Origin of the sequence: Bacteroides sp. Ga6A2 (assembly GCF_000702225.1) — a bacterium.
Taxonomy (GTDB): Bacteria; Bacteroidota; Bacteroidia; order Bacteroidales; family Bacteroidaceae; genus Ga6A1.
This window is the reverse complement of the sequence record NZ_JNKX01000023.1, coordinates 1-57,671: the sequence shown is the minus strand read 5'-3', so window position 1 is coordinate 57,671 and position 57,671 is coordinate 1. Positions and strand designations below refer to the sequence as shown.

The 57,671-nt window shown below is 44.3% G+C and carries 39 protein-coding genes and 2 pseudogenes (1 of these 41 running past the window's edge); 14 read left to right on the top strand and 27 right to left on the bottom strand.

Translation table 11 applies throughout. From position 1 onward, the window contains the following. A protein-coding gene (locus T538_RS0107525; RefSeq protein ID WP_031533232.1) for a SusC/RagA family TonB-linked outer membrane protein crosses the window boundary here: on the bottom strand, positions 1–192 show its 5' portion. It extends 2,826 nt beyond the left edge of the window; the window shows 192 of its 3,018 coding nt (coding positions 1–192); its start codon is at positions 190–192; the stop codon falls past the left edge of the window. Between the two features lie 249 nt (positions 193–441). Here T538_RS0107525 and T538_RS0107520 point away from each other — a divergent pair, with 249 nt between their 5' ends. Both T538_RS0107520 and T538_RS0107515 read left to right on the top strand, forming a co-directional pair. Beyond that, positions 442–1,488 carry a LacI family DNA-binding transcriptional regulator gene (locus T538_RS0107520; protein ID WP_031533230.1) on the top strand — a complete coding sequence of 349 codons (1,047 nt, stop codon included), beginning with the start codon at positions 442–444 and terminating at the stop codon, positions 1,486–1,488. A 35-nt stretch (positions 1,489–1,523) separates the two neighbouring features. Further along, positions 1,524–2,909, top strand: a complete 1,386-nt coding sequence (locus T538_RS0107515; protein ID WP_031533229.1) for an MFS transporter — start codon at positions 1,524–1,526, stop codon at positions 2,907–2,909. On the opposite strand, the gene T538_RS0107510 is transcribed toward T538_RS0107515, so the two are convergent. Further along, positions 2,906–3,763 (bottom strand): SGNH/GDSL hydrolase family protein, encoded by an 858-nt coding sequence (locus T538_RS0107510; RefSeq protein WP_231497084.1) that lies wholly within the window; start codon positions 3,761–3,763, stop codon positions 2,906–2,908. The two genes, T538_RS0107515 and T538_RS0107510, sit on opposite strands and share 4 nt — an antisense overlap. Positions 3,764–3,900: 137 nt before the next feature. On the opposite strand from T538_RS0107510, the gene T538_RS17680 reads away from it, so the two are divergent. The 4 genes from T538_RS17680 to T538_RS0107485 all read left to right on the top strand — a co-directional run bounded on the left by T538_RS17680 (position 3,901) and on the right by T538_RS0107485 (position 9,943). Then, complete coding sequence (locus tag T538_RS17680; protein ID WP_051655951.1) at positions 3,901–5,220, top strand: tetratricopeptide repeat protein; 1,320 nt, start codon at positions 3,901–3,903, stop codon at positions 5,218–5,220. Between the two features lie 246 nt (positions 5,221–5,466). Continuing rightward, entirely contained in the window at positions 5,467–8,034 is a 2,568-nt protein-coding gene (locus tag T538_RS0107500; RefSeq protein WP_031533225.1) for a hypothetical protein, read from the top strand. Positions 8,035–8,486: 452 nt separating this feature from the next. Next, complete coding sequence (locus tag T538_RS0107490) at positions 8,487–9,284, top strand: hypothetical protein (protein ID WP_155993061.1); 798 nt, start codon at positions 8,487–8,489, stop codon at positions 9,282–9,284. After that, positions 9,278–9,943, top strand: coding sequence for an ATP-binding cassette domain-containing protein (locus T538_RS0107485; RefSeq protein WP_031533222.1), 666 nt, complete (start codon positions 9,278–9,280; stop codon positions 9,941–9,943). The genes T538_RS0107490 and T538_RS0107485 overlap by 7 nt, the downstream gene beginning before the upstream one ends. A 150-nt stretch (positions 9,944–10,093) precedes the next feature. Here T538_RS0107485 and galE read toward each other — a convergent pair whose 3' ends face one another. From galE to T538_RS0107445, 8 genes are all read right to left on the bottom strand, one after another. Next, on the bottom strand, positions 10,094–11,134 hold the full coding sequence (gene galE, locus T538_RS0107480; protein WP_031533220.1) for a UDP-glucose 4-epimerase GalE: 1,041 nt from the start codon (positions 11,132–11,134) through the stop codon (positions 10,094–10,096). A 143-nt stretch (positions 11,135–11,277) separates the two neighbouring features. After that, positions 11,278–11,898, bottom strand: a complete 621-nt coding sequence (locus T538_RS0107475) for an electron transport complex protein RnfA (RefSeq protein ID WP_031533219.1) — start codon at positions 11,896–11,898, stop codon at positions 11,278–11,280. Between the two features lie 19 nt (positions 11,899–11,917). Beyond that, the gene (locus tag T538_RS0107470) at positions 11,918–12,499 is read right to left on the bottom strand and encodes an RnfABCDGE type electron transport complex subunit E (protein WP_031533218.1); all 582 of its coding nucleotides are present in this window, start codon (positions 12,497–12,499) and stop codon (positions 11,918–11,920) included. A gap of 17 nt (positions 12,500–12,516) precedes the next feature. Beyond that, positions 12,517–13,161, bottom strand: coding sequence for an RnfABCDGE type electron transport complex subunit G (locus tag T538_RS0107465; RefSeq protein ID WP_031540961.1), 645 nt, complete (start codon positions 13,159–13,161; stop codon positions 12,517–12,519). Next, entirely contained in the window at positions 13,158–14,153 is a 996-nt protein-coding gene (locus tag T538_RS0107460) for an RnfABCDGE type electron transport complex subunit D (RefSeq protein WP_031533215.1), read from the bottom strand. The genes T538_RS0107465 and T538_RS0107460 overlap by 4 nt, the downstream gene beginning before the upstream one ends. Positions 14,154–14,161: 8 nt before the next feature. Continuing rightward, entirely contained in the window at positions 14,162–15,505 is a 1,344-nt protein-coding gene (gene rsxC / locus T538_RS0107455) for an electron transport complex subunit RsxC (RefSeq protein ID WP_031533213.1), read from the bottom strand. Between the two features lie 33 nt (positions 15,506–15,538). Beyond that, the gene (locus T538_RS0107450) at positions 15,539–16,498 is read right to left on the bottom strand and encodes a Fe-S cluster domain-containing protein (protein WP_031533211.1); all 960 of its coding nucleotides are present in this window, start codon (positions 16,496–16,498) and stop codon (positions 15,539–15,541) included. A gap of 18 nt (positions 16,499–16,516) precedes the next feature. Beyond that, the gene (locus T538_RS0107445; RefSeq protein WP_031533210.1) at positions 16,517–16,936 is read right to left on the bottom strand and encodes a SoxR reducing system RseC family protein; all 420 of its coding nucleotides are present in this window, start codon (positions 16,934–16,936) and stop codon (positions 16,517–16,519) included. Between the two features lie 221 nt (positions 16,937–17,157). On the opposite strand from T538_RS0107445, the gene T538_RS0107440 reads away from it, so the two are divergent. Continuing rightward, the gene (locus T538_RS0107440) at positions 17,158–18,018 is read left to right on the top strand and encodes an alpha/beta hydrolase (RefSeq protein WP_031533209.1); all 861 of its coding nucleotides are present in this window, start codon (positions 17,158–17,160) and stop codon (positions 18,016–18,018) included. Between the two features lie 125 nt (positions 18,019–18,143). Further along, the gene (locus T538_RS0107435) at positions 18,144–18,713 is read left to right on the top strand and encodes a 30S ribosomal protein S16 (RefSeq protein ID WP_031533207.1); all 570 of its coding nucleotides are present in this window, start codon (positions 18,144–18,146) and stop codon (positions 18,711–18,713) included. 63 nt (positions 18,714–18,776) lie between these two features. On the opposite strand, the gene T538_RS0107430 is transcribed toward T538_RS0107435, so the two are convergent. The 10 genes from T538_RS0107430 to T538_RS0107385 all read right to left on the bottom strand — a co-directional run bounded on the left by T538_RS0107430 (position 18,777) and on the right by T538_RS0107385 (position 42,605). Next, positions 18,777–19,877: a restriction endonuclease subunit S gene (locus tag T538_RS0107430; protein WP_155993059.1), complete on the bottom strand. Its 1,101-nt coding sequence runs from the start codon at positions 19,875–19,877 to the stop codon at positions 18,777–18,779. After that, complete coding sequence (locus tag T538_RS0107425) at positions 19,874–21,931, bottom strand: HsdM family class I SAM-dependent methyltransferase (protein WP_031533204.1); 2,058 nt, start codon at positions 21,929–21,931, stop codon at positions 19,874–19,876. The genes T538_RS0107430 and T538_RS0107425 overlap by 4 nt, the downstream gene beginning before the upstream one ends. Positions 21,932–22,403: 472 nt before the next feature. After that, on the bottom strand, positions 22,404–22,709 hold the full coding sequence (locus T538_RS0107420) for an STAS-like domain-containing protein (protein WP_031533203.1): 306 nt from the start codon (positions 22,707–22,709) through the stop codon (positions 22,404–22,406). 700 nt (positions 22,710–23,409) lie between these two features. Further along, positions 23,410–24,219 carry a tRNA threonylcarbamoyladenosine dehydratase gene (locus T538_RS0107415; protein WP_031533202.1) on the bottom strand — a complete coding sequence of 270 codons (810 nt, stop codon included), beginning with the start codon at positions 24,217–24,219 and terminating at the stop codon, positions 23,410–23,412. Positions 24,220–24,433: 214 nt separating this feature from the next. Beyond that, complete coding sequence (locus T538_RS18865) at positions 24,434–27,865, bottom strand: rhamnogalacturonan lyase family protein (RefSeq protein WP_231497083.1); 3,432 nt, start codon at positions 27,863–27,865, stop codon at positions 24,434–24,436. Between the two features lie 19 nt (positions 27,866–27,884). Continuing rightward, entirely contained in the window at positions 27,885–30,740 is a 2,856-nt protein-coding gene (locus T538_RS0107405; protein WP_031533199.1) for a glycoside hydrolase family 2 protein, read from the bottom strand. A 115-nt stretch (positions 30,741–30,855) separates the two neighbouring features. Next, on the bottom strand, positions 30,856–34,968 hold the full coding sequence (locus T538_RS0107400; protein WP_081834908.1) for a hybrid sensor histidine kinase/response regulator transcription factor: 4,113 nt from the start codon (positions 34,966–34,968) through the stop codon (positions 30,856–30,858). Between the two features lie 74 nt (positions 34,969–35,042). Then, on the bottom strand, positions 35,043–35,357 hold the full coding sequence (gene rhaM / locus T538_RS0107395; RefSeq protein ID WP_031533195.1) for an L-rhamnose mutarotase: 315 nt from the start codon (positions 35,355–35,357) through the stop codon (positions 35,043–35,045). A 1,826-nt stretch (positions 35,358–37,183) separates the two neighbouring features. Next, the gene (locus tag T538_RS0107390) at positions 37,184–39,418 is read right to left on the bottom strand and encodes a RagB/SusD family nutrient uptake outer membrane protein (protein ID WP_031533192.1); all 2,235 of its coding nucleotides are present in this window, start codon (positions 39,416–39,418) and stop codon (positions 37,184–37,186) included. Positions 39,419–39,446: 28 nt separating this feature from the next. Further along, a complete protein-coding gene (locus T538_RS0107385) occupies positions 39,447–42,605 on the bottom strand; it encodes a SusC/RagA family TonB-linked outer membrane protein (protein WP_081836765.1) in 3,159 nt (1,052 codons plus the stop codon). Between the two features lie 315 nt (positions 42,606–42,920). Between T538_RS0107385 and T538_RS0107380 the strand changes: the two genes are divergently transcribed. From T538_RS0107380 to T538_RS0107370, 3 genes are all read left to right on the top strand, one after another. After that, positions 42,921–44,057, top strand: a complete 1,137-nt coding sequence (locus tag T538_RS0107380) for a glycoside hydrolase family 88/105 protein (RefSeq protein WP_031534232.1) — start codon at positions 42,921–42,923, stop codon at positions 44,055–44,057. A 428-nt stretch (positions 44,058–44,485) separates the two neighbouring features. Continuing rightward, a complete protein-coding gene (locus T538_RS0107375) occupies positions 44,486–45,748 on the top strand; it encodes a rhamnogalacturonan acetylesterase (protein ID WP_031534234.1) in 1,263 nt (420 codons plus the stop codon). Positions 45,749–45,769: 21 nt separating this feature from the next. Then, the gene (locus T538_RS0107370) at positions 45,770–48,520 is read left to right on the top strand and encodes an alpha-L-rhamnosidase (RefSeq protein WP_031534236.1); all 2,751 of its coding nucleotides are present in this window, start codon (positions 45,770–45,772) and stop codon (positions 48,518–48,520) included. A 63-nt stretch (positions 48,521–48,583) separates the two neighbouring features. Here T538_RS0107370 and T538_RS17675 read toward each other — a convergent pair whose 3' ends face one another. Beyond that, positions 48,584–49,801, bottom strand: coding sequence for a protein NO VEIN domain-containing protein (locus T538_RS17675; protein WP_051655948.1), 1,218 nt, complete (start codon positions 49,799–49,801; stop codon positions 48,584–48,586). A gap of 421 nt (positions 49,802–50,222) precedes the next feature. Between T538_RS17675 and T538_RS18035 the strand changes: the two genes are divergently transcribed. The 3 genes from T538_RS18035 (at position 50,223) to T538_RS0107350 (ending at position 51,902) form a co-directional block, all read left to right on the top strand. After that, complete coding sequence (locus T538_RS18035; protein WP_081834984.1) at positions 50,223–50,483, top strand: ATP-binding protein; 261 nt, start codon at positions 50,223–50,225, stop codon at positions 50,481–50,483. Between the two features lie 176 nt (positions 50,484–50,659). Then, positions 50,660–51,334, top strand: a complete 675-nt coding sequence (locus tag T538_RS0107355; RefSeq protein ID WP_031534240.1) for a GIY-YIG nuclease family protein — start codon at positions 50,660–50,662, stop codon at positions 51,332–51,334. A 46-nt stretch (positions 51,335–51,380) separates the two neighbouring features. Then, positions 51,381–51,902 (top strand): DUF6155 family protein, encoded by a 522-nt coding sequence (locus T538_RS0107350; RefSeq protein WP_031534242.1) that lies wholly within the window; start codon positions 51,381–51,383, stop codon positions 51,900–51,902. A gap of 269 nt (positions 51,903–52,171) precedes the next feature. Here T538_RS0107350 and T538_RS18860 read toward each other — a convergent pair whose 3' ends face one another. The 6 genes and pseudogenes from T538_RS18860 to T538_RS18850 form a co-directional block, all read right to left on the bottom strand. Beyond that, the gene (locus tag T538_RS18860) at positions 52,172–52,999 is read right to left on the bottom strand and encodes an ATP-binding protein (RefSeq protein ID WP_231497082.1); all 828 of its coding nucleotides are present in this window, start codon (positions 52,997–52,999) and stop codon (positions 52,172–52,174) included. Between the two features lie 99 nt (positions 53,000–53,098). Then, positions 53,099–53,614: pseudogene (locus T538_RS18855) on the bottom strand (helix-turn-helix domain-containing protein); the annotation flags it as partial. A 727-nt stretch (positions 53,615–54,341) separates the two neighbouring features. Further along, positions 54,342–55,208, bottom strand: coding sequence for an RES family NAD+ phosphorylase (locus T538_RS0107340; RefSeq protein WP_081834985.1), 867 nt, complete (start codon positions 55,206–55,208; stop codon positions 54,342–54,344). A 43-nt stretch (positions 55,209–55,251) separates the two neighbouring features. Next, positions 55,252–55,818 carry an RloB family protein gene (locus tag T538_RS0107335; RefSeq protein ID WP_031534246.1) on the bottom strand — a complete coding sequence of 189 codons (567 nt, stop codon included), beginning with the start codon at positions 55,816–55,818 and terminating at the stop codon, positions 55,252–55,254. 2 nt (positions 55,819–55,820) lie between these two features. Further along, complete coding sequence (locus T538_RS0107330) at positions 55,821–57,050, bottom strand: AAA family ATPase (RefSeq protein ID WP_031534248.1); 1,230 nt, start codon at positions 57,048–57,050, stop codon at positions 55,821–55,823. A gap of 409 nt (positions 57,051–57,459) precedes the next feature. Next, positions 57,460–57,671, bottom strand: a pseudogene (locus T538_RS18850) (hypothetical protein); the annotation flags it as partial.

The following is a 57,671-nucleotide window of genomic DNA, read 5'->3' as shown; positions in this document are numbered from 1 at the left end:
GTTTCCGTCAAAATCGGTTATAGTACCGTTGGTAGTACCCACTTCAGAAACGTTGGCACCAATAATGCCATCGCCCTGCGAATCCTTGACCTGTCCTTTCACAGTTATCTGTGCAAAGGCACTCACTGACAAGAAAAGCCCTAAGATTAGGGACAGCACCTTTCTGAAGATGCTAAAACTCACTTGCTTCATGAAATCTTTTAATTTAAGTTAACTATTTATATTCCCTTGGTATTAGCATGCATCTTTTTTTAAAAAAGCATGCACGGTTATATTTTACGCATCAAAAATAGTATACAAAAAAATACAATAACACAATTTTAACATTTTTTAATATATTTCCTCTACGCAATCGTTTTCATACGTTTAATTTGTCTATATATTAGGTATATTTTATATTAGACAAAAAATAACTATATTTGCATCATAATCGATAATCCCATGAAGCAGACAAGAATAACAATAAAAGACATAGCCAAGGAATTCGGCGTTGCCGTGTCTACGGTTTCGAGGGCTCTGCACAACTCTAACGAGGTGAGCGACGAACTGAAGAAGAACATCTGCGACTATGCCGCCGCGCACCACTATCAGCCCAACATGCTGGCAACGAGTCTGCGCAACTGCCGGGTTGAGCGCACAAAGACCATAGGCGTGATAATTCCTAAATTCGTACATTATTTCTTTTCGTGCGTGCTGTCGGGCATCGAGACAACGGCAAGCCATCAGGGCTACTCTATAATGGTGGCGCAGAGCGACGAGACCTACGAGAACGAGAAGGAGATTATGCAACGCTTCAATGCGGCGCGCGTGTGCGGTGTCATCGTCTCGCTGGCAAAGGACACCAAGCAGTACGACCATTTTCAGGAGCTGCTCAACATAAAGGTTCCGATTGTGTTCTACGACCGCATCTGCACCGAACTGAAGACAAGCCGCGTAGTGGTAGACGACTATGCCGGCGCGTTCGAGGCTGTGGATTACATGATAAAGACGGGATGCCGACGGGTTGCCTTCCTCGGCTCGGTAATGACTCTCGAAATTGCCAAAAACCGATGCAACGGCTACAAGGACGCCCTGCTCAAAAATCACATAAAAATTGACGAGCGTCTGATTATGCAGTGCGACAAGCAGGGCGACGCACATCTTCTGCTTCCTAAACTGCTGCTCGACAAGGACAGACCCGATGCCCTCTTCGCCATAAACGATGACATTGCGTTCGAGGCTCTTCAGGTATGCCGCGAGCTGAATCTCGACGTTCCGAAAGATGTATCAATCTGCGGATTCTCCAACAGCACGATAACAAAGGTGTGCAACCCTCAGCTCACATCGGTTGAACAGCGCGGATACGACGTTGGAGTTGAAGCCGCCAAGATTCTGATTAACAACGCCGAGAACAAAGACGAGGACATAAAGATAAAGAACAAGATTATAGAAACTACGCTGGTGGTAAGAGGCAGCACGCTGCCAATGCCGCTTAACGACGAAAACTGAACATTCTGAATTTTAATCTTTAATACAAATATAGCATGAAAACAAAACCAGACATGAGCTTCTGGAAGCTGTGGAACATCAGTTTCGGCTTCTTCGGAGTACAGATTGCATACGCTCTCCAGAGCGCAAACATAAGCCGAATATTCGCAACGCTCGGCGCAGACCCTCATAACCTTAGTTTCTTCTGGATTCTGCCGCCGCTGATGGGCATCATCGTGCAGCCTATCGTCGGAGCAGCAAGCGACAACACATGGACTCGCTTCGGCAGGCGAATCCCCTATCTCTTCGTCGGAGCGACGGTGGCGGTGGCGGTGATGTGCCTTCTGCCTAATGCCGGAAGTTTTGGAATGAGCGTTGGCACGGCAATGATTTTCGGACTCATAGCACTAATGTTCCTCGACACGAGCATTAACATGGCTATGCAGCCGTTCAAGATGCTTGTGGGCGACATGGTTAACGAGAAGCAGAAGACAAAGGCTTATTCAATACAGAGTTTTCTGTGCAACGCAGGCTCTCTGATGGGCTATCTCTTCCCTATCTTCTTTACATGGATTGGCATTAAGAATGTAGCCGAAGAAGGCGTTATTCCCGACTCGGTAATATACTCGTTCTATATTGGCGCGGCAATTCTTATTCTGTGCGTTCTGTACACAACGGCAAAAGTAAAGGAATGGAATCCGCAGGAATATGCCGAATATAACGGAACAGGCGAAAGCGAAGCGGAAACGCAGGTTGCAGAGAATGAGGCAGGAAAGAAATCTGGCGAAAGGTTCGACAAACTGCTCCTGAATGCTCCGAGTGCCTTCTGGAGCGTGGGACTGGTTCAGTTCTTCTGCTGGGCAGCCTTCATGTTTATGTGGACTTACACCAACGGAACAATAGCCGCAAACATCTTCGACACTCCAACCGTTGAACGTGGCGGTGCGTTCGTTCTCGACACCACTTCGGCTCAGTATCAGAGTGCAGCCAACTGGGTGGGCGTTCTGTTTGCCGTTCAGGCTATCGGCTCAGTGCTTTGGGCTATCGTCATCCCGATGATTAAGAATATCAAGGCGGCATACATCATCAGTCTCGTTTTAGGCGGAATAGGCTTTATCAGCACAAACTTCATAACCGACCAGCACGTCATCTTCATCTCGTTCCTGCTTATCGGATGCGCTTGGGCGGCAATGCTCGCACTGCCATTCACCATTCTTACAAATGCGCTCACGGGCTACGGCCACATGGGCACTTATCTCGGCTTGTTCAACGGAACGATATGCCTTCCGCAGATAATCGCGGCATCGCTTGGCGGAGTAATTTTAGGTTTGTTCAGCGTTCCCGAAGGAACGGCTGCACCAGAGCCTTATATGCTTGTCATAGCAGGAGTTCTGCTGTTTGCTGGTGCAGCCGCAGTTCTTCTTATCAGAGAGAAAAATTAAAACTTGGCAGGCAGCGACATCAGCTGGAACTGCAAAGTCTTGGCAATACGATAATCGCCAACGGCGTTAGGATGCAGACGGTCTGTTTCCGGTTTGTGGAAATAGACCGTCTGTTCGTCGTATAACGGGTACAGTCCGCAAAGCGAATGGAGGTCGATAAGCGGCACCGACCACATCGAAGAAGCCTGCTTCAGGGCATCGACATACGATTCGAGGAACAATCCCTGAGCATTGGCGAAGTTCTCATCGGGCTGAACATTCTTTGCGTTGAAGTTAGCAAGCGCGCGATGGATTGGCGTACAGAGGATTATCTGCTTTGTTGGGAACTGATGCTTTAGATAGTCGAATACCTTGTTCACGCGTCCGCAGAATGTTGTATCGTTTATCAGCGGAGTGCGATGGCGCAGATAGTACATCTTGCCGTTTTTGTTGGCCTCGGCTGCATCGTAGCGCCAGAACTCGCCCATCGGCAGACTTGCGTTATAGTCGTTTGTTCCGGCAAAGATTATGATGGCGTCGATGTCGTCGGGATGCTCTTCCTTCAGTTTCTGTGCCTGCTTGTATATGCCATTCCACTGGTTGCCGTTAATACCATAAACGAAAGGCTCTATGCCGAGCAGTTCTTCGAGATACTCCCAGTAGACGCAGGTTGTTCCGATGCGTCTCTTGTCGGTCATAGAGTCGCCGAGGAATGCCACCTTTGCGCCCTTCCACTGCGTATTGAGGGTTTTCTCGCCTTTCTGCACCTGAACCTTCGGTGCTTTGACAAACTGCGCCGGCTGATTGTTCTGCGCGTTGGCACACAGCATTGTGCCGCTAAGCGCCAGCATCATCATTGTTCTAAAGTTATTCATCTGTATTTTTTAATATAGTTACGCGTGCAAACATAAGAAAGTTTGCCGACTCTCACAAACTATTTCTGTACAATTTAGTTTTTCTGTTGATTTATATTTGTATCTTTGTAACTTTAAGAATGCAAAACTGATAAAATATGAAATCCAAACAAGCACTTACAATTTTGATGTTTTTCTTTTGTCTGAACATTTTCGGACAAAAGACTGATGTTGTCTCGAAACAACAAGAAACCATACTACAGTTGCAAAAAGAAAACAATGATTTGCAAAAGCAACTGGATAAAATGGAAAAAGAAATAGAAAGAAATCGGGATGAAGTAAAAAATAAAGTTTCAGAATTAGATGAAGCCATGTCTCGTTGGGTAACTATTTTTAGTATAATTGTAGGTTTTCTTGGTGTTCTTGCACCATACGTTCTAAACTCAAAGAGCGAAGAACGTCAAGAAAAAAGATTTTCCGAAATTGAGGAAGAATTAAGTAAGCAAATTGAAACTCTGAACGAGCGAGCAAAAACTGAATTAAATTCACAAATTTTAGAAGCAAAAGAACAAGCAGGAATTGCAACAAAAAAAGCAGAAGAAGCAAAAGGACAAGCAAAAGATGCTAAAGTTAGCCAATTATTCGCTCAAGCCGTAAATGAAAAAGATCCGACAAAAGCTATTGCATTATATAATGAAATCATACAAATTAACCCAAATCTACATGAAGCATATAATAATCGAGGTAATGCAAATCTTCAATTAAAGAAAATGTCCGACGCTATAAAAGACTTTGATATCGCCATTTCAAAAAATCCAAACTGTTCAGAAGCATACAATAATCGTGGAAATGTAAAAAAACTTGTACAAGACCTACATGGTGCCATAGAAGACTACACCATAGCAATTAATAAGGATTCAAATTGTACAGTTGCATACAACAATAGAGGAAACATAAAATTCCAAATTAATGACCTACAAGGAGCATTAGAAGACTTCAACATGGCCATAGCAAGTAACCCAAATTACGCAGAAGCTTATTATAACAGAGGAAACTTGTATTTTCAAGTTAACAAATTACAAGATGCATTAAAAGACTTCAATATGGCTATATTGAAAAATCCAGATTTTACAGATGCATTTAATAATAGGGCAAATATAAAAATCCAGCAGAGAGATTACTTGGGAGCTATAAAAGATTATAACATGGCGATAAGCAAAAACCCATATTATTACCAAGCATACAATAACCGTGCTATTGCCTACTCCAATATAGGAAAAAACGAAAACGCAATAAACGATTTAACAAATGCAATATCACTTTATCCAAACTTTACAGAAGCATACCGCAATCGAGCAGCATGCTATCATCATTTAGCAGAAACAGAAACCGATGCTACCCAAAAGAACGAATATCTTCAGAAAGCAAAAGAAGACAATGATAAAGTAAAAGAATTAGAAAATCTAAACAAAAGCTAAACTATAAAACAGATACAGATATCTATCGGAGTGGCAAAAATCATGCCACTCCGATTTAATTTTCCAACAGCATATTATCTGCAAAAATCTCTTAAAAATCCATTGATAAAATGTAAAAAAATCTTAATTTTGCAGTTCTGGATAAAAATAATGAGGCTCTATAATCAAAAATCACAGATTAAAGTGCTCAGCAATAATTTGTTACAAACAAACTTTTAGGTAATAAAAAGATTGAAGGAATAACTTATGGGAGTAGTTTTTCAAACTATCATCAAGTCTCGCGGCTTGACAGAATGTACCAAACCAATTTGGAAACTTAAAATATCGGACTCTGAATACGAGGACTTGCGCGCCGTAATCGCCAAGCAGATTAACATTTCGAGCCCCGATATCAGCAACCCTTTCTTTACCGTTTGCAAGGAGGCTACGCTCTTCTTTGCCGAATACTGGCACAGAGAATATGCTGGCGGAAACAGAACAAAGGAGATGGTGTTCAAGGCGCTGGGAACGCGAAAGAACAATCCCGAACTGGTTCAGCGTCTGTACGAGGCGGCAATGAAGGGCTGCAAGTTTATGGAGGTTGAAAACTACGACGACGGCAAGACCAACCAACTCGACAACATGCTGTTTCAGGGCGGTCTGCCAATGAAGTTGATTACCAAGAACATAACCAACTCTGTTTACAACCATTTTGTGCGCGGACTGCTTAATCATCGCATCGGCATAGAGGAGCTTAACCTTGGCAACGACGCGCTGCACAGCAACAGCATCAGACAGTATTGCAGTCAGTTGGCTCACGCTGCCGAGGCTGGCGACTACACTCAGATGCCTTTCCATTGCGAGAACGAGTTTAACGGCTGGTTCGTCTACCTAAACGAGCTGGCAAAGCAAGAACGCGAGACAAACAGCGAATCGGCTCCGTTCACGCTCGAATGGAATTTCAATGTAGACAGCGAAAGCAAAACCATTGATGCTGAGTTCGTTGTGAGGGGAATGCAGAAACTTCCGCTTCAGTTCCTCATCGACGAAAAACTGCTGAAATTGCCGTTCTTCCCCGTACAGGTTAAGGCTAACGGCAAGATAGTTAGCACGTTCGACTACGAGAAGCATTTCTGCCGTCAGTCTGTTGTATGCCGCAGCGCGTACACAATGGGCGAGGTAATTTCGGTTGTGATAAACGACCAGAAAGAGCCAATCATTAACCGCGGTATGAACATAAACGCTCCGCAGATTCTGTTCCAGAACAACGACGGAACATTCACCGCAGGAAGCAAGATTGGCTCGCAGAAGTGTCTTATAATCATCCCTGAAGACTGGAACGTAAAGGACGAAGACACATTCACTACTGAAGAGTATTCTATCAGCGGAACGAAGGTGAATGTCGTTTCTCTCGATGCTGATTTCAACGGAAGCGTTGAGGTTTGCAGCAACGACGACTCAGTCACATTCAGCAGCAACACTCCCCTTTTCTGGACCGAGCAGACTCCGCGACAGATTTACCTTCCAGAGGTCGTTGAGCCACTATACAACGCCAACGACTGCCGCTATTCGCTTTGCACAAACGTGGGCGGCATAGTAAAGAAGCAGAAGATAAACAACGTCCAGTTCAGAAACGCGTCTTCGAAAGACTGGCGAATCCTGCCATCGCTCGGCGAGATTCTGGCACGCGTGAAAGAGCCTAACGGCAACTTTGTTTACCCTGCCCGAATGATTAACGTAGGCGGTGACATAGCATTTGGAATCATAGAGGCTGGCGCAGAATCATGCAAGATTAAACTGACTTGGGAGCACGGCGAAATTGCCACCGAAGACGGCAATCTCATCGACGAAGGCACATGGGAGTTCGAGAAGAAGGACGACCGTAACATTGCCAAATTCACGCTTACGCCTTACGACACAGAAATTCCGTTCGGCATCAGCGTAAGACTTCCGTTCGTGGGATTCAGCATCTCCGATGCCGAGGGCGACATTGTTGAAAACGGCGGCACAATAGCCTATTCCGACATCGACAGATATCAGTATCATATCGTGGGCGAAAGCGTCAGCCAGTACACTATCGGAAACATCTGCCGAAAGGTTGAATGGAACGACAATCGCCTGTATATTCAGGAGAACGACCAGAAGCAGAAGTCTGCTCCGTTCGAGGCTTGTCTGACGGGCCTATTCGGTCATCGCGAACGAGTAAAATCGCTTCTGAAAGAAGCCGGAAACACTCTCGAAGTAGTCTTTACATTGGCTAACAACGAGACATTCAGCATAAACATAAATACTCAGGCCGTTGCAGTCAAAACAGTTGAACCAGAAATCGACACAGAGGCTGAAAATGCCATCAGCGAGGAGCTTGACGAGGCAACAATGGGCGACGACCTTTGGATGAGCATCATAGCCCAGTTTAACAAGTCGATACGCGAGAACATATCGCCAAACTCGTCTGTTGCGCTGCGCTGCGTGGCACGCGAGCCGAAGCATCTGATGAACCTTGCCTTCCAGTTGTTCGCCCTATGCTCAACAAACGACGAGCGCGAGATTCTAACCGAGCAGCTGAGGGCTTTTGCCGGCGAACTGTCATTTAACTGGAACATCATCGGCTCACAGATTGACACCATTATGATGACGCTCAACAACTTTGTAGGCGACCTCGAAAAACCTTTCTTGAAGAATGTTTACACCAAGTGGGCTATGTCGCGCGAGGAGAAGAAGATGACTTACTTGTCAGCCCTTAACAGCAGCAAGGCTTACAACGATTACATCGGTCAGTGTCTGATGGATATAATTACATCATTCACCGGCTGGGTTAAGGAACTTGTAGACTGATCCAACGCTGTCTTTCCGACAGATAAAATACAATCGCCACACGTCTTCCATGAACGTGTGGCGATATTTCTTTCTAATAATACTCTCTTTTTGTTACATTCTGCTTTTTTATCCATATAGAATCATCAAAAGTCTGGATATAGAGATAATTATGAGATTCATCCTCTTTCACAAGATAAACAACATCTCCAGAATAAAGCACCGCAATTCTTCCATTTTTGATATAATCACGCAGCAACCTTAACATTATTCGTCAAAACCCGTCACAAAACAATAAAAATAAGTATCTTTGCACAAAACAAACCTTTACTATTTTAATGCTAAACCAATACACCAAACTACGGCTGAAAACGATATACCGCCTTTGCAAGGCAATAGGATTTTTCGCGTGTGCAGTAATCTTGACTTTATTCGTCACGCTTGTGTTAGCACTATCAAGAAATCCACCATATATGACGGCTCTTTTATATGCTGCGGTAATTATTACGTTGCACTTTTCGCGACCAGATGCAACATTTTTGCAGACTTATTTCCCCACATCATTCAAACGGCTCTATATTGTTGATTACTTGACTATCGCCGTTCCATTCATCGGCATACTACTAACATCCAAGGATTTTCCATACATCGGCATTATACTTCTGTTAGCCTTTGCCATTCCGCTAATACCAAAGAAGCAACTTCCCTTTCAGCTTCCAACCATGCCATTTCTGTCTGACGGAAGTTACATATATCAGCGTGCCGGACGATTATTACTGCCATTTTACGCGATATTACTTTTAGTCGCAGCTATCGGAGCATACATTGGCAACAATAATCTTGTAATCGTCGTAAACATTACAACAGCAGCAACCTTCGGCATTATGCTTTGTCTGAAAATCAACAGACAATACATCTTTAACTATGTCAGCGCAAGCCATGCTATAAAGTTAAAATGCAAGCACGCATTTGCAAATACCAGCATCATTATGACACCGATGCTTATATGCCTGCTACTTGTCAGTCCATCGTGGTTGCAGATGGGCATCTGCCTGTCGTTTTACATCAACTGTTCCATGTTATTTCTGCAACTCGAAATGCTACGCTTCATCTGTCCCGAACAAGACTTTTCGACACTCATTGCTTACACTGTGCAAACTTGTCTTTTCGTACTGTCGGCAATGGTTCCAATATTCACTTTCGCATCACTATCCGTTACCGTCATTATGGCGTTTCGGGCACACTCATCTATAAACAAAATGCTATGTTAGAAATCAAGAATCTTTCTAAAAAATATTCAGGAAAAACCGTGCTGGACAACATCTGCTACACGTTTGAAAGCGGAAAAATATACGGTATTATGGGCGAGAACGGTGCTGGAAAGAGCACGCTTTTCAGATGTATCATGCACTTGGAAAAGTTCGACGGCGACATCTCTGTTTCTCCCCCACACAAAATCGGATATCTTAGCGACACGCCTTTCTTCTACTCGTTTGTTACAGGCATGGAATACATTGAATTCTGCCTCAAAGCAAGCAATATCTCAATAGACAAACAGAAAATCACCGCGCTGAATAAAAAATTCGCATTACCTCTCGAAAGATATGCAACCAACTATTCTATGGGTATGAAGAAAAGGCTGATGATTATGACTCTCATGCTTCAGAACTATGACTTGGTGGTTTTGGACGAGCCTTTCAACGGGCTCGACCTTGCAGGAGTTATCCTACTCAAACAATGGATAAAACAGATGAAAGAAGAAGGCAAATGTATCATTCTCTCATCGCACATAATATCTTCACTGACAGATATATGCGATGACATCTCATATATTCACAACGGAAAAACAGTTGCTAACTTCACCGGAAAATCTGCCAATGAAATAGAAATGGAGATTTCGAAGTTTTATCTTGAGTTCACAGAAAATTAGTCTATACAAATTTACTTTATATATTGCACGGTTAGCCACAAATTAAAATCATCCCTCACCATCACGGTGAGAGATGATTACAACACAAACACAAAATAAAACACGACAAAACTACTATGCAATATATAATTTTGCTCTAAGTATTTCTTTTTACTGAATACCCTCTTCGCGAAGTTTTACCTGCCATTTCCAAGCACTTGCGAGAGTGTCTTCCAGACTTGTTTCGGCCTTCCATCCAAGAACCTCGTTTGCCTTCTTTGGATCAGCCCAAACCTTCTCGATATCTCCGGCACGGCGACCAACAATCTTGTAGTTCAGTTTAACGCCTGTAACCTTTTCGAAGGTATTGATAAGCTCGAGAACCGAAACGCCCTTTCCTGTTCCAACGTTGAAGATTTCAACCGGCTCGTTCTGCTTGTTCTCAAGGATTCTTGCCATTGCACATACATGAGCCTTTGCCAAGTCAACAACGTATATATAGTCGCGGATACATGATCCGTCTGGGGTATCATAATCGTCACCAAACACGCTCAACTGCTCGCGAATGCCGATGGCAGTCTGTGTAAGGTAAGGGATAAGGTTCTGCGGAACACCGTTCGGCATCTCGCCGATGATTGATGTTGGGTGCGAACCTATCGGGTTAAAGTAACGAAGGAGAATAGCTCTTACGTTTGCACCGCTATGCACATAATCCTGAATAATCTCCTCGTTTACCTGCTTTGTATTGCCGTAAGGGCTTTCAGCCTTCTTAATCGGAGCAGCCTCAGTTACAGGCAGATTCTCCGGGTCTGGCTGGCCATATACCGTACAAGAAGAAGAGAAGATGATTCCCTTTGTTCCGTACTTTGGCATAAGTTCAAGCAGGTTAATGAGTGACACTATATTGTTGCGATAGTAAAGCAGCGGCTTCTGAACGCTTTCTCCAACTGCCTTGCTGGCTGCGAAATGTATGATTCCGTCAATGTTACCATACTTTGCAAATACCGCCTCGAGTTTGGCGAAATCAGTACAATCAACTTCCTCAAAGTCGGGTCTGATTCCTGAAATCTTTTCAATTCCATCAACAACCTCTTTCTTAGAGTTCGACAAGTTGTCGACAATAACAACCTTGTAGCCAACGCTCTGCAACTCAACCACCGTGTGCGAACCGATAAATCCGGTTCCGCCAGTAACCAATATAGTACCTTTCATCTTATTAGTGTTTTTATTGTCTGGCAAAGATAGTATTTTTTTCGCAAACGCAACAGAAAAAGGAGATAAATTTGCCTCAAAACAAAAAAAGACGGCCGAACTTCTATGTTCAGCCATCTTTTTAAACTATGATTTGGCTATTTTTATAGTCCAAAGAGAACTTTCAATCCACCATCAACTCCGCTGAAGCCCATGAATGCCATTGCCAAAAGACCGGCAGAAACAAGCGCGATGGCTGTACCCTTCATTCCGGCAGGAACTTCAACAAGGTCAAGCTGCTCGCGAATACCGGCAAAGATAACCATTGCAAGTGCAAAGCCCAAAGCAGTTGAGAACGCATACACAATACCAGTAAGAAGGTTTGGCTCGATGCCGTATGTTGCGTATGTGCCCTGTGCCACGATGATTGCAACACCAAGGATACAGCAGTTTGTTGTGATAAGAGGAAGGAACACACCAAGGCTCTGGTAAAGAGCTGGAGAAACCTTCTTCAGAATAATCTCAACCATCTGTACAAGTGCAGCAATAACGAGGATGAACGCAATTGTCTGCAAGTACTGCAAGCCGAATGCGTCGAGCACGAACTTCTGCAAAAGATATGTCACGATAGTTGCGATTGTGAGCACAAAGGCTACAGCCGCACCCATACCAGAGGCTGTCTCAATCTTCTTTGAAACGCCGAGGAACGGACAGATACCCAAGAACTGTGACAACACTACGTTGTTCACAAATATAGCGGTAATAAATATAAGTATAAATGCCATAATTCTTAACTTTTACAGGTTATGCTTTTAACTTGTTTACGATGGCGATAAGATAGCCAAGCGCAAGAAACGCACCCGGAGCCAGCACAAACACCAACATTCCGTAGTTCTCAGGGAAGATTTCAAAGTTGAAAATCTTACCAGAACCGAGGAACTCGCGAACTGCACCAAGAGTTGTAAGACCAAGGGTGAAACCAAGACCGATACCAATACCGTCGAAGATTGATGGGATTGGACCGTTCTTTGCCGCGAAAGCCTCGGCACGACCAAGGATGATACAGTTTACAACGATAAGCGGAATGAACAGACCAAGAGATGCGTAAACATCTGGCACGTATGCCTGAAGAACCATCTGAAGGATTGTTACCAAGCTGGCAATCACCACGATGTAAGATGGGATACGAACCATATCAGGAATAAGGTTCTTGATAAGCGAGATGAGGAAGTTTGAGAAAATCAAGACTGCCGTTGTCGCCAATCCCATAGACATACCGTTGATAGCCGATGATGTTGTACCCAGCGTAGGACACATACCCAAAAGGAGTACAAACGTAGGGTTCTCTTTAATGATACCGTTTAGCAGAATTTTAAAATTATTCATATCGATACTCCTTTCTTTTATTTGTTACTACATGTTGAAGTCTCGGCAACCGAATCATTTACGCACTCGTCGGCAGCAACGGCAGGCGCGCTGCATGATGCGCCGCTCTTGTAAGCCTTGTATGCTGCATTAACGGCACGGAGGAATGCGCGGCTTGTGATTGTTGAAGCAGTGATGGCATCAACATCGCCACCGTCCTTGCTTACAACAAGCTCCTTCTCGCCCGGATTCTTCCCGATGATGTTACCCTTGCCGTCCTTCTGGAACCAAGTAGAAGCCTTTGCTCCAAGTCCCGGAGTCTCGGCAGTCTCAAGAACCTGATAGCCCTTGATGCTTCCAGCCTCATCGAAACCAACGAGGATTGTAAGGTTACCGCCAAAACCGTTAGGGTCTGTGCTCTGTACGGCTGCACCCTTGTCGGTGTTGTAGATGATGGCAGTAATATCGCCCTTCTCGTTCTTCATTGTATCAACCTTCTGAACTACAGGAGCTGCTTCAGCAACAAGAACCTTCTGGATACCAGCAGCAAGGTTCTCAGCCTTAATCTTCTCAATCTGAGGGGCTGTCATCTGGTTTACATAAGCCAGAATACCAGCAGCCACAACCGACACTACGGTCAGTACAATGGCCATATTACCAATAGTAGAATCAAGCTTTTTCATTTCTTAACAACCTCCCCAAATCTTTTAGGTTTACAATAATTGTTGATAAGTGGTGTAAAGGCATTCATTATAAGAATTGCAAACGACATACCTTCTGGATATGCACCGAAGTTACGGATTACAACTGTAAGGAAGCCTATTGCTACACCATAGATAACCTGTCCCTTTGAGTTCATTGGTGATGAAACATAGTCGGTTGCCATGAAGATAGCACCCAACATCAGACCACCGCTGAACAATACTTGGAACGGATCAGCATATACAGGATTTGCAACGTGCAAAAGTCCTGCGAACACAAGAACTGTACCGATGATAGATACAGGAATATGCCATGTGATTGTCTTCTTGAAAAGCATCCATGCAAAGCCGATGAGCAATGCAAGAGCTGAAATCTCACCAAGACAGCCTGCACCGCCCTGTGAGTAAGTTCCGAGAAGCATATCCATAGAACTTGGAAGCTGGCTCAATACTGAAGCATCGCCGCTCTTGATGGCTGTTGTCATGACAGACAATGGAGTTGCACCGGTTGTTGCATCGGTATAAGCACCGAGCTGACCAGCCTCTGGCCATGTTGTCATCTGCACAGGGAACGAAATAAGAAGGAATACACGACCAACGAGCGCAGGGTTGAAGATGTTGCAGCCAAGACCGCCGAATGTCATCTTGCCGATGCCGATGGCAACGAGCGCACCGATGATGATAATCCAGATAGGAAGGTTACTTGGCAGGTTGAAGCCGAGCAACAGACCTGTGAGGGCAGCAGACAAGTCGCAAACGGTTGGCTCTGCCTTCAGAATGAATCGTGTAATTGCCCATTCAAAGAACACACATGCTGCAACTGATGTGAGCATTACAACAGCAGCACCAACACCAAACGCGTACAATGAGAACAACGCAGCAGGCACAAGCGCAATGATAACATTGAGCATGTTATTCTGTACACTGTCGCCGCTGTGTACGTGTGGTGACAAAGATATTGTTAATTTTCCCATTTTCTTAATTATTTAGTGTTACGGGCTCTGATAATGCCCATTACTGTCTGCTTACCGATACGGATATTGTCGAGCAGAGGTCTGTGCGAAGGACAAGTAAACTGGCAAGAACCGCACTCGATACATGATGTGATGTCCTCAGCCTCAGCCTTCTCCCAGTTAGCCTTTGCCGAAACTGTAGCCAACAAGAATGGCTCCAATCCCATAGGACATGCGCTAACACACTTGGCACAGCGGATACAGTTGCTTGCCTTTCCGCGCTTTGCCTCCTTGTCGTTCATGATAAGAACGCCTGATGAACCCTTGCAGATTGGCACTTCGATATTCATGAGTGCCTTACCCATCATAGGACCGCCGCCGATAACCTTACCTGTGTCAGATGGAAGTCCGCCGCAAGCCTCAATCAACTGGCTCATCGGTGTACCCATACGAGCAAGGAAGTTGCTTGGCTGTGCAAGGCTCTTACCTGTAACTGTAACGATACGCTCGAACAATGGCTTGTTCTTCATAACTGCCTCGTAAACGGCGTATGCAGTACCTACGTTCTGAACAACTGCGCCCACGCTGATTGGAATTGCTGGAGGAGCAGGAACCTGACGGCGGATAACTGCGTCGATAAGTTGCTTCTCACCACCCTGTGGATATTTAGTCTTCAAAGGTACAATCTCGATGTTTGGATAAGCCTGAGCCTTCTCTGTCATCAGTTTGATGGCATCTGGCTTGTTCTCCTCGATACCGATGTAACCCTTGTTTACCTTTACAGCCTTCATGATGAGGTCAACACCAACGAGAACCTGATCTGCCTTCTCGAGCATCAGACGATGGTCGGCAGTAAGATATGGCTCGCACTCAACAGCGTTGATGATAACGCACTCAGCCTTTGCTCCCGGAGGAGGACAGAGCTTAACGTGTACAGGGAAGCAAGCACCTCCCATACCAACAAGTCCGGCGTTCTTTATCTTCTCAACGATGAGCTCAGGAGTGAGGTCGGGACGGTCAGCAGTCTTGACAAGGTCTTCGCTGCGGTCGATAGTCTCTTCCCATTCGTCACCCTCAACCTTTATATATATAGCAGGCTTGCGATAACCGCTTGCATCGATAACTGTATCAATCTTCTGCACAGTTCCTGAGACAGAAGAGTAAATACCTGCCGAAACGAAACCTCCTGCCTCGGCAATCATGGTTCCGACCTTGACCTTGTCGCCCTTTGCAACAACAGCCTTAGCCGGCGCACCGATATGCTGACCAAGCGGGAACACAGCAACCTCAGGGAGGGCTGCAACCTTTATCGGCTGGTCGGCAGACAATTTATTTTCTTCGGGATGAACACCGCCAATTCTAAATGTCTTCACTTTATTCGGTTTTTTGTTTGTTACTAAATTTGATTAAGCCTCTGCCTTTGGAGTTTCCTCTGCCGCAGGTTTTGGAGCCTCGACAGCAGCAGCCTCAGCCTTTGGAGCAGCCGGAGCAGCAGCTGGTGCATCCTCAGTCTTTGGCTTTGGTACAGGAACTTCCCATGTAGCGTGGATTGCGTGGCGTACGTTACATGCGTTTACGCACTGACCGCAAGCCTTACACTTCTCAGGGTCGATGTATGCGAGGTTGTTCTCAAGGGTGATAGCCTCGAACTTACATACCTTAACACACTTGCCGCAACCGATACATGACACGTTACATGCCTTCATTGCAACAGGACCCTTGTCCTTGTTAACACAGTCAACCCACACACGGCGGGCAGAACCTTTCACTACACGACCCTTTGGACGAATCTCGATGATGTTACGCGGACAAGCCTTAGAACATGCACCGCAGGCTGTACACTTCTCCTCGTCAACCTCTGGCAGGCCAGTCTCTGGGTTCATGTGGATGGCGTCGAACTTACATGCGCCAACACAATCGCCGCAGCCCAGACATCCGAACTGGCAAGCAGTCTCACCAGCACCTGTTGCATTTGCAACGCGGCAAGAGATTGCTCCGTCGTACTCGACAATGCGAGGGCGGTTCTGGCATGAGCCGTTACATCTAACAACAGCCACCTTTGGCTCGGCAGCAGCAGCCTCAAGACCAAGGATAGCTGCAACCTTCTCCATAACAGGCTGACCGCCTACTGGACAGAGCTTGCCCTCGAGCGAACCGCCGTCGGCAGCCTTTACGCATGCTGCGGCAAAGCCTGAACATCCCGGAAAGCCACATCCACCGCAGTTTGCCTGTGGCAAAACCTCAGACACCTGTCCGATGCGTGGATCTTCGTGAACAGCAAACTTCTTAGAGGCAAAGAACAAGACCAAAGAAGCCAACAGTCCTATTGCTCCAAGAACAATTACTGCAATCAGAATTACATTCATAAGTTTGATTTTTATTATTTAGTTTTTTATTATTGTAAAAGAAAATTTCTTTGTCAATCTGGCACGCATAGTATACAGAACGAAATAATATGGCACAAGAATGCCAAGGCCTGCAGCGGCCGCAACAATCTCGTTCTTACCAAAGGCATAGTATGCAGCGAACGTAGCCACGAGCAACAGCACAAACGGATACATATATGCAAGCAGTACGGCCTGAATGCCGTATGATGTTGCACCAACCACCGTCACCTCGTCGCCTACCGCATAGTTAGTAGCTTCATAGTCGTAAATATCTATAAGATGTTCCTTACTCTCCGCCGACTTACACATGTCCAACGCCTTGCAGGATGCACACGCCGACGTTTGTACAATCTTTACTTTAATATGATTTTCTTCTATCGAATCAATTATTCCCTGATGTTTAATTGCATCTGCCATATTTGACAAGTCTACATTACAAAAATCGAGCAAATGTAGGTATTTTATCTTAAACAAAGAAAAAAACAAGTGATTATTTTTTCAATAAATACTCTTTTCTTTAAAATTGTTCGGATTTATCACAATTATACTAAAAAAAGTCACCGTTAATGCAAACGGAAATGTTTTTTTACCTATTTTTGTTTGCCAAAAAGTTTAGTATTTACTATTATTTAATAAACATGAAAAGATTTTTGTTCTTACTATCACTCATTGCTGCTGTTACAACAGGAGTAAAGGCTCAGAAGCCTGAAATCATCAAACTTTGGGGCTCTAAGGGAGCACCAACCGACAACGGACTTGCCGGTCAGGAGAAAAAAGAAGGCAGCGGATATGTAAACGTAGCCGAGGCTGAATTGTGGTGCTACCCTGCCAAGAAAGCCAACGGAAAGGCTATCGTATGCTGTCCCGGCGGCGGCTACACTCACCTTGCCTTCGCACACGAGGGAACAGACATGGCTCAGTGGTTCAACAATCAGGGAATCACTTTCTGTGTTCTGAAGTACCGTATGCCAAACCAGCACAACGGTGTTCCGTTGGAGGATGTTAAGCAGGCTCTGAAGGTTGTACGCGACCATGAGCGCGACTGGGGCGTTGACAAGCGCAAGGTGGGAATCATGGGTTCATCAGCCGGCGGTCATCTGGCTTCTACAGCAGCCACTCACCTTTCATCTGCCGAAGGTCCAAACTTCCAGATTCTTCTGTATCCTGTAATCTCTATGGACCAGAGCATCACACACCGCGGCTCAAGAGAGAATCTCATCGGCAAGAATCCGACAGAAATGGTTGTCAAGGGCTTCAGCAACGAACTTTGCGTTAGCGAGACAACTCCAAAGGCTTTCATCGTATTCAGCGCCGACGACAAAGTTGTTGTTCCTGAAAACACAATCCGCTACGCTCAGGCTCTCATCGCACACAAAGTGCCTTGCACTATCCACATGTACCCTATAGGCGGACACGGCTGGGGCTACCGCGACTCGTTCACTTACAAGAGAGAGTGGACAGGCGAGCTCGAGAAGTGGCTCTTGGAGATGGACAGATAAAATAAGAGGTGCATTTTCAGACACTTATTCTTTGCCAATCAAAAAAAAAGGATTATCTTTGCAGCCGTCTTTACGAGTTAGAGACATTTCAAACCTATTATTCATTTTAAAAACATTTTAACAAAATGGCTACAAGAATTAGATTGCAGCGTAACGGTCGTAAGAGCTACGCTTTCTACTCAATCGTTATTGCTGATGTAAGAGCTCCACGTGATGGTAAGTTTACAGAGAAGATTGGTACTTACAACCCTAACACCAATCCTGCTACAGTAGATTTGAACTTTGAGCGTGCATTGTACTGGGTTGAGACTGGTGCTCAGCCAACTGACACTGTTCGCAACATCCTTTCAAACGAGGGCGTTTACATGATGAAGCACCTTAAGGGTGGTGTAAAGAAGGGCGCATTCGACGAGGCTGCTTGTGCTGCTAAGTTCGAGGCTTGGAAGAACGCTAAGACTCAGAAGACTGACGCTGCTAAGGCTAAGGTTGCTGATGCAAAGAAGGCTGACGTTGCTGCTCGTCTTGAGGCAGAGAAGAAGGTTAACGAGACTATCGCTAAGAAGGTTGCCGACAAGAAGGCTGCTGAGGCTCTTGCTAAGGCTGAGGCTGAAGCTGCTGCAAAGGCAGAGGCAGAGGCTGCTGAAGCTCCAGCTGAAGAGGCTGCTGCTACAGAAGAAGCACCAGCAGAGGCTTAATCTTCAACCTTTACAGATTAAAGGATTAAAAAAGGCTGTTCCCAAGGGAGCAGCCTTTGATTTTTATACACTTGCTATCTTTTTATTAGCGTATAATACAACATCTTTTATTACCAGTTTCTGCACTGCGCAGATAAGTTCTTGCATTGCCATATAATTGGGTGCACCGTCACGAACAGGAAGCATAATATTCAACTCATCTGCATCTTTTGCATAAAAATTATGTCCATAATTGAATTGCCCGTTATGAGCTGATTTATGACAAGCTGTAGTAACAAATATTGCAGCGAATTTATCAAGATTTTCCGTATGAACAACAGCAACATGGTCATCTGCCCCGTAATCATAATTGCGGTACTTTGCAGAACCAAACATATCTATCGTTGTCGTGTTCTTTGAAAAGACTTCAACCTCATTTGAAATAAATGCAGAGATTCCAGTATCTGCTTCACCAGCCGTAACAAAAGGCAAATCGCCTTCTGTTCTGTCATCACTTTTCAATCGTTTGCCACGAGTAGATTTTCCAAATAATTTTTCCACTTTAAACTCTCGCCACTCAAGCGAATCTATAGTTCGCAAAGCGTTAGATTCACTTTCTGTCAAAGTATAGTCTGACAAACCTGTAGTCGTAAGGTAAGCAGAAAGTTTACACATATTTTCCTCTTTTATCTCGCGTATAAATGACTCCATAAAATCAAAGTCGATTTCACCATCGTTGGTCTGAGGGAGATGGATTATCGTGGAGTTCATAGCATCTCGATTAAATTTATGACCATAATCATAACCAGCGTTTGAAGTTGCAACTCTACAAGCAGAAATTATATACAAAGCAATCTCCTGATTGAACGGTAAAAATTTTGACACTAAATGTTGAATGTGCTGATAGCCTATAAAATCATCTTTCTGATAATACATAGTATCTGCACCAAGCGTTGTATCAGAACAGCTTATAGAATTACCCGAGTTGTTTGCTTCAAGGCTTGAAAAGCCCATTACCCCATTATCTATTGAAGAGTTCGACACAAGCGGTACCGTACCATTTTTCGACATTATTTGCTCGTTTGTAAGTTTATACCACTTTGTGGGATTTATTTCAAACAAATCTCCCAGCCTATATTCACCCCACTTGACAGCCTTAAGTTTCTCATCAAGTGGGGCATCTATTTTCCCAAGCCTTCACCTCCATTCATAGGATTCTTCAAAAGACTACTGACCTCCCATGCAAGATAATCGGACACAGTCTTTTTGAAATCGGCAAGCGTTGGCTTAGTATCTACTGGCGCGCTCTGATTCCAATCCGCTCCGTTTTCCGGGTCGATCGTACCTTCGTAATATTCTTTTTCAGTAAAGATATTCAGTTTACTCTTACCGAAACGAACAAGGTTCACGACTTCCTCATATCGTCCTTTTGCATTGTCAGTATCGCGAAGATTAACGCTTGCTTTCTTGCGGCTAGTTCTTGCATAGCCATCGTTAGAAAAATCGATAAACTTTACTATTTCGTCTTTCTGATGAGCCTCGCCTACTCTAAACACATACACATTCGTCTGAACGCTCGATTTTCCAACAAACAAATCTATCGGCATTTTTATACTTGCAAGAAGCGTAGAATGTTTCAAAATGCGCTTGTTGTATTCAACAGCTTTTCCGCTTCCCGCACTGTTCTGAATGATTATCGCAGCATAACCTTTGTTCATCATCGAAAGTGCCTTCTCTACAAACACCATTCCGTTGCCACCTGCTGAATACGGCGGATTCAACACAAACGCAGTAGCTGGGAACTTTTCAGTAGTACGTACAAAACCATAATTTCCGTCATAATCGTTAAGAGAATCTTTATTTATGATATTGCTGCTTCCATCGCCCATCAAAATCATATTGAGGATTGCAAGCATATAAATTGACGGTAAAATTTCCAATCCCAAAAGTTGATTTGCCTTTATATGCGCCTCTTTTTTCTTGAACTCGTCTGGACTTTGGATGTTTGCCTTTGCATCGTCAATCATAACGTTCATGGCAGCAACCAAAAGACCTGCCGAACCAGTTGCAAAATCCCAAACATAACTGTCCTTATTCACACGGGCAAGACGAGCTAAAAAAGTTGCAACATATCTTGGGGTTAAGACAACATCATTGAGTTTGTCTTGTGTGAAGCCAAGCCAGTTGTACATCTCATTGAATAGTTTGCCTGTAAAATCTGTCGTAAGTCCAATTTTGTAATAAAGTCCCAAATCGTCTATTACTTTCGAAAACACTCTTTTAAGCTGACTTTCGCCGTTTATTGGTTTATTGATGTTTTCGTTAGTCAAAAGTCCTTCTGAAAAATTCTGAATAATAAGATTCTTTTTATCTTCGGGAACATTCTTTGCACTCAAAAATGCTTCGATTTTACGCAGCATAATATCACCATCACGCTCACCTTTCTCCGCAGAACTTTTCAAGTCTGATTTTTCGAGTGGTTTTACATATTTATCACCCTTAATACCAAGATTTGCGATTATAGAGGCTGCAACAAGATAAATGCGAGCAGACTCTCCAAGTCCGTTCTCGTTTTTATAAATGTCGTTGTTTAGTTTTACAAGACTTGAAGATATTTCAGCTTCACGCTTTTCTATGCTCTTGTTTTTCTCTTCTTCTGTAAGATTTAACGATTTTACTTTTTGAATAAAAGAATCAAAATTCTCTTTTTTGAGGAACGACAAATCTGAATATTTTGCAACTTCCTGTCCATAGCCAAAGTTTTTGCTCGACACGTAATACACACCTATTTCGTTCTGCAAAATGCCAGCATCATCCTTATAACCTGTAACACCAATGGAAATAATATCTTCATAATCGGTGTAATGCAAAAGTGCATTTGCATAATGAACCGCGCCGTTTACCGCATAAGTATTTATGCTTTTAAAGTCATCTTTATTGTCGGAAGTTTTAAGAGCAACATTTCCGTTTTCGTCAAATTTCACAAGTTTGTCCTTATAGCCTTTGTACTCTATTAAGACAGGGTAAAAAGAACCATAGCTGTCAGTTGCAAGCAGTTTACAGTCTGGACGATTACCACCATCTTTGCCTTGTTTTGATATATATTCGTCCAATGCCTTATCTATCGAGCTATTAAGAGATTCCTGCTCTAACTTATAATCCAAATTGTACGATTTTAGCCAACCATTTGCCAAGTCTGCAATATTCGGTTCAACTGACTGTATTTTAGTTTTTGCCATATTTTCAAAAGTTTACCGGCTTCATACTCTTGAAAATTCTCTTAGACAAGCAAAAAGGAAAAAGCGCGAAACCGTTTCTTTGATGCTTATTTTGATTCAGAAGGCATCGCCAAACACCCGTACACAAAAATAAGCACGAAACGGCTCACGCCTATACGACGTGAACCTCTCCGCGAACTTACTCTCTGTGTACATTTAAAATTGGCGATTTTTTCTGAACCGAGAATAAGAGCGTAAAGCTCAATATTTTAATATGTTATATTTTCTTTATTTCTGTTTTTTACGAAAAATATTTTTATTTGTTTAACTTTTGACCGCAAAGATAATGAAATATCTCAAACGATGGTGATTTTGTCTATCTGTTTTTATCGCGCGCAAGATGATAAAAATAGAATGTTGTAAATCTGATTATTCATTTACGACATCCTATTAGATTAACAACCTGTCTGTTAACTCTTACAACACGAAAAGTTTAGATTTTCACCTGTTTGCGTATCACCTTATACCGTCTTTGCAAGGCAACAAGCACGCTGCGTTCTGCCAACGGATTCAAGCCGCGGAATGTTGTGTGCTCCCTCAAATCGTCAAGAGACATTTCGATAAGCAATTTTGCGATACATTCATCAGCAAAAGAGTTTGTAACCACATTTACGCCAGTAAAATCAAGAACAACTTTCTCGTCATTGTCGAGCAAAGGACGCAGTTGTTGCCTTATCTTCGCTCCCATATCACTAGAACCAAAATTAGTTCCAAACTGTGAAAATTTAAATTCTACCATAACGACTCTATTTCTTCAGATTCGAACAAACGTTTCATTGTATTTACAAATATCGTGATAATTTTCATATTAACAACGAACAGTCATTATTTTATCAATTACTATGATGTACTCTGAATCAAATTTTGCAACCTTCAACTCCTTGGATTTTCAACTTACCCATAACCAACATTGGACGAACCTTTCGTCTTACTATCCCCTTGCTACTATCTTCCTACCTTCTTCCTACTATCTTGCTACCTTCTTTCTACTATCTTCCTACCTACTTCCTTCTGGCTTCCTTGAACATACCCTTAATGTTGCTTCATCGTACCTTGGATGTACCTTGGACGTACCTTGCCGCTATTTCGTATTTACCAAAAGAATAAATCCATCACAAATTGTTCTTTATTGTTTTCAATTTGTTAATTGTGAATTCTGAATCCCCCCTTTTTCAATTTTCAAGTTTCAACTTCAAAAATTGTCAATTGTCAACTGTGAATTGTCAATTCAGAATTCCACCCTTTTTCAACTTTCAACTCCAAATTTTCAAATCATCCAAGTCCTACTGTCTTCGTTCCTTCCAGTTTACTTGCCCCTTGCTATCCCCTTACTATCCCCTTGCTATCCCCTTGCTATCGGCTTGTCTATTCCTACCTTTCAACTTTCGGTTTTCAAACTTCAAGAAGTCAACTGTAAGTTGTCTATTTACAACTTTCTCTTAGTTATGAGATTGCCTATCAATATCTGCCAGCACCAAACCGCCAAGCATAAAGCCAAAGATGGCTGTGATATGCGCCATTGTGCCGTTTATCTGAGCCTTTGACGAGCACCACTCGTGATTCAAAAGAGAAGGGTCGCCTGGACCATTCTTGGCCTTAGGACACATACATTGTTCTGTTCCGCAGGTAGCATTGTGACCTCGGTTTGCAAGTAACTCGTCGCTATAAACGCACATGAATTTATGCTTAGGAAACTGTTGCTGCGACTTGAACTTCTTTCGCAATGCACGCGCTAACGGATCGCCTTGTACCTTCCAAAATTCGGCAACTTTTATGCGTGTAGCATCCATCTTCAATGCTGCTCCCATAGACGAAAAGAACTTTGCCTTGGTGCGACATGCCATCAGTATGAGCAAAGCCTTGTCTTTGAGCGAGTCGATGGCATCGACGATATAGTCGTAACTGTCCAAGTCGAAATCATCGGCTGTTTCTTGCGTGAAAATTTTCTGCAATGCCGTAATTTCAGCCTTTGGATTGATGGTTAACAAACGCTCTCTTAGTGCCACCACCTTTACCTGTCCAACAGTTTTGGTAGTTGCCATAAGTTGGCGGTTTATATTTGTTATACACACGCGGTCGCTGTCTACGATAGTCAGCTGACGGATGCCACTGCGGATAAGACTCTCGGCACACCATGAGCCAACGCCTCCAACTCCAAAAATAATCACTTTTTTCTGAGCAAAACACTCCATTGTTTCGTTGCCTAACAGCAACTCGGAACGTTTGAATAATGCTTGTTCTATAGCCATCTTTACTTAACTCATTTTTTGCGGCGCAAAAATATGAAAAAAACAGAAAATATGTATTAGGCATGGAAGATTTTCGGAATTTGGAAGCATGAAAACAGAGCAAAATAACATAAATATGGTATATCAAAACAAGTCTAAAGTTTTTAGCGCATGAAAAAAACATAGCCCGACAAAAACTGCCGGGCTATGTCCTCTTTTTAATTTATGAACCTTATTATTTCAGAAGTTTCTTTAGTGCTTTCAGTTGTTTGTTTTTCTTTGCACCCTTGGCAAAAGAACGGGCGTTGTTCTGTGCACCGAGCTTTGAAGTGTGCGTATGGTCGTGGTTGTAGTATTCTTTTGCCTTCTCCTCGCCTAACTTGTCGAGGAAGTCGGCTGAGATGTTGTGAACATCGACAAAGGCAACGCCTGTCTGCTCAACAACCTCGCGATACCACTTTCCGTAAGAATCGTTGCGACGCTCAATCTTGCCATCCTTCCAGATGTTACGCGGAGTGAGGCTCAAGAGGATTGGTGTTCCACCCTTCTCTCTTACATCCTCGATAAACTTGCGGAGATACCATCCGAAGGTGTAAACAACCTTGTAGCGCTGTGTCTTCTCCATCTTGTACACATGACTGCTGTCGGCTGTTCCGGCAATATCGGCTCTCGCCTTGCCTGTGTTGATTGGACCCATATCGTTGTGTCCAAACTGAATCAGAACATAGTCGCCCGGCTGAATACTGTTGTAAACCTCGTCCCAACGGCCTTCGTCGAGATAGGTACGGCAGCTACGTCCAGCCTTTGCACAGTTCACCGGAGTACACTTTTCGGTGTTGAACACGAGCGAAGCCTGACTGCCCCAGCCCCACATGCCATCGTCTTTCTTGTCCTCGTTCTTCACGGTTGAGTCGCCAGTGAGGAACACAACAGGCTTACCCTTCTCGCGCTTAACCTTAACGGTTGGCTTGTTGAGCGGCTTGAGATAGTCGCGCAAATCGGTTGCCGAACATGCTGCGATTCCCTCGGCTGCCGACTCGGCATTGATGCGCGCGCCAAACTCGCTGCTGTGAATCTTATCGAGATAGAAATGATAGTTAACCTTCTTTGGACCGAACTTCTCGAACTTCTTAGCCGTGATGTCTTCCAAGTCTACGAGGGCTACGTTCATCTCCTCTGAAATAGCCTTTATCCAAGGATCGAAGTTTGTGAGCTTACGGGTGATGGTGCTATCGTTGTCCCAAGAGTTACGCGGAGTGAGGGTGAACAAGATTGGAGTTGCGCCCTTAGCACGAATCTCGTTGATGAAGCGACGAAGATATCCGCCGAAAGAATAGACTGTTTCAACTGCGCCTGTCTCCTTGATTGTCACCACAACAGAATCGTTGCCGATGCCCTTTATTGAAGAACGCGCTCTGCCCGAGTCTATCGGACCGTTGTCGTTGTGTCCGAGCTCGAGAATGACGTAATCACCCTTCTGAACGCCCTTGATTACATCTGGCCACAGATGGCGGTAGAATGTACGAGGCGATGTTCCGCCAAGAGCGTGATTCTCTACCGTGATATAGTTCTCGTCGAAATACTCGTGAGCGTAGTATCCCCAGCCCCACTGACCATTGTTTCCGTTGCCGAGAGTTCCGGTACGCATTGTTGAATTTCCGACAAGGAAGAGAACCGGATTGTGTCCCTTGCGCGAAGAGCCTGCAACAGGACGAACTGTGTTCGCCTTGTTCAGACTGTCGAGAGTGAGGTCGATAACCTTATTCACATCTTCCTCAGTCTTTACCTTGCGGTCGTCCTTAAGCGGAAGCATAGCACCGCGGAAATCGCCGCTGAGGTCAGTTCCGAAGTAGAAGCCCGGCTGTGTTGGCTGATTGTATGCCACATTCTGAGTGGCGATGCTGATACGATAGACTGGGTCTGTCAGGAACGTGTGGAAACGATATTCAGCAGGAAGAGTTGAGACGTAAAGACGAAGGTTCTTATCGTCTTTTGTGTGCATCAGCACTTCTTCGCGCCAGTCTCCGTAGAGGTCGCCCTGCAAGCAAGGAGTAGCCTTTGTTCCGTTGTTGCTTATTGTTCCGTCGAACACCTGAAGAGTGTCGCATCGGTTAGTCTTTTCGTTATACTTGTAAACAACGTTGCGGTCGAGAAGTTCGCGAGAAAGGTCGCCGTCCCACCAAACTGCGCTGTTTATAGGGAAAGGATTCTGACGAGAGAACTTGAGGTCTGCCACCTTCTTTCCTTTATAATTGTAGATGCCCTTGCTGTCGATTGACCACATCTCAACGCCGTTGTTGCTTGGCATAATATCGGCAGCCATACACCTTCCTACATCGATGTTAGACGGAAGTTGGAAGAGCACCTTTCCTGTTGCAGCATCTGTAAGGGTTGAGCCGTCCTTCTTGTTCTCGTGGCAGTCCCACACCTGAAGGGCTGGCTTGCCTGGAATGAACTGAGTAAGATGCATAGCATCGCCGTGTCCCATCTTGGTTGAGTAAAGTCCCTTTCCGTCGTGGTCGATGGCGCATGAGCCGTAGATAATCTCGTCGCAGCCGTCGCCGTCAACATCGCCCACACGAAGGTTGTGATTGCCCTGTCCGGCATAGTCTTCATTGCCCTTAACCGAACTGTCGAAAATCCACTTTTTGCTTAGATTCTTTCCGTCCCAGTTATATGCAGCGAGCATCGTCTTTGCATAATATCCACGGCACATGATGATGCTTGGACGTATGCCGTCGAGATAAGCCACGGCAGCAAGCATTCGTTCGCTGCGGTTTCCGTGGTCGTCGCCCCAATCCTTGGTATCGCCGCGTTTTGGTTCGAAGTCTACGCTTGCCATAGCCGCACCGGTCAATCCGTTGAATACGGTCAGATATTCCTTTCCGGTGAAGACATGACCGTTCGGACTGCGATAATCAGCCTTTGCATCGCCGATAATCTTGCCTTTGCCGTCCTTCGAGCCGTCGGATGTGCGGACAGCCATTTCTGCCTTTCCGTCGCCATCGAAATCGAACACCATGAACTGAGTATAGTGCGCTCCGGCACGGATGTTACGACCGAGGTCAACGCGCCACAGCTTCTCGCCGCTGAGACGATAGCAGTCGATAAGCACGTTGCCTGTGTATCCGTTGTGCGAGTTGTCGTGGGCATTTGTAGGCTCCCACTTCAAGAATATCTCATATTCACCATCGCCATCAACATCGCCTATGCTTGCATCGTTGGCAGTATAGCCGTATGTCTTGCCATCTGGAGTCTTGCCTCCGGCAGGCTTCTGCAACGGAATATTCACATATCCGACAGGAGCATTTGCCTGCATTGCGAATGTGCCGCTCTTTCCATCGGTCTCCTTGCCGTTGATAACCGGCTTAACAGTATATTTGGCAGCAGCCGATGAAGCATTATTATCAACAAAATAAGTTACCTTCTCGATTGGTGTAGAGTTAAGTTTCTTACCGTCGCGGTAGACATTGAATGCCACATTGCGCGCATCCTGAACAAGATAGCGCCATGTAACAAACACTTCCTTCTGACTCTGGCGCACGGCAACGACGCCTCTGCCCAGATTCTCGGTCTTGAGTTTAGAGAAATCGTACTTTGTCTGCGCCTTCATCGGCACTATGCCAAGCATAGCACCAAAAAGCAGTGAAATAGCTATTTTCTTCATTATTCTAATAAGTTTGTCTCTACTTGAATTTAAACCAGAGTTTCAGTTTCAGGCCCTCATCGCCCTGCTTTATGCGGATGTTTCCCGGCTGGCTCTTAGGGCCGTGCTGAGAAACCGGCTTGAACGACTGGATTGCCGGAATGTCGAGCAAGAAAGAGATGTCGCCCTCTGGGAACGATGGCATCGTGTTCTTTCCGCCGGCTCTGCCCTCTGGCTCCTGTGGAGTGAAGACTCTGAAGAACACACCATCGGTCTCGCTGAATACCGTCATCGGAGTGGTATCGCTCTCGAGAGTAGCCCAGTAGATGTTGGCATGATAGCCCTTGAACTCAGGATATTCGAGTTTGCCCTTCTTTGTCTCACCTGTAATCGTGTTGTTATAGTCTTTGTGCCACATACCGATGTTGTGACCGCGGATTCTGTTCTTCCAAACGCGATAAGGACCGCGTCCCATCCACTTCATGCCCTTTACGCTCTGCTCGTCGTAACTGAAGTTGAAGCCGAAGTTGCGCACGTCTGTATCCATAAAGGCATCGTCGAAGCCCTTTCCGCCGTTGGCACGGTTAAGCATCACGGCATCAAGACCGAGAACGCCGTCGGGCTGCATACGCCATACAATCGAGTCAACTCCGCCAAGATATTTGACTACATAAACGGCGTCGTTGCCGTCGTTGCGGACGCTCGCACTCTGGAACTTCATCTTCAGTCCAACGGTTGTAGGACCGTTCTTCAACGAAGATTCCTTGCCGTCTGCCAATACATTCTTCAGCTGTCCGTCAGCCTTGTTGAAGCGAGCCTCAACGCCGTTTGCCTTCAGAACAACCTCGTCGGCACTCTCGACAAACTCAGCCTTTTGCGCACTCTTCAAATCGTACTTGCGAGATGAATTCTGGCGGCCGAAATAATCAGGAGCATAATGAATTGGCCATGTCCATGTGCAGACATCCTCGCCGTGCTCGTCTGTAGCAGTCATCTCGAGCAAATCGCCGTCGAACAGATTTGCAGGGAAGTCGATGTGCATTCTGCGTGTCTCGTTTGGCTCGAGCGATGGGAAGTCAGCCTGTCCCTCGCAAAGCACCTTGCTCTCGCCCGACTTCAACGGAGATGAGATGCCAAGGATTTTATATCTAAGCTTGCACTTGTCGAGATTTGTGTACAAGTACTTGTTTGTTACCATGAAATCGCCCTTGAACGAAGGCGTGATATACAGTTTCTTAAACTGGATTGGTGCCCATACGTTGCGAACGGCATCGAAACTACCCTCCTTCTCGCGATAAGGGCCTAAGATTCCGTCGGGAGCGTTGCTGCCGTCAGAGTCGAGTTCGTTGTTGCGATCGGTTCTTACAACGGTCTCGTCGCAGAATGCCCAGATGAAGCCGCCGGCAAACAACGGATGAGAAGTATAGTTATCCCAGAAGTCCTCGAGTCCTGCACCTGCACCTTGGTCGTACATGGCGTGCTCAAACTCGGTTGGCATGAACACCTTATAGCCGTTTACGAATCTGCCAACACCTGTGAGGAATGCCGGATAATGATGAGTATCGAACTGGTTGAAGTCGGCCCAAGGGTGAATAACGTGGCGTTTCTGCGGATCGTACTGCTCGAACAAGCCGTCGAGTTTGTAGTTCCAGCCACCCTCATTACCGTTGTTCCAAACGATGATACAAGGATGATTCACATCGCGTACAAGCATCTCCTCAACGAGTTTCGGACCAACCTTGCTGTCGTAGGCATCGTGCCAGCCTGCAAGTTCGTCGAGATAGAACAGACCGAGCGAGTCGCACACATCAAGAAAATGATTATCAGGCGGATAATGCGAACGCACGGCATTCATATTCATCTGCTTTATCAGCTTTGCATCCTCGATGCTGAGAGCCTTGTTTGTTGTTCGTCCGCCCTCTGGATGGAACGAATGGCGGTTCACGCCCTTCAGAACGACCTTAACATCGTTTACATAAAGTCCGTCGGCTGGTCTGAACTCAACTGTTCGGAAGCCCACTCTCTGGCTAATCTTATGGATTGCCTTTCCATTGGCATCCTGAAGCGTGATGCCCAGAACGTACATATTCGGGTGCTCGCACTCCCACTTTTCAACATTGCCCCAGCTTAGCGAATGTGTCTGAACATCGGCAGCCGAAGCCTTCATCTCCTTTGTGGCGATGATGCTTGCAGGATTCTTGAGCGATGAGAGTTCGTACTTTACGGTTGCTCCCGACGGAACATTCTCGGCGTAAAGGTCAACGTTCATCGTACCGTCAGCCTTGGCATCTACCGCAATGCGATGGATGTTAGACTTTGGTTCTGCCTTCAGATATACTGGACGGTAGATTCCGCCAAAGAGCCACCAGTCGGCACGACGTTCTGCGCCGTTTATCGACTTGTTCTCGCTCTCCTTGCTTACCTTCACCTCGAGCAGATTATTGCCTGCTACGAGAAGATTCGTTATATCATATTCAAACTGATAGAAGCCGCCTTGATGTATTGCGCCGGCGAGTTTGCCGTTAACCTTCACCTCGGTATCGGTCATAGAGCCTTCGAAAACGATGCTCACCTTCTTGCCGTTCCACGAAGCCGGAAGTTTGAACTTTGTCTTGTACTCGCCAATTTCGTCGCTCGCCTTCTCGCCCTTGTTCACATAAAAGCGTCCGTAGGTATAATCACCAAAGCCTTGCAGTTCCCATTGCGACGGAACTTCTATCTTCTTCCATTTTCCGCTGTTCTGTCCTCCAGAGCATCGGAAGTCCCATTTTTTTGTATCGAACAAGCCTTTGCCCGACAGATAAAGCGTCTCAGTCTGCTGAGCATTGGCACAAACGGCACCACTCACCAGCGCTGCCGAAAGCAATAAACTCTTTAGATTAAAGTGATTCTTCATATGCGTTATTTAAATTCGCTACAAAAATATCCAACTTGCATAAAATCACTTTTCACAAATGTTTAATAAAAGTCGAAAAATGTTTCAAATGACACTTAACCAACATTTTTCATCTTTATTTGTCAGCCTCATCCGCATTTTTGCTGTCATCGCCAATTTTGTTGGCATAGCGTTCAATATACTCGCTCGGCTGCATTCCGAACTCTTTTTTGAAGCAGATTGAGAAGTATTTCGGGTCGTTGAAGCCTACGGTATATGCCAAGTCGCTGATGCGGATGTTCGTATTCTCTTCCATTATCTTGCAAGCCGCCTTCAGTCGGATGTTGCGGATGAACGCCGTGGTGGTGAGTCCGGTTAGAGAACGTAGTTTCTTGTAGAGCGTTGTTCGGCTCGTTGCCATCTCGGCGCAGAACTGAGTTACGTCGAAGTCCGAATTGTTGAGCTGTTTGTTTACGCACGCAATGGCATCCGACAGGAACTTGCCGTCCATATCGGTATAGTCGAGTCCGCTGATGTCGATGACGAGCTGTTTCTTAAAGTCGCTCGCCGCCCTCGACTTCATGTTAAGCAGACTTGAAATTCGGGCATGAAGAGCCGACAGATTGAACGGCTTGGTGAGATAAGCATCTGCACCGGCGGTATAGCCTTCGTCGCGGTCTTCCTCGGTACGCTTTGCACTCAGCAGAATTATTGGGATGTGACAGACTTCGATATCTGCCTTAACCTTCTTCGTGAGTTCTATGCCGTTCATCTCTGGCATCAAGATGTCGGAAACAACAAGGTTCACGTCCTCGCTCTTCAGAATGTCGAATGCGTCTTTTCCGTTCGAAGCTTTCAAGACACGATAGTTTCGGCACAGAAGCCTGTACATCACATTCAGAAGTTCCTCGTTATCCTCAACAAGAAGGATACAAGGCGTATTTTCGTCGAACTCTGGCTCAGAAGCGGCGTTGTCGTCGGCATCCTCGTAGTTAGATTTGTCGGCTATCGCTTCAGAAGAATTGAGTTCCTTATTGTCAATTTCGATAATCTCCTCGTCGGAATAAGCCTCCTTGCAGATTGGCAGTTTAACAAGGAATTCCGTGCCCTTGCCTTCCTCGCTCTCGACCGTAATCGAACCCTTATGAAGGTTCACCAAATCGCGCACCAGAGACAATCCGATACCCGTACCGATGGTATGTTTCTGACGGTAATCGCCTTCGTAGAAGCGCGTAAAGAGGTCTTTCTGCTTCTCCTTAGAGATGCCCTTTCCGTTATCTTTTACCGAAAGCTGAACATAGTCTTTTCCCGACAGATATTTCAGAGTAAGAAGGATATAACCTCCTGCATTACTGTATTTTGCCGAATTAGACAGAAGATTGTACAGAATCTTGTCAACCTTGTCGCAGTCGAAGTAAGCGTTCATCACATCTTCCTCGCACATAACCGAGAAATGAAGTTGTTTCTTGCGTATCAGAGATTCGAAACTCTCGGCTTCCTGACGCACAAACTGAGCCAAATCGCCCTTCGCAACCCTCAGTTTCAGGTTACCCGTCTCCGCCTTGCGGAACTCCAGAATCTGCTGCAACAGCCTTATCAGTCGGTGAACATTTACGTCCATCGTGCGAGCCAGTTCGCCAGCCTCCGGAACGCGCTCCTTCAGGTCGTCGAGCGATGCCGAGATTATCGTGAGCGGAGTCATCAGCTCATGCGTGATGTTCGTGAAGAACTGAAGCTTGATGTGGTTCAGTTCCTCAACCTTATGCTTCTCCATCTCGTTTACCCTTATGCGGTTGCGCAATGCCATGCGGTTGCGCATATTCTTCAGCACAAAGTAGAAGATAGTAAACGCCGCAGCGATATACAGCATGAACGCCCACCAAGTGAGCCACCACGGCGGAGTGATAACCACGGTAATGGTCTTAACCTCGCTCCACTCGCCGTTTTCGTTCGTTCCCTTAACCTTAAAGACGTATGTTCCCGATGCAAGGTTTGAATATCGAGCTTCGCGATGGTCTGAATCGACATACTGCCATTCCTTGTCATAGCCTTCGAGTTTGTAGGCGTAGCGATTCTGCTTTGGCATGGTGTATGTAAGCGATGCGAATTCAATCTCGAAGCTGTTGGCGTTGTATGGAATAACGATTTTGTTTGTAAAATCGGGAGTGAATTTCGAAATCTTGGTGCGCACCTCATCGTCGTAGTCGGAAAGCGACTTGCCGTCTATAACGATGTCGGTGATATGTATTGACGGAGTGCCGCTCTTCTTGTTCACGATGTCCGAGCGGAAGGCAACAATTCCGTTGGCACAGCCGAAATACAGAACACCATCCCGGAAGAAAGCCGAACGAATGTTGAAGAAATTATCCGGCAATCCGTCGGCAACGGTAAACACTCTCACCTTGCCCGACAGCTCTCCGTCGAGAATAAGGCAGGCGAGTCCGTTGTTCGTTCCAATCCACAGATTACCGTTCTCATCTTCCTGAATGCTGTTCACCATATTTCCCGGAAGGTTGTACTTGGCATGGACAGATGTGAAGCAGTCGTTCTTTGTATCATACTGACAGAGTCCTGCGCCTTCCGCACCTACCCATATTCTGCCTTTCTTGTCCTGATAGATGCATGACGGATTATCAACCGGAAGTTGCTCATTTTCATGACTGTAAGTCTGGCACACGAACATACGCGGATTGTTCAACCTGCCAGAAATGTGAACCACGCCCTTACCATTGGTACACAGCCAGATAGTCTTGTCAGCCGTTTCGATAACCTGCGTTGTTTCTTGCAGAAGTCCGTTGTGCGCGCCAGGAACAGAACTCATGCAGAACTCCCTGCCGTCCTTGTATTTTATTCCCAAGCCCCTGTACGAGCCAACCCACCAGTTGCCGTCGTGGTCCTCGCACACATCAAAGACCAAGTTGTGCGGAATGAATCCGCAGTTTTCAACAAGATACTGCCTCAACACCTTTCCGCCGTTGCATACCGTAACGCCGCAGTCCTGAGTAACTGCCAAAATCTCGTTGGTTCTTCGGCTGTATTTTACCGCATACGGAAGTTTAGACGACGTTACATTAACGGCGTTTCCTCCATGCAGATAACCGATGCCATAGCCGATGCCAGCCCATATTGCGCCGTTAGGCTCTACATATAATCCGCTGATATGGTTTGTATTGAATGCCGGAAACTGCTTAAAATCGATAGTTGTGAATGCGCCCGAATTGACCTCGGCACGCAGAATTCCATCGCCCTGCGAGCCAAGCCAGATGATACCGTTATTGCTTCGCATAACCGATGTTATCTCGTGCGCCGGCAGATAGTGGCGGTTGTCCTTCTCCTGATAGTTGGTAAACGTGCCCACGCTGCCCAGCGGCATAATGCTCACACCGTCGCGAGTGCCCAGCCACAGGCATTTGTTTGCATCTTCGCAGATTGAAAGAACGTAGTTTGAGATGAGCGAACGCTCGCCTCCCGAACTTGCCCAATGCTCGTAATCAACCTTATAGTTCTTTACATCTATCTTAAAGCGGAAGAATCCCGAGCCCCATGTTCCAGCCCACATCGAGCCGTTGGAGTCGCGGTAGAGTTTTACGATGCGCGTGTTGTCGCCAAACGGATTGAAGTGCGTAAAGACCTTTGTCTTAACGTTAAAGTGATACAAGCCGTTGCTCCACGTTCCGATTATCAGATTATGGTTTGCATCCTCTATAATTCCCTGAATGTTAACGCCTTCGGGGATATCTCCCTCGCATACCTTGTGCGTCATAGCCACAACCGAGTCGTTAGCCTCGTCGTAGTAAGCCATACCGCGAATGTAGCCCAGATATACTTTCTTGTCCGAGGCAACATAAATATCATTAAGTCGCTGTTTGTCGAATCCGTTGGCGGTGTAACTTTTCACTGCACCCGTACGCTTATCGTAGATTGAGAGTCCGCCGTGCGTACCGATAAAAAGGCGGTTCTGCGCATTCTCCCTTACGCAAAGAACGTTGCTGCTTGGCAGAATGTTCTTGATATGAAAGTCTGTCCGCAGCGCGCTTACGTTATATCCGTCATAGCGGAACAGACCGTAGTATGTAGCCACCCACAGAAAGCCGTCGTTGTCTTGGTACACCTGATGTACCATGTTGTTTGGCAATCCGTCGGGGGTTGAATATTGTTTAAAACGGTAATAATCAGATGACTGCACTTGTGCCGTAGCACCAACAGCCGTAAAAGTAATCAGTAATACTGATAAAAGTTTTTTTAGCATCCTTGCCTTTCGATACAGTTAGTAATTATAAGATATATACGCAGGCAAAGATACTAAAAAAACACTAATTTCTATCAATCCATGTGAAATCTTTCTGACAATGGGATAGTTACCGGAGAATTATCTTCGTTCACCTCCATAATGTCTGCCATGTAGTCCCACCACTTCTGCACAACTGGGTTTGCGCCCATGTCTTGCGACGATTCCTCACCTTCTATCTCCTGATATGCAAAAAGTATGTTTGTATCCTTGTCCCAGTAAATCGAATAGTTGCGAACACCGCCGTCCGACAGCATCTTCTTCAACTCTGGCCAGATGGCTGCATGGCGTTTCTGATACTCGTCCTCGAAGCCCGGCTTCAGGAACATCTTGAATGCTTCTCTTCTCATGATTTTTTGTTAGTATTTGTTTTAATTATAGTTAATGAAATTGTGCTACAAATATAATAAACAATTCACAATTCACAGTTGACAATTGACAATTTTTAAACTTGAAAGTTGAAAATTTAAAGTTGAAAAAACAGGAAGTCAGAAGTCAGAATTCAGAATTCAGAATTCATAATTAACAATTCGAAAACAATAAAGAACAATTTATGATGGATTTATTCTTTTGGTAAATACAAAATAGTGGCAAGGTATATGGAAGGTATATGCAAGCTATATGTAGCCTATATGTAGCCTATATGTTAGCTATATGTTGGCTATATGTTGGCTATATCAAAAGTATATCAAAGGCAGGTGATGAGTAGGTCGAAAATTCTTTATTCAATGGCAAATGCAAATCACAAATCATACGCTACTTCGTAATGACGCTATGTTCTGCCAAAATTCCGCGTTCGACCTATGATCGCTTGCTACCGAAGGGACGCAAGAATTCGGTAGCTTTACCCCCTCTTAGTTCTGCCGAATTTCCGAATTCGGCAGCATCACTAAACGGGAGTTTGCAACTCCCATTGTCGCAAAGCGACAAAATGTTACGTACAACATAACGACTTTTTCTGCGGTGGAAACTCTTGCATTCCCTCGGCTTAGCACAACTTTTTTCTGCGGTGGGAATTCTTGCGTCCCTTCGGTAGCAAGCGAACGGAGTTCGAGCGACAAATTCCCGACTTTTTTCTCAGCCGAATTGCAAATTCGGCTGAACGTCATGGTGTAATAAGGAACAATTTATATTGGATTTATTCTTTTGGCAAATACAAAATAGTGGCAAGGTATAGGCAAGGTATATGGAAGGTATATGCAAGCTATATGTAGCCTATATGTTGGCTATATGTTAGCTATATGTTGGCTATATGTTGGCTATATCAAAAGTATATCAAAGGCAGGTGATGAGTAGGTCGAAATTTCTTTATTCAATGGCAAATGCAAATCACAAATCATACGCTACTTCGGAATGACGCTGAAAGCGTCACCTCTCAGTAACCGCAGCATCCGTAGGATCTGCGGACTGAAAAGACACGAATATCACCGACCCTGAAAGCGGTCGCCCATTGCAACTGATGGGGCACTCCTTCAGAGTGCTTGCCGTTGATGGTGTCCTATCCCGCAGGTCGTTCCGACCTACGGTTACTGAGCGGAGACGCCTTCAGCGTCTGCTAATGCCTGTTGTGAGATTTCTTCGGGATGCCTTCGGATTTCGCTCGGGTTTTAAGCATCTGCAAGAGAAAGAAAGTTGAAAAAAAGGAATTCATAATTCATAATTCAGAATTAACAATTCACAGTTGACAATTCATAATTCATAATTCAAAATTCAAAATTGATAGTTCTGGATATATAGCGAACAATTATTGGCGTAAATATCCTTTTTGGAAATACGAAATAGTGGCAAGGTACGTCCAAGGTACGGGGAAGGTACGTCCAAGGTACATCCAAGGTACGTCCAAGGTACGATGAAGCAACATTAAGGGTATGTTCAAGGAAGCCAGAAGGAAGTAGGTAACAAGACAGTAGGAAGAAGGTAGCAAGATAGTAGCAAGAAGGTAGGAAGAAGGTAGCAAGGAGGTAGCAAGGGGGTAGCAAGGAGGTAGGAAGAAGGTAGCAAGGAGGTAGCAAGGAGGTAGCAAGGAGGTAGCAAGGAGGTAGCAAGGGGATAGCAAGGGGGTAGCAAGGGGGTAGATTCGAGATGAGAAAAGAAAAAGAGAGTGAAAAAAACAGGCACGCACTCCCCAGTGCGCGCCTGCTAATAAAACATGAACAGTCTCTATGAATTAAAAATATTAATATCCAGGATTCTGATATGCAGCCTTTGCATCTGAGCTCAAAGACTTTCCGCTTTCGTCAGTCAAGGCATCGAGCAATCCCTGTGGAATTGGACGATAGTAATGAATCTTAGGGTTAAATGTACCCTGACCACGAACGCCTGCATCGTTAAATGCCTTGTGTCTTACCTCAAGCTGACGCTGGCGTGCCAAGTCCTCCCAACGTGTGTACTCACCTGTAAGCTCGCGAGTACGTTCGTTAAGGATGAAGTTCATAACCTTCTGATACTCTTCGTCTCCCTTGAACATTTCGCCGCCTGTTGCTTTAAGTGCAGCGAAAATCTTATTATCGATTTCGGAATTAAGAATGTCATTTACATCGTTCAAAAGCAGATTGTTCTTTGTTGACTCTGTTGTCACTTCTTCAATCTTGTTTGACTCATAGTAAGTGTTAGCAGTTGTGTAGATAGCACCATCTGCACTATAACCGCCACCCTTGCCTGCACAAGCTGTGTTGTTTACATAAGCAGCACCACCATCAACATGGATAGAACGGTCCTCGCCCTCGGCATATCCGGCACGCTCACGAAGCATGTTAATCATCTCAACAACCTTGGCGTACTCTTTCTTGCGAGCGTATGCCTCGGCACACATCAATACATCCTCGGCAGAACGTGCAACGATAGCGTCGCGATTACCGAACTGAGATGCAATAGTAGTACGCGAACCATCACGATGCTTTCCGTTTGCAACGAAACGCTTCTTCTGAGCAAAGTTGCCATAGTTTCCGTGACCAGTTACCCAATTCTGTTCCTCGCCTGCGAAGTAGCGGACGAATGTGTGAGGAGCCTGCATTACGCCATTGCGTGTAACCTGACCTTCAACAATAACATCCTTTCCTTTTTCATCTTTGCCAACAAGTTGCTTGTATTCTTCGTCACCAACATTATTTACTATATATCTAATACCAAGATTACCACCTACAAAACGCTTGCTATAAGTCGTATCATTCTTAGGCTCATCTGGTTTCGGATTCTCCTTTGGACGAATTGTTGCTTGTACCTCAGCATCCTCTGGACCATATACTGATATAATATTCCCATCATCATCCAAAACGGAATAACGAGTTGGCGGAAGAGCACCTGCCCTATCCTGTTCTTTTGTGTAAGTTGGAGCACCCTTTGTATCATTACAGCCGTAGCAAGTAATGAATGTCTTCCAGAAACGAGAGTCGTTTACACGGTCGTACACATCGAGAGTGTAGTTTGTTGTACGCAAGTAGCAGAACTCACGGTCGCCCGAGATATCACGCTTTGTTCCAGCCATATCCTGATAAACGGCAGGGAATGCCAAGTGTGCCTGGTTTCCGAAACGTCCCTGTGTTGCCTCATCAAGAGTGAACTGGGCAGCCAAAACGATTTCAGAGACACTCTCGTTGGCACCATCAGGCTTAGTATAGTTCCACAAAGAAGCGAAATCAGCACATAGAGGATGAGCTGCAATAACCTCCTTTGTAAGCTTGATAACATCGTTCAAGTCTGAACTTATATAAGAAGAATTCCAGCCTGAATAAAGCTCGCTTGCGCGTGTAAGTTTAGCCTTTGCAAGGAAGTGCGCAGCAGCATACTTTGTTACTCTACCAGTAGCCTCTGGCTTTTCAGGCAACAAGTTATATGCCTCAGTAAAGTCGCTTATAATCTGTGCAAAGCACTCATCCTCTGTATTTCTTGGGAAGTAAGTCTCCTTATCAGACTCTGTTGGCTTCAACTTCAAATGCACAGCTCCGTATGTCTTAACGAGCTCAAAATAGCAATATGCACGGAAGAAGTAAGCCTCTCCCAAACGTGTATTATAAGTGTCCAGAGTCTTTGAATAATACAAAGGTATATTTTCAATGGCTCTGTTCGCTGCTTCAATACGGTTATACATATTGTCTGCCAAGCCTGGAATGTAAGTTCCTTCTGTAGAGATAAGGGTTGAATAACCATTCATTGATGCCACCTCGTTGTTGGCATCGGTATATTCGTCGACACCCATATTGTACAATCCGTAGCCCCAGCTGTAGTTGAACTTCCAACCAAGAGTTGAATATGTACCTGTAATAAGATCGTTTATACCATCTTCAGACTTGTAATAGTCAAGGTTCTTACGATTAAGCTGCTCCTCATCAAGGAAACTGTCGCTACATCCGGTCGCAACAAAACCCATCGAAGCCAAGAACAAAGACGAGAATAAAATTCTATTTAATTTCATAATCTTTTTTTCTTACTGATGTTAATAATTAGAATCCTACGTTAAGACCGATAACGAAGCCACGGATTGTTGTTGTAGAACCCAGGATTCTTGTATTGTTATCGTAGTTCATGAGGTCGGTATCCAACCATTTACATTTACTGTAAAGTGTGCAAGGATTCATCAACTGAGCGTAAATCTTTAGGTTTGAAAGTCCTGTACCGTTAAGCTGCTTTGGCGACAAAGAGTAGCCAAGAGATACGTTACGCAACTTGATGTAAGAACCATCCTGATAGTTCATTACACTCTGGTACTGATCCTGGCTCTCACCGTTGATACCTGGCTGATAGTACTCTGCATTCTCGTTATATCCAGGTACAAAGTAGTCAATCTTACGCTGCATGAAACGACCGTCGAGTGTAAGAGCGCCCTGATTTACGGTGAATCCCCAACGAGAGAAGATAAAGAATGAGAGTTCCCAATTCTTATATGTAAGTGTATTGTTCCAACCACCGCTCCATGATGGGCGAACTGATCCTATAGACTTGCAACGGTCATCTGCATCAATATCTCCATCACCGTCCAAATCCTTAACTTTGATTTGTCCAACCTTACGGTTGTACTTCTTTGCCAACTCTTCCTCGGCAGTTGTCCAGATTCCGTCATAAACAAAGTCTGCAAATACCAAGATTTCTTCGCCTACAAACCACTTATTAGCCCAATCTTCCGTTGCACCGTTTGCAAGTTCAGTAATCTCACTCTTATCCTTAGACCATGTTAGAGTTGTAGTCCATTTGAAACCATTGCCCTGGTATGGAATCGCACTCAACTGAACATCAACACCCCAACCCTTAGAAGCAGCCACATTAGCCATTGTTGAAGTATATCCTGAGATTGAAGGAATATTCATCGCTGTAAGGATATCGTCGGTCTTATTCATATAGTAATCAATAGTACCGCTGATTCGGCTCTTAAAAATAGCAAAGTCAACACCAATGTTTGTCTGAGTTGTACGCTCCCAACCTACATTCTGGTTAGCCATTTTATTCGGAGTCTTTGCTGAAGCATCAGAGCCAAGATAACCCAAAGCAGAAGTACTTCCCCAATGATAATACAAAGTCTGAAGTGCACCCTTTGTATCGTATGGGTTAATAGCAGAAGAACCAGATGAACCATAACCAGCACGAAGCTTCAGCTGGCTTACCCAGTCAACATCCTGCATAAACTCTTCCTGGTCGATACGCCAACCCAAGGCAATAGAACCGAAGTTATCCCACTTGTGACCAGCAGAAAGAACAGAAGAACCATCTCGACGGATAGAAGCTGTAAGCAAATACTTATCCATAAATGAGTAGTTCAAACGAGCCATGTATGAAGCCATCTGTGATTCGCTATAACCAGTTGCAGGTGTTGCACTATCTGCAGGCTGACCAAGATTGTACCAAAGTTCTGAATCTGAAGTCAAAGCCGAGTTGCTGATAGACATAGTATCGTAATGATTCTTTGTTGCACTCTGCATCAAAGTGATACCAATCTTGTGAACATCCGCAAATACCTTATCATAGTAAATAAGGTTATCGAGTACCCAGTTTCTATTTTGGTTGCGACTCCAGCTTGCCTTACGGCTATTATCAGAGCTGATAGAGCCGTACTTGTTCATAGTACCAGTCTCATACTGACGGAACTCAGGACCGAACTGAACACGATATCTCAATCCTTCGAGAGGCTTCCACATCTTGCCGAAATTAACATCAGCATAGAAAACACCCGAAACATTGAGTCTTTTACGCGAGTTAACCTGCAAATTAAGTTCATTTATTGGATTGATTATGTTTACATCGCCATTGGCGGGATTACGGATATAATCGCCATTCTCGTCGTACGGAACAGTCCAAGGCAACATTCCACGAAGTGCATTGTAGTAGTCACCAGCACCAGTTTTACCTCCAGCAAAACTGTAACCATAATCCTGCTCGGTGTAAGCACCGTTGATAGAAGCACCCAACTTAAGATAAGGAAGAGGCTCAGCATCGAATGTTACCTTAGCAGAATAACGTGAATATTCCTGACCTGGCTGTACACTCTTCTGGTTCAAATAGCCAAATGAGCCGTATGCCTGGAACTTTTCAGTACCGCCAGAGAAGTTAATGTTATGGTCGTGAGTCACGCCTGTTCTCTTTCCGTGAGAAGTCCAGTCATACTCGCCTACCAATGCAGGATTGTAAGAACCGCTTGCGTATGCCTTCTCGATATTCTTCCAAGAAGCAGCAACACTTCCGTAAAGATTCCTATCTATAGACTCAACAGGAATAATCTTACCATCTGAACCAATTTCAGAAGCATAGTTTCCGGCTGTATATTTAGCAAGACGTGAATAGTCGAGCCATTCGGCAGCCGACATATTTTCGGCAACATCGCTAAGAGTCTCGAACTTAACAGTACCAGAATAATTAACACTCATCTTACCTTCCTTACCTTTCTTAGTAGTGATAAGGACAACACCATTCGCACCACGCGAACCGTAGATGGCAGTTGCAGAGGCATCCTTCAAGATATCGACAGACTCGATATCAGATGGATTGATAGAACTAAGGTCGTTAGAGGTAATCATACCATCAACAACATACAATGGGTCGGAACTTGCAGTAAGAGAGCGGACACCACGAATGTTGATTCCACCGACTTCACCCGGACGCTGGCTGTTGGTGATATCAACACCGGCAGCTCTACCCTGCATACCTTCGAGGGCATTGCTTACAGGCATAGCCTTAAGTTCCTTCTCGCCTACGCGTGCCATAGATCCGGTAACGTCGGTCTTACGCTGCACACCGTAACCAACAACCACAACCTCATCGAGGGCGCGGTCGTCTTCGGCAAGAACTACTCGCATGTTCTGCGAAACCTTAACTGTCTGGGTAATATATCCAATGTAAGAAATTTCAAGCAAGTTGGTCTTGCGACACTTAATCATGAAGTCACCATTAAAGTCGCTGATAGTACCAGTACTTGTTCCCTTTACAAGGATGTTAGCACCAATAATTGGGCTTCCCGAATTGTCAACAACAGTTCCTTTAAAAACTGTTTCAGGTTCTTCTGCGCTTATGGCAGGAGCGGATTTTGCCGTTGCATTTACATTAACGCCCGCAAACGCCGAGCAGAATAATGCTGCGAACAACAAATTTCCTTCACCAAAGGATCTTAGATTCATTTCTAATGTTTTAAAGGTTATTAAACTTTTTTCTCAATATATTAAATCCAACGCAACTCTGTGCTTTTTTCAGGATATCTTGTTTGAACCAAAAACTAAATTCTTAATAGTAACATTGCAAATATAAATATTGTTACGGAAAAACAAGTAAAAAAATGTTTACTTTAAGTTTAATTTTAGTAAAAAAGGCTTTATCCAGCACGTTAAGTGCCAAATTCACGATATAAAATACCAATAACTCACCCTCTTTATTAACCTAATTTTATTAACTTTGCGCCAACTATAAGATTTAATAACAAATAAAAAACTTTTATTATGGAACTTAAAAAGGTTATTCTTTGTGCAGTAGCAGGAATAGTTACAAGTACATCTACTGTATTTGCACAGTTGCCATCGCAGAAGGAGATACTTGCCTCTGTTGAGAAAGTGAACGGCTACTTTATGAAGAAGTATCCAGACCCTACGCTTCCAACATACGTCAAGAAGATGCGACCAAGCAGTCTGTGGACTCGCGCCGTGTACTACGAAGGACTGATGGCTCTCTATGCCATCCAGCCAAGAGACGCGTATTTCAAATATACCTACGACTGGGGCGAGCAGCACAAGTGGACTCCCCGCAACGGCAACACAACAAAAGATGCCGACGACTACTGTTGCAGCCAGACATATATAGATATGTATCGCCTTACTCACGACTGGAAGATGATTCAGAACGCCATAATAAACGCCGACATGATTGTAAACAATCCTGACGACAGCGACTGGTGGTGGATTGATGCCATTCAGATGGGTATGCCGGTGCTTGCAAAACTGGGCAAGACTCTGAACGAGCCTAAATACTGGAACAAGATGTGGGATATGTATGCCTACACACGCAACAAGCAGGGCGAGGCCGGCATGTATAACGCCAAGGAAGGCTTGTGGTGGAGAGACAAGGATTTTGACCCGCCTTACAAAGAGCCTAACGGAAAGAACTGCTACTGGGCACGCGGTAACGGTTGGGTTTATGCGGCACTTGTACGCGTTCTCGACGAGATTCCGGCAAACGAGCCTCATCGCAAGGACTACATCAACGACTTTGTGGCTATGAGCAAGGCGATAAAGGCTTGTCAGCGCGCCGACGGATACTGGAACGTAAGTATGCACGACGAGAGCAACTTCGGAGGCAAGGAAGTTTCGGGTACATCGCTATTTATATATGGTATGGCATACGGCATCAGAACAGGCATTCTTGACCGCGCAACATATCTGCCAGTAATAGAAAAGGCTTGGAACAACATGGTTAAGGAGTGTATCCACCCAGACAACGGAATGTTGGGCTACGTTCAGGGTACAGGAAAAGAGCCTAAGGACGGACAGCCTGTTGGCTACAACAACTTCCCTGACTTTGAGGACTACGGCATAGGCTGCTTCCTTCTTGCCGGAACAGAACTTTACAAACTGAAAAAATAACTTATAAACAAGAAAATCGCAGATTCATACATAAGGGTTTGTATGAATCTGTGATTATTTACGTGAGTTCGGGATAAGAAACTCCCTCTTCTTACATTAGTAAATGATTATCCGTAATGACGCTGAAAGCGTCACCTATCAGTAACCGCAGCATCCGCACAGGATCTGCGGACTGAAATGATACAAATATAATCGACCCTGAAAGCGGTCGTCCATTGCGAAAGATGGGGCACTCTTTCAGAGTGCTTGTTGTTGATAGTTTTTATTCCGCAGGTCGTTCCGACCTACGGTTACTAAGCGGAGACGCTTTCAGCGTCTATAACGAGTATAACACACAGATAATCAATTCTGTGATGTTTTACAGAAACAAAACACTATGGTAAGAAGTGTATAATTTATCCCAAATTGGCGTATTATTTTCAAGAAATATGAAACGCATTTTTATATCAGCCATCATCCTGTGTGCCATGATTCAGGCACAGGCTCAGAGTTTTAACTTCACCTTCGGGCAGAAAAGCAAGACGGCTACGAACATAACAGCAGCCGACTCGTTCTCTGTTGAGAAAGGCTACGGATACGACTTCATAAACATTCCGCGAAAGGCTGCAACGCCGTTCTACTTCTCGGTAAACGTTCCCGACGGAAACTACAAGGTTACCGTTCGCCTCGGAAGCAAGAAGGCAAAGGCAAGCACATCGGTAAGAGCCGAATCGCGCCGTCTGTTCGTAGAGAACGTGGCAACAAAGAAAGGCGAATTCAAGGAATTCTCTTTCGTGGTGAACAAGCGCGACACGAAGATTTCGGACGGAAGCGCGGTGAAGATAAAGCCTCGCGAGAAGAACAAGCTGAACTGGGACGACAAGCTGACAATCGAGTTCAACGGCGACGCTCCGGCAGTTTCGGAAATGAAGATTGAACGCATAGACAACGTTCCGACCGTATACCTTATAGGAAACTCTACCGTGGTTGACCAAGACTTTGAGCCTTGGGCAAGCTGGGGACAGATGATTACACGATGGTTCGACGACGGAATAAGCTTTGCGAACTACGCAGAGAGCGGCGAGAGAGCATCGTCGTTCATCGGGGCAAACAGATTCAAGAAGATTCACTCGCTTCTGAAAAAGGGCGACTACGTATTCATCGAGTTCGGACATAACGACCAGAAGGAGAAAGGTCCGGGCAAGGGCGCGTACTACAACTTCAGCACACATCTGAAAGAGATGACCGACATGGCGCGCGCAAAGGGTGCAACCGTAATCTTCGTAACTCCAACGCAGCGTCGCAGCTTCGACAAGAACGGAAAGATAAAGGAGACTCACGGCGACTATCCTGACGCAATGCGAGCAGTAGCAAAGCGCGAGAATGTTCAGGTTATAGAACTGCACGACATGACACGCACCTTCTACGAGACAATGGGCGTGGAGAACTCTAAAAAAGCATTCGTACACTACAAAAAAGGCTCGTTCCCGGGCATGGACAAGGATATGGAAGACAACACGCACTTCAACCCTTACGGCGCGTACGAACTGGCAAAATGTATCATCGAGGGCATGAAGCAGCTTAATCTGCCGTTGCTGAAGAATCTGCGCGAGGATTACAAGCCGTTCAATCCGGCACAGCCAGATGACGTTTCGACCTTCAAATGGAACAACAGTCCGTTCATCGACGTTCAGAAGCCCGACGGAAACTAAAATCACATTAAAACAAACTTTATGAACATCAAACATTTATCAATATTTGCCCTGTCGTTTATCAGCCTGCAATCTCAGGCTCAGTCGTGGCCAAAGGCTCTGCCCGAGGCTAAGCCGGCTGCACGCTGGTGGTGGCTGGGCAGCGCAGTAGACAAGGAGAATCTGCGCTACAACATCGACCTCTATTCGAAAGCAGGAATAGGCGGTCTGGAAATTACGCCTATTTACGGCGTGAAGAACAACGATGCCAACAACATTCCGTATCTGTCGGCAAAATGGATGGATATGCTGAAGGAAACGCAGTCAATCGGCAAGAATGACGGCGTTGAGATTGACATGGCAACAGGAACGGGCTGGCCTTTCGGCGGTCCTGAAGTGAAGTTGGAACAAGCCGCCACGATGGCAATCTTCCAACAGTACAGCGTTGAAGGCGGCAAAAACATCTCGCTCGACATCACAATCCAGAACAAGAAGCAGGAGAAAGGCGCGTATCTGAGCCGCGTGATGGCTTATCAGAAAGGCAAGAGCCTAAACATCACGGCACAGGCAAAGGACGGCAAACTCAGTTGGAACGCTCCTGCCGGAAAGTGGGACATCGTAGTTCTGTATGTCGGAAAAACACGACAGATGGTAAAGAGAGCCGCTCCGGGTGGCGAAGGATATGTTATCGACCACTTTAACAAGAGTTCGGTAGACAGTTATCTGGCTCGGTTCGACAAGGCTTTCAAGGAGAACGGCACGGCTTATCCGCACACATTCTTCAACGACTCGTATGAAGTTTACGGAGCAGACTGGACTCCTGCCCTACTCGATGAGTTTGCAAAGCGACGCGGCTACAAGCTCGAAGACCACTTCCTTGAATTTCTGGACGAAAAGAGAAACGACATAACTTGCCGAATAGTGGCAGACTATCGCGAGACGCTTGGCGAACTTCTGCTCACAAACTTCACAAAAACGTGGACAGACTGGGCACACAAGAACGGCGCGATAACACGAAATCAGGCACACGGCTCGCCAGCCAACCTGATTGACGTGTACGCATCGGTAGACATTCCAGAGTGCGAGGGATTCGGTCTTTCGCAATTCCACATAAAGGGCTTACGCGAAGACTCGCTCAAGAAACAGAACGACTCCGACCTCTCCATGCTGAAATATGCGTCGTCGGGAGCGCACATCTCGGGCAAGCAGTTCACCTCTTCCGAGACCTTCACATGGCTTACAGAGCACTTCCGCACATCGCTAAGCCAATGTAAGCCCGACATCGACCTGATGTTCGTTTCGGGTGTAAACCATGTGTTCTTCCACGGCATCTGCTACTCTCCAAAGCAAGACGAGTGGCCGGGCTGGAAATTCTACGCATCGGTTGATATGTCACCGACAAACACAATCTGGCGCGACGCTCCTTACTTCTTCGACTACATAACCAGATGCCAGTCGTTCCTTCAGTGGGGCAAGCCCGACAACGACTTCCTCGTTTATCTGCCAGTCTACGACATGTGGAACGAGCAGAGCGGCAGACTTCTGATGTTCGACATACATCACATGAAGGACCGCGCGCCACGCTTCATCGAGTCGGTAAACAAGATTATAAACAGCGGATACGACGTTGACTACATCAGCGACAACTTCATCCGCTCGCTTCAGTACAAGAATCAGTCGCTCGTGACTAAGGGCGGCGCGGCATACAAGGCAATAGTCATTCCGGCGGTTCACCTTATGCCGACTGACATTCTGCAAAAACTTGTGAATCTGGCAAAGCAAGGCGCAACGGTGGTATTCCTCGACAACTACCCTACCGATGTTCCGGGCTACGGAAATCTGGAGAAGCGTCGCGCGGCTTTCAAGAAGATTAAGGCGATGTTACCTGATGTATCAGAGGGCGAAAACAGATTTGGCAAAGGCAGAATAATCATCGGCTCGGACTATCCGAAGACACTGAAACTCTGCAACATCGCTCCAGAGGAGATGCGCACGGTAAACGGTCTGCATTGCATTCGCCGAAGCAACGCAACAGGCAGCCACTACTTTATTTCGTCTTTGCAGAAGAATGGCGTGGACGGCTGGGTTACGCTGGGAAAGAAGGCAGCCGAGGCGTGTCTGTTCAACCCAATGACGGGCGAAAGCGGAAAGGCTCTGGTGCGCGAGAAGGACGGCAAGACACAGGTTTATCTTCAACTTCACAGCGGTGAGAGCGTGATTCTTCAGACATTCGACAAGCCATCGTCTGTATCGCTTGCCAACTGGAATTACCAGACCGACGGAGCAGTGAGCATCAGCCTCGACCACGGCTGGAAGCTGTCGTTTGTCGAGAGCGTACCTTCAATCTCTGGCACATTCGACATTGACGAGCCTAAATCGTGGACAGAACTCGACAACACCGATGCCAAGACGAACATGGGCACAGGAAAGTACTCAATCTCGTTCGAAATGCCCGAAATAAAGGCTGACGACTGGGTTCTGGACCTTGGCGACGTTCGCGAGAGCGCAAGAGTTAAGGTGAACGGCAGCGACGCGGGCTGCGCATGGGCTGTTCCTTACCGTCTGAACGTGGGCAAATTCCTAAAGAGTGGCTCGAACACCATCGAGGTAGAGGTGACGAATCTGCCAGCCAACCGCATTGCACAACTAGACCGCGAGGGCAAGGAATGGCGCAAATTCAACGAAATAAACGTCGTAGACCTCAAATATTCTCGCAAGAAATACGACTACTGGCAACCTGTTCCTTCGGGCCTAAATGGCACAGTTAAACTGATTCCGGTTAGGAAGAAGTAAAAAAAATAAAGCCTCGGCTTCGTGATTGTCTCATGAAGCCGAGGCTTGTTTTTACATCTATATTTACTCTGCAGAAAATCTAACTTTGTACTTTACAGGAGTCATACATATTCGATTTGCTTCCATAAAAGGATTTTTCACAACCCATATTTTAGGATTAGGCGTGAGAATTTCAAATACTACATAAATATAGTAATTCTCACCATATTTTTTTGCAGTTTCATATTCATTCTCTGTATAATAAAAATCTAAGCTCCCGACCTTACCTTTAGTTGCCTTCACTTCAATGAATCTTTCAGTCTCATCATTACTGACAGATTTTATATCATATCCATAAGAGTCACTTTCACGCGAAACCCATTTTACAAGTTTCTTTGCTTTTGATTTTGAAAGCCCCATTTCTTTTACAAGCCTATCCTCTTCTGCCAATTTCACAACATACTCGCCTCTATCACCTAACTTCTTACATACTCTTGCCTCTTTCTCATAATCTGGTAACGATTTATCCGTATGCGTTTTACTGCAAAATGATTGTTTTTCTTTTAACAGATGCATATCGACAAAAGAATAAGAATCAATGGTTGGGAACTCGAGTTCTTTTTCTTTTTGTTTGACCGCGACTTCTCTAGGATTCAATGGAGTTTTGGGATAATGAGACCACAAAAATACTGCAAACATATTGACAGACCACGTTCTCATATCCTTGTCCATATTTTTAAAGTCCAGCAAAGCCTCTCTCTTGTATAGCACATTAGATTTTTTCAAATCCTTGGTATCTAGATTAAAAAAAGTCAAATAATAATCAAGATGTGGTTCTGAAAAAATATTCAGATAGTCTTCTGGATAATACACAGACAATATTTTACCCTTTAAGAACGAGTGTAGTGGATTTTCAACAATAGCATCACAATCGTGTTTTTTACCAGCCTCAAGAAGTTCCAAAATCGATTTCTTAATATTATTGAAAGCTTCTTTATAATTTGTACCAAATTTAGACCTAAAATTATAAGAGTGTTCTTCTGGCGAATACCAGACCCCAAACTTCCCAGAAGACACTCCTGTAATTCGCCCAAGTTTATCCAATGTGCGCTCTATGATATAGCAAAAACTTTCTTTATTTTGCCGTCCTATCACATATTCATCAATAGACATTGATTTTATTTTGTCAGGATTGAATCGACGCACAAATTTTTCCCGACATTTACAAACGTCCTTGAATTCTTTTTCCAAGCTATGGATTCTAAACGTCTGTTTGGCTTCTTGCAATTCTTGAAAATTCATAGATTACATTTTACTAACAATTCTGAAACACTTCAATGATACAAAAATAAAAAAATTCCGTGTAACCAAAAGGATTACACGGATTTTTTATCTGTTTAACCCAAATCGGTCGTTAGAAGTACATAAATCCATGGTTAAGTTTGTAATGCTTTGAAAATAAGTTATTTATAAAGTCATTTTTCTAATGGCGGTCATTAGAAAATTCAATCAGCAAAACACTCGTTATCAAGTAGTTACGAAAGCAACCACAAAAATAGCCGTCCTAATGACCGATTTGGGTTAAAATGAGCAAGCACAAAATATATTACTTTTTTAATTCATCATTTTTTCTCGTTTATTTTTGTTTTTGAGCATATCTGCATTTATTCCAATTATTTTTAGTAATTTTACCCTCAAACAAGAGATTGGTGCGCAATAAAATATCCGTCACACACATTTCTCTCGCAATCCGAAGATTGCCCAATACCTCAAGGCATACAAGTATGTCAAGGAGTTTGGCAAGGGTATTGACCGTATCTGTAATGAACTGGAAACAAAAGGTTGCGCTATCCCATCGTTCCACGTTGATGCATTCATTTTGAAAGCGACATTGATGGCTGAGTGGACAACCGAAAATGAGTTTGACCGCCCAAGTTCCATCCAAGTACCGTTCAGGAAAATGGCACGAAAAATGGCACGGTAAATGCACAAAATTTATCTGTTGCTTTAGGCATTAGTCTTCGAACAACAAAGCGTGACCTCTATGTCCTTCGTGACATGAATCTCATCCATTATGTAGGAAGTGATAAAACAGGACACTGGGAGGTGATAAAAGAAAGTGACTAACTGTACATTATTCTGAAACAATATATATTCAATATGAGTAACGAAAACAACCAAGGCTATGTTTACATTCTTACTAATCCAAGTTTTCGTGAGGATTGGGTTAAGATTGGTAAGAGCTCACGTCCGGTGGATGTTCGCTCTAAGGAGTTGGATAACACTGCCGTTCCTCTGCCTTTTGAAATATATGCTACATTGAAAACCGCGAAGTATGATAAGGTTGAAAAACAGATTCACAAGCAGATTGACCGTTTGACGGACTTGCGCATTCGTCAGAACCGAGAGTTCTTTAATATTGCCCCTTCCGTAGCTCTCGATATTATGCGCGATATTGCCGACTTGCTTGAAGACGCTGAACTTGCAGTTTATGTGGAGGGAAAACCCGTTGTAAGTAGCAGTAAGGATGAAGACAAGAAGATAAATGCTGCCAACGAGGATAAAAAACGTAAGAAGGTTAAACCTGCGTTCAAATTTCACATGGTAGGACTTAATGTTGGTGACACAATCATTTTTGATGCTACTCACCTTCCTGTCAAGATTGCTACCGACGACAAGATTGAATATGAAGGTCGCCTATGGTCGCTCTCCGCTTTTACTGCCGAATTTCTGCCTGAAGAAATGCAGAATACTTCTGGCGCTTACCAAGGTCCTAAGTATTTTAGCTATGGGGGTAAAACCATGCAGCAGATGAGATTGGAAAAAGAGGGGTAAGAGTAACGGCTGTTTGAAGATAAGGATAAACACTAAAAAAAATGATATGTCAAAAGCAACAGTAAAGAAAATACTCATGTCCATGCAAAAGGAAGAACTCATTGGCATGGTTCTGGAAATGTATGATGCTCGTAAAGAAGCCAAAGAGTATCTGGAGTTTTTTGCGAATCCAGACGAAGACGGAAAGCTGGAGGAGTATAAGAAAATCATCACGGAAGAATTCTATCCAGCGAAAAGCAGTAAAGAACCAAAGACTCGTTTTTCGGTGTGCCGTAAGGCTGTATCTGATTATAAGAAGTTGAAGCCATCACCAGACAAGCTGGCGGACTTGATGCTATGTTATGTCGAGAATGCATGTCAGTTTACATACGACTATGGCGACATGTGGGAGCAGTATTATACATCCGTAGAGAACAACTTCGACAAGACAATGGCATTTATTGCCAAGAATAACCTATTGGAGCACTTCAAACCACGTTTGCGGCAGTGTATGGAGTGGGCATCACCTTGCGGCTGGGGATTTGCCGACACAATTGCAGACATATACTACGAGTATTTTCACGAATAAGTCTTAATACAAAAACATAGTGGGCAACTCCTGTTTGGAGAAACCCACTTTTTATTTGTTGACGTGGAATCACGACCAAAAACAAATAGCGAGTAACCCTTCTGAGCTACTCGCTATTCTTGTTTATGTTATTTGTAATGCTTACGGATTACTTCACCTCCTCAAATATAAACACTATTGTGTATCAGATATTTACAAACACACGTGAACGATAAGAGAATGTAAAAGAGGCTGTTAAACCAAACAAATATAGAAATCCCAAGTAAGGACTATTTTACGTTTTTATCACTAACTATGGTTCTTACCTCCCAAGAACCACCTCTATCTCCACCATTACGAACAATTATACCTTCAGCTTTTAGACGGTCAATGTGTTTTTGAATGGCACTTGGAGATATGCCAAGAGTTTCTGAGAGAACTTTTCTCGTTATACTTGGGTTGTCTTTTATAAGTTGAAGAATAGTGTCAATTGTTTTGCCAGTATCTTTCTGACCACCTTTCTGACCACCTTTCTGACCACCTTTCTGACCACCTTTCTGACCACCTACTTCATTATTATCTTCTGTATCATCGCTATTGCTGACATATACACCATCAATTCCAATAACATTAAATTTGGGTAATGTCAGAACAAAACTATCCCTTGGAGTTGAGAATGATGGATCCATTCCTTCAGTATAGCCTTCATGCTCTTTATAAGCGGAGACAATCTTTTTGAATCCTGAGCCACGGCGTTCCATATATTTTAGACGACTGAAAATATCTGCAAGAATAGGATTACGGCGTCGAGATGCCATATTCAACACGTCAACATCCTTGATAGAACCGCCGTCCACAAGACCGCCAGGAGAAAAGATTTCAAGTCGGTCATCATACATATCTATATGTACTTCACTCCCCAACTCAAGATAGTTCCGATGAATGAGTGCATTTACCAAGCCTTCCTCTACGGCACGTTCTGGATATTCAGGATATTCAAGGCGATTATCAGGCGTCTTGCGCCAAGCCTTCTTTGAATTGCGACGTACAAAGTCAAGACCTGCTTGCAAAAGAGTAATCAAACTGCCACTATATTCCTCGTCATCCAATGCATCCATTACACCATTAGCCTTGTCAAGTCCATTCCAGCGAGTACAAAATAGTCGAGAGTGACGCACAGGTGAGTAGTCTGCAATAAGAGCACCAGCATTCGTAAGTTAGCCCTTTTCATTTATGATACCGAACGATTCATAGTCACTATCCTCAAACGAACGATTAGTTCGCTTGAAATAAGTTGCGCGCAATACAGTGAATGCCATATCTTCGAATTTCCAGCGGGACACCTGACTGTCATACGATACGTGGGAGCCCTTTAATACCAATTCCTTGTGTTTTGCGGTACTCACTACTACACTTTCGTTCCCCACGCGCATGAAGGCTTGCATTTGTCCATCGCCAATATAGTAGTATGGAGTCTGATCACCAGGCATAACATCGAGCACCACAAACTCTTTGTCTTCACATCTGGCAAACGAAAGTTTAAAGTCAGGTATAGGGTCAATATGCGCTTTGATAGCCTCGCTAATCTTCTCTGCATCCCCTTTGGCATCAGCAAGTCCAATCAACGTATCATTATCCGCAATTCCCCATATGAGTCTACCACCCATACCATTGGCAAATGCACTCACACTCTTGCACCAACTCTTGGGCTTCTTTACCTCCAGAGTCTGCTTTTTATCGTATTCTGTTGCTTAGCCTATCAATTGTCGTATGTCAAATCTTTCCATCTTGCTTTTTATTTGTGTTTCTTGCCACTGAACCATTCGCAGAATGCAGTTTGTAGAAAAGAGTCACCATCGAGATAGTCCTTCCTGTTATACTTTGACGTATTGGTTAGTTAGATACTATTCTCATTTTATTTTATATTGCTCTTTTGGTCAATGTTGACAATTTCGAGTAGTGCAAATATAATAGAATTTGTTAAATGTTTCAAATTGTCTCGACTAAAATGTGACAATAATGACAACTTTTAGTTATGAATACGTCAGAATACATTGATTTTTTGTCATGAAGTGTCGCTCTGCTCAATGTGTAGCTAATATACCTTTACGAAAAAAGAAACCTTACTGATAGATATCGAAATAAATGGGAATTACGATAAAGCAAAAAAAAAATAGCGAGTAACCCTTCTGAGCTACTCGCTATTCTTGTTTATGTTATTTGTAATGCTTACGGATTACTTCACCTCCTCGAAAACGACTTTAACTGACTATCAATGCGTTAGCACCGGATGTTGCACACATGTCGCAAAAACAGAAATAACCATTGATAATCAACATTTTACAAAATCAATGCAAAGGCACAGAATTCTCCCCAAACAACCAAAAGAAAACACAGAAAAAATCAAAAGATGAGGCCAAATTTAACATATCCTAGGGCATTCTACGTATTTTATTACGATTATACTTGTACTTCAACCAATTTTCCACTTTTATGGTCGAGTCTCATTGGGACATTGTCAATAATATATTCAAATCTTCCATCTATATTCTCTGCACCGATAGCAGGCCGAAGTCCTATTTTTATATTTTCAAGTCGGAGGTCTGTCGAAAATATGGCTTCGCACTTAGACGTATCAAATATTGTCAAATTGTAACCACCTCTATGTAATGAACTACTATACCTAATTCCATCATACCCCAGATGTCTAAAATATTCCGCAATAATTTGAGTAGTTATATAGTCGTCAGGATTATTGGTAGGAGAAGAGAAAGCAGATTGTATAAAGCATAAAAGCCATTCATCTAAACTTTTTTCGATTTCTGGATTCATGTCTATATCAACGGCAATGTTGGAAATGCGCAACAGTTCTTTTACTTCTATTCCTGAAACATTTACTGCATTATATAATAAAGGACGAACCTCAAATACTGCTGTAGTAGGACTTTCTGCCACATATAAGTACCGGATGAACCTAGGATTGGAACGTCCATCTCTTATAACATCTGGATTTGGCGGAACATAAGAACCTTCTTTAGACAATCCTCTAAACTTGTTTGCTTTATTTCTATACCATTTACGAGTTTCTTCGGTTGAGTTCTCTCCGAAGCATTTGGCAACCATATGTTCATTACAGGCAGCCTTGTCGTCTATTATTCGTGCACGATAATATACGCTCCCTGGACTTAGTGTCAATTCGCATTTCTCCGCAATTTCTTTAAGTTTATCCAGAATAGGATGAGATATAAAATACCGTTGATGGTACATAACGTCTCGATAAAAAGAGTGCCACAATTCTTGGGCTTTTTCGTAATTCGCTGATGCCATTACATTATTATTTCAGTTTCGTTTAATTATATTTGCTTAATGATTAATCATTTTTAGCGTTCTTCTGCAGCATCTCAATCAATTTGTAGATGCCTGTAGATGGATTCTGGAACTCTTGCAATCTCTTAGCTCTTTCAACAGCAACATCAGTGTTGTCGTTCAAGAAAGACTTTTGTGTGTCGGTGAAGGCTGACTTTGAGTAATTCTTCCACACTGGGGCGCTTTTCTTCAACTCTTTGATGAGTGCATCCGTATTGATGGCTGTCTTTTGGTCTTTGGCATGAAGTAGCAACCATATCTCAAAGCAAGGATTGCTGAGCAGCATTTCAGCTTTACATTTACGTAGTTTTTCATTGATAGCCTGTACATCCATGTCGTACATGAGGAATGTGTGCACCTTATCCCATTGAGAAATCTTGAGTTCCTTTGTGCGTTTCTCAACCAGCGATGGTGTAATCTTCGTGCCTTCTATGTGCGAAATGATTCTGATGGGTGATTTATACCACGATTTCAGAAGGTTGATATAGCAGACCTCTGTCTCGCCCTCGCAAATAACAAGGGCAATCTTTCGCATCCGCAGGGATGGTGACGGTTCTCTTTTGCTTGCCATAATCAACCTTCCAATAATTGCTTGATACTTGATACCGATGAATCAACATAAGGCACTGCATCAAAGCGTCCTTGTATATATCCCTTTTCGGCATCCATATTCTCACGGAAATCCTTGAAGTCATATAATGAATACACTTCCGTTGCACCTTGCTCCGACTTGTTGACAAAAACAATCTGGTCACGCCTCAGTCGTTTAACATCGATAAGGTTCGTGTTGTGGGATGTGAACAATAACTGACTGCTTTCTGAAGCATGAATCAAGTCGAGAATGAAATCTGCTAGACGAGTGTGCAATCCCATGTCAAACTCGTCCATCATGATGCTCTTCTTATTCTTTACCACATCTAATAGACGTATCAGAATCTGGAACAATTTTCTTGTACCATTAGATTCTTCCATGTCCATGTCGAACATGATGTCCTTTTGGTTGCGATGGAACGTCTTGAAGCGAAACACATCCACCAGCTTGTATGATAGTTCCGTTTGTCCAGGCACAACCACAGGAGCCGGCATTTGCTCTTTCCTTGCCTCGATGTCAGTAATATCTGTATCGCATATTTCAAGTGCTTTGAGTATAACCTTCTTGTAAGCATTGAAACTATCCAGCACCATCATATCGTTCACGTTCACAAGTCCAAGCAGGAATTGATTCATGAAATAGCGATATAGCTTTTGTGCGATATCTCTGTTCATCGAACTGGCACGACTTAGGAAAAGGTTCTTCTCACTGGTGTTTGTAACCACATCCGAAGGCTTAGCCATAACGCCAGTACCAAAGCTGTATTTCCCATCTGCATCACGAACAAAGACCTTTGCACGTCTGCCAACAGGATAATGATATAGACTTTCGCTGATAATACGTTCACGAGTTAATTCAAAAGCGTATTCGTATTCCACGTCATCGCACACAAAATCAATCAAGAACTTACTTGATTTATCTTGCCAACCATCAAATTTGAAAGGCTCGAAATTGAATGTTGTACCTTCATTGTAGAGGTGGGACTCCAAAATCATTCTACAGCAAAAAGTAATGGCTTTCAGAATATTTGATTTGCCAGAAGCATTCGGACCAAATAGCCCTATGGTTTTAAGTACTGGCACACCGTTCCGCTCCATCACATTATGGCTTAACTCCCGTGCAAGAGCTGTATTGATGTTTCCTGCTCTGAAGTCGATTCTTATTCTATCTCTAATAGAAAAGAAATTCTCAAATTCGATTTTCAGTATCATTACATATTTGATTTTGTAGAATTGCTGCAAAAATAGCAATTAAATTCGAATTGGCTAGGATTTTAGAATGAAAAACTATTAGAATACAGCTATATTATATCATATATCAACCGAAACAGAGGCTTGAAATGACAAAAACGAATGAACTTCTCTCGTTAACTTTCGTTACCAAAATCTGCCAATACAGGCAACTTTTAGTCGTAGAACCTAATCGAGCCACATTAAATTTCTGTCAATCTTGGCTTTTTTAAAATGTATGGTATTGCCCTATTGTATTATCGTTTCCATCAGAATCAAAGGAGATTATATCGAGTAGGAGGTAAACACTAATCACAGGTGTTTATCTCCTGCTTTCATGTTTACCGACCTCTCACACCACCGTACGTGCCGTTCGGCATACGGCGGTTCCTTATTGTTGCACGCGGACTATTATACGATGATAGTCCGTCAGACTTGGCCAGCCTTGCTTTTGTAATAACTCCTTGCTGATAGCCTGATGCAAAATCGGGCTCTTTGCAATTCGCCAATACTTCTTGCTGCTGTTGCCCCATTCGTAGGCTTGCCATTCCGCTATGCCGCACTTGATGAGGTTTCTCACCTTAGTGCCGCATTTCTTCCAGG

Excerpts from the sequence above, each read along its gene's own strand:
- T538_RS0107500 (WP_031533225.1), top strand. The coding sequence starts at position 5,467 with ATGGGAGTAGTTTTTCAAACTATCATCAAGTCTCGCGGCTTGACAGAA.
- T538_RS0107425 (WP_031533204.1), bottom strand. The coding sequence starts at position 21,931 with ATGGCAAAAACTAAAATACAGTCAGTTGAACCGAATATTGCAGACTTG.
- T538_RS0107445 (WP_031533210.1), bottom strand. The coding sequence starts at position 16,936 with ATGGCAGATGCAATTAAACATCAGGGAATAATTGATTCGATAGAAGAA.
- T538_RS0107435 (WP_031533207.1), top strand. The coding sequence starts at position 18,144 with ATGGCTACAAGAATTAGATTGCAGCGTAACGGTCGTAAGAGCTACGCT.
- T538_RS0107520 (WP_031533230.1), top strand. The coding sequence starts at position 442 with ATGAAGCAGACAAGAATAACAATAAAAGACATAGCCAAGGAATTCGGC.
- T538_RS0107330 (WP_031534248.1), bottom strand. The coding sequence starts at position 57,050 with ATGATACTGAAAATCGAATTTGAGAATTTCTTTTCTATTAGAGATAGA.
- T538_RS0107485 (WP_031533222.1), top strand. The coding sequence starts at position 9,278 with ATGTTAGAAATCAAGAATCTTTCTAAAAAATATTCAGGAAAAACCGTG.
- T538_RS0107340 (WP_081834985.1), bottom strand. The coding sequence starts at position 55,208 with ATGGCATCAGCGAATTACGAAAAAGCCCAAGAATTGTGGCACTCTTTT.
- T538_RS18860 (WP_231497082.1), bottom strand. The coding sequence starts at position 52,999 with ATGGATGCATTGGATGACGAGGAATATAGTGGCAGTTTGATTACTCTT.
- T538_RS0107420 (WP_031533203.1), bottom strand. The coding sequence starts at position 22,709 with ATGGTAGAATTTAAATTTTCACAGTTTGGAACTAATTTTGGTTCTAGT.
- T538_RS0107470 (WP_031533218.1), bottom strand. The coding sequence starts at position 12,499 with ATGAATAATTTTAAAATTCTGCTAAACGGTATCATTAAAGAGAACCCT.
- T538_RS0107510 (WP_231497084.1), bottom strand. The coding sequence starts at position 3,763 with ATGAATAACTTTAGAACAATGATGATGCTGGCGCTTAGCGGCACAATG.
- T538_RS0107490 (WP_155993061.1), top strand. The coding sequence starts at position 8,487 with ATGACGGCTCTTTTATATGCTGCGGTAATTATTACGTTGCACTTTTCG.
- T538_RS0107370 (WP_031534236.1), top strand. The coding sequence starts at position 45,770 with ATGAACATCAAACATTTATCAATATTTGCCCTGTCGTTTATCAGCCTG.
- T538_RS17675 (WP_051655948.1), bottom strand. The coding sequence starts at position 49,801 with ATGAATTTTCAAGAATTGCAAGAAGCCAAACAGACGTTTAGAATCCAT.
- T538_RS0107380 (WP_031534232.1), top strand. The coding sequence starts at position 42,921 with ATGGAACTTAAAAAGGTTATTCTTTGTGCAGTAGCAGGAATAGTTACA.
- T538_RS18865 (WP_231497083.1), bottom strand. The coding sequence starts at position 27,865 with ATGAAGAAAATAGCTATTTCACTGCTTTTTGGTGCTATGCTTGGCATA.
- T538_RS17680 (WP_051655951.1), top strand. The coding sequence starts at position 3,901 with ATGAAATCCAAACAAGCACTTACAATTTTGATGTTTTTCTTTTGTCTG.
- T538_RS0107415 (WP_031533202.1), bottom strand. The coding sequence starts at position 24,219 with ATGGCTATAGAACAAGCATTATTCAAACGTTCCGAGTTGCTGTTAGGC.
- T538_RS0107400 (WP_081834908.1), bottom strand. The coding sequence starts at position 34,968 with ATGCTAAAAAAACTTTTATCAGTATTACTGATTACTTTTACGGCTGTT.
- T538_RS0107390 (WP_031533192.1), bottom strand. The coding sequence starts at position 39,418 with ATGAAATTAAATAGAATTTTATTCTCGTCTTTGTTCTTGGCTTCGATG.
- T538_RS0107450 (WP_031533211.1), bottom strand. The coding sequence starts at position 16,498 with ATGAATGTAATTCTGATTGCAGTAATTGTTCTTGGAGCAATAGGACTG.
- T538_RS0107385 (WP_081836765.1), bottom strand. The coding sequence starts at position 42,605 with ATGAATCTAAGATCCTTTGGTGAAGGAAATTTGTTGTTCGCAGCATTA.
- T538_RS0107475 (WP_031533219.1), bottom strand. The coding sequence starts at position 11,898 with ATGGCATTTATACTTATATTTATTACCGCTATATTTGTGAACAACGTA.
- T538_RS0107460 (WP_031533215.1), bottom strand. The coding sequence starts at position 14,153 with ATGGGAAAATTAACAATATCTTTGTCACCACACGTACACAGCGGCGAC.
- rhaM (WP_031533195.1), bottom strand. The coding sequence starts at position 35,357 with ATGAGAAGAGAAGCATTCAAGATGTTCCTGAAGCCGGGCTTCGAGGAC.
- T538_RS0107335 (WP_031534246.1), bottom strand. The coding sequence starts at position 55,818 with ATGGCAAGCAAAAGAGAACCGTCACCATCCCTGCGGATGCGAAAGATT.
- galE (WP_031533220.1), bottom strand. The coding sequence starts at position 11,134 with ATGAAAGGTACTATATTGGTTACTGGCGGAACCGGATTTATCGGTTCG.
- T538_RS0107515 (WP_031533229.1), top strand. The coding sequence starts at position 1,524 with ATGAAAACAAAACCAGACATGAGCTTCTGGAAGCTGTGGAACATCAGT.
- T538_RS0107355 (WP_031534240.1), top strand. The coding sequence starts at position 50,660 with ATGAGTAACGAAAACAACCAAGGCTATGTTTACATTCTTACTAATCCA.
- T538_RS0107405 (WP_031533199.1), bottom strand. The coding sequence starts at position 30,740 with ATGAAGAATCACTTTAATCTAAAGAGTTTATTGCTTTCGGCAGCGCTG.
- T538_RS0107440 (WP_031533209.1), top strand. The coding sequence starts at position 17,158 with ATGAAAAGATTTTTGTTCTTACTATCACTCATTGCTGCTGTTACAACA.
- T538_RS0107465 (WP_031540961.1), bottom strand. The coding sequence starts at position 13,161 with ATGAAAAAGCTTGATTCTACTATTGGTAATATGGCCATTGTACTGACC.
- T538_RS0107350 (WP_031534242.1), top strand. The coding sequence starts at position 51,381 with ATGTCAAAAGCAACAGTAAAGAAAATACTCATGTCCATGCAAAAGGAA.
- T538_RS0107375 (WP_031534234.1), top strand. The coding sequence starts at position 44,486 with ATGAAACGCATTTTTATATCAGCCATCATCCTGTGTGCCATGATTCAG.